The sequence below is a fragment of the Streptomyces apocyni genome, from assembly GCF_009739465.1.
GTDB classification, from domain to species: Bacteria; Actinomycetota; Actinomycetes; order Streptomycetales; family Streptomycetaceae; genus Streptomyces; species Streptomyces apocyni.
In genome coordinates this window covers 1-55128 of record NZ_WHOM01000058.1, presented here as the reverse complement: position 1 = coordinate 55128, position 55128 = coordinate 1, and the positions used below count along the sequence as shown (strand labels likewise).

The 55128-nt window shown below is 70.7% G+C and carries 55 protein-coding genes, 1 pseudogene and 1 riboswitch (1 of these 57 only partly in view); of the genes and pseudogenes, 30 read left to right on the top strand and 26 right to left on the bottom strand.

The features are described 5' to 3' along the window. Positions 1-296, bottom strand: the beginning of a protein-coding gene (locus GCN81_RS16410; protein ID WP_231626767.1) for a sensor histidine kinase. The gene continues 1048 nt to the left of window position 1, outside the view; 296 of the gene's 1344 nt are visible here — the first part of the coding sequence; it begins with the start codon at positions 294-296; its stop codon lies off the left edge, out of view. A gap of 230 nt (positions 297-526) precedes the next feature. Here GCN81_RS16410 and GCN81_RS16405 point away from each other — a divergent pair, with 230 nt between their 5' ends. The 3 genes from GCN81_RS16405 (at position 527) to GCN81_RS16395 (ending at position 3105) form a co-directional block, all read left to right on the top strand. After that, positions 527-1114 carry a GlcG/HbpS family heme-binding protein gene (locus tag GCN81_RS16405; protein WP_156725373.1) on the top strand — a complete coding sequence of 196 codons (588 nt, stop codon included), beginning with the start codon at positions 527-529 and terminating at the stop codon, positions 1112-1114. 143 nt (positions 1115-1257) lie between these two features. Further along, entirely contained in the window at positions 1258-1548 is a 291-nt protein-coding gene (locus GCN81_RS16400; RefSeq protein WP_156725372.1) for a hypothetical protein, read from the top strand. Between the two features lie 57 nt (positions 1549-1605). Then, positions 1606-3105, top strand: a complete 1500-nt coding sequence (locus GCN81_RS16395) for a M1 family metallopeptidase (protein ID WP_156725371.1) — start codon at positions 1606-1608, stop codon at positions 3103-3105. Positions 3106-3216: 111 nt separating this feature from the next. Here GCN81_RS16395 and GCN81_RS16390 read toward each other — a convergent pair whose 3' ends face one another. Further along, positions 3217-3792: a TerD family protein gene (locus tag GCN81_RS16390; protein ID WP_156725370.1), complete on the bottom strand. Its 576-nt coding sequence runs from the start codon at positions 3790-3792 to the stop codon at positions 3217-3219. A 166-nt stretch (positions 3793-3958) separates the two neighbouring features. Here GCN81_RS16390 and GCN81_RS16385 point away from each other — a divergent pair, with 166 nt between their 5' ends. The 3 genes from GCN81_RS16385 to GCN81_RS16375 all read left to right on the top strand — a co-directional run bounded on the left by GCN81_RS16385 (position 3959) and on the right by GCN81_RS16375 (position 7196). Further along, complete coding sequence (locus GCN81_RS16385; protein ID WP_156725369.1) at positions 3959-4927, top strand: ROK family protein; 969 nt, start codon at positions 3959-3961, stop codon at positions 4925-4927. Further along, on the top strand, positions 4927-6084 hold the full coding sequence (nagA, locus tag GCN81_RS16380) for an N-acetylglucosamine-6-phosphate deacetylase (RefSeq protein ID WP_156725368.1): 1158 nt from the start codon (positions 4927-4929) through the stop codon (positions 6082-6084). Before GCN81_RS16385 ends, nagA begins: the two co-directional genes overlap by 1 nt. A 176-nt stretch (positions 6085-6260) precedes the next feature. Further along, complete coding sequence (locus GCN81_RS16375; protein WP_156725367.1) at positions 6261-7196, top strand: 1-phosphofructokinase family hexose kinase; 936 nt, start codon at positions 6261-6263, stop codon at positions 7194-7196. Positions 7197-7232: 36 nt separating this feature from the next. Here GCN81_RS16375 and GCN81_RS16370 read toward each other — a convergent pair whose 3' ends face one another. Beyond that, a complete protein-coding gene (locus tag GCN81_RS16370; protein WP_156725366.1) occupies positions 7233-8252 on the bottom strand; it encodes a carbohydrate-binding protein in 1020 nt (339 codons plus the stop codon). A gap of 97 nt (positions 8253-8349) precedes the next feature. Next, entirely contained in the window at positions 8350-10095 is a 1746-nt protein-coding gene (gene cdgB / locus GCN81_RS16365; protein ID WP_156725365.1) for a diguanylate cyclase CdgB, read from the bottom strand. Positions 10096-10535: 440 nt separating this feature from the next. Between cdgB and GCN81_RS16360 the strand changes: the two genes are divergently transcribed. Further along, positions 10536-11060, top strand: a complete 525-nt coding sequence (locus tag GCN81_RS16360; protein ID WP_156725364.1) for a flavin reductase family protein — start codon at positions 10536-10538, stop codon at positions 11058-11060. Positions 11061-11110: 50 nt separating this feature from the next. Here the strand turns inward: GCN81_RS16360 and arfB are convergent, their stop codons facing one another. Both arfB and GCN81_RS16350 read right to left on the bottom strand, forming a co-directional pair. After that, positions 11111-11536 (bottom strand): alternative ribosome rescue aminoacyl-tRNA hydrolase ArfB, encoded by a 426-nt coding sequence (gene arfB, locus GCN81_RS16355; protein ID WP_156725363.1) that lies wholly within the window; start codon positions 11534-11536, stop codon positions 11111-11113. Positions 11537-11659: 123 nt separating this feature from the next. Next, the gene (locus tag GCN81_RS16350; RefSeq protein WP_156725362.1) at positions 11660-12586 is read right to left on the bottom strand and encodes an SIS domain-containing protein; all 927 of its coding nucleotides are present in this window, start codon (positions 12584-12586) and stop codon (positions 11660-11662) included. A 219-nt stretch (positions 12587-12805) separates the two neighbouring features. Between GCN81_RS16350 and GCN81_RS16345 the strand changes: the two genes are divergently transcribed. The 3 genes from GCN81_RS16345 to otsB all read left to right on the top strand — a co-directional run bounded on the left by GCN81_RS16345 (position 12806) and on the right by otsB (position 15419). Beyond that, positions 12806-14068 carry an ABC transporter substrate-binding protein gene (locus GCN81_RS16345; RefSeq protein WP_156725361.1) on the top strand — a complete coding sequence of 421 codons (1263 nt, stop codon included), beginning with the start codon at positions 12806-12808 and terminating at the stop codon, positions 14066-14068. Positions 14069-14142: 74 nt separating this feature from the next. Then, a complete protein-coding gene (locus GCN81_RS16340) occupies positions 14143-14403 on the top strand; it encodes a DUF3263 domain-containing protein (RefSeq protein WP_156725360.1) in 261 nt (86 codons plus the stop codon). An 89-nt stretch (positions 14404-14492) separates the two neighbouring features. Then, a complete protein-coding gene (gene otsB / locus GCN81_RS16335; protein ID WP_156725359.1) occupies positions 14493-15419 on the top strand; it encodes a trehalose-phosphatase in 927 nt (308 codons plus the stop codon). A gap of 35 nt (positions 15420-15454) precedes the next feature. Here the strand turns inward: otsB and GCN81_RS16330 are convergent, their stop codons facing one another. Together GCN81_RS16330 and GCN81_RS16325 are read right to left on the bottom strand one after the other, a co-directional pair. Beyond that, entirely contained in the window at positions 15455-16870 is a 1416-nt protein-coding gene (locus GCN81_RS16330) for an alpha,alpha-trehalose-phosphate synthase (UDP-forming) (protein ID WP_156725358.1), read from the bottom strand. 71 nt (positions 16871-16941) lie between these two features. Next, complete coding sequence (locus tag GCN81_RS16325) at positions 16942-17889, bottom strand: glucosyl-3-phosphoglycerate synthase (RefSeq protein WP_156725357.1); 948 nt, start codon at positions 17887-17889, stop codon at positions 16942-16944. A gap of 117 nt (positions 17890-18006) precedes the next feature. Next, positions 18007-18151, top strand: a riboswitch (SAM riboswitch). Positions 18152-18168: 17 nt separating this feature from the next. Here GCN81_RS16325 and thrC point away from each other — a divergent pair. The 6 genes from thrC (at position 18169) to GCN81_RS16295 (ending at position 25770) form a co-directional block, all read left to right on the top strand. Further along, the gene (gene thrC / locus GCN81_RS16320; RefSeq protein WP_156725356.1) at positions 18169-19485 is read left to right on the top strand and encodes a threonine synthase; all 1317 of its coding nucleotides are present in this window, start codon (positions 18169-18171) and stop codon (positions 19483-19485) included. Positions 19486-19540: 55 nt separating this feature from the next. Continuing rightward, positions 19541-19816: a MoaD/ThiS family protein gene (locus tag GCN81_RS16315; RefSeq protein WP_156725355.1), complete on the top strand. Its 276-nt coding sequence runs from the start codon at positions 19541-19543 to the stop codon at positions 19814-19816. A 433-nt stretch (positions 19817-20249) separates the two neighbouring features. Continuing rightward, on the top strand, positions 20250-20453 hold the full coding sequence (locus tag GCN81_RS16310; protein WP_005315736.1) for a cold-shock protein: 204 nt from the start codon (positions 20250-20252) through the stop codon (positions 20451-20453). Positions 20454-20767: 314 nt separating this feature from the next. Then, complete coding sequence (groL, locus tag GCN81_RS16305; RefSeq protein ID WP_156725354.1) at positions 20768-22393, top strand: chaperonin GroEL; 1626 nt, start codon at positions 20768-20770, stop codon at positions 22391-22393. A gap of 249 nt (positions 22394-22642) precedes the next feature. Beyond that, positions 22643-24097 carry an alanine/glycine:cation symporter family protein gene (locus GCN81_RS16300; RefSeq protein ID WP_156725353.1) on the top strand — a complete coding sequence of 485 codons (1455 nt, stop codon included), beginning with the start codon at positions 22643-22645 and terminating at the stop codon, positions 24095-24097. A 191-nt stretch (positions 24098-24288) separates the two neighbouring features. Continuing rightward, positions 24289-25770, top strand: a complete 1482-nt coding sequence (locus GCN81_RS16295) for an alanine/glycine:cation symporter family protein (protein ID WP_156725352.1) — start codon at positions 24289-24291, stop codon at positions 25768-25770. Between the two features lie 100 nt (positions 25771-25870). Here the strand turns inward: GCN81_RS16295 and GCN81_RS16290 are convergent, their stop codons facing one another. The 6 genes from GCN81_RS16290 to GCN81_RS16265 form a co-directional block, all read right to left on the bottom strand. After that, a complete protein-coding gene (locus tag GCN81_RS16290) occupies positions 25871-26251 on the bottom strand; it encodes a hypothetical protein (protein ID WP_156725351.1) in 381 nt (126 codons plus the stop codon). After that, a complete protein-coding gene (locus tag GCN81_RS16285) occupies positions 26248-26637 on the bottom strand; it encodes a twitching motility protein PilT (RefSeq protein WP_156725350.1) in 390 nt (129 codons plus the stop codon). Before GCN81_RS16285 ends, GCN81_RS16290 begins: the two co-directional genes overlap by 4 nt. After that, positions 26634-26912: a hypothetical protein gene (locus tag GCN81_RS16280; RefSeq protein WP_156725349.1), complete on the bottom strand. Its 279-nt coding sequence runs from the start codon at positions 26910-26912 to the stop codon at positions 26634-26636. Before GCN81_RS16280 ends, GCN81_RS16285 begins: the two co-directional genes overlap by 4 nt. A gap of 98 nt (positions 26913-27010) precedes the next feature. Further along, on the bottom strand, positions 27011-27850 hold the full coding sequence (locus GCN81_RS16275; RefSeq protein ID WP_156725348.1) for a hypothetical protein: 840 nt from the start codon (positions 27848-27850) through the stop codon (positions 27011-27013). Positions 27851-28136: 286 nt separating this feature from the next. Next, entirely contained in the window at positions 28137-28433 is a 297-nt protein-coding gene (locus GCN81_RS16270) for a DUF397 domain-containing protein (RefSeq protein WP_156725347.1), read from the bottom strand. Beyond that, on the bottom strand, positions 28393-29256 hold the full coding sequence (locus GCN81_RS16265; RefSeq protein WP_197287669.1) for a helix-turn-helix domain-containing protein: 864 nt from the start codon (positions 29254-29256) through the stop codon (positions 28393-28395). The genes GCN81_RS16270 and GCN81_RS16265 overlap by 41 nt, the downstream gene beginning before the upstream one ends. Before the next feature lie 119 nt (positions 29257-29375). Here GCN81_RS16265 and GCN81_RS16260 point away from each other — a divergent pair, with 119 nt between their 5' ends. The 4 genes from GCN81_RS16260 (at position 29376) to GCN81_RS16245 (ending at position 30860) form a co-directional block, all read left to right on the top strand. After that, positions 29376-29597 carry a hypothetical protein gene (locus GCN81_RS16260; protein ID WP_156725346.1) on the top strand — a complete coding sequence of 74 codons (222 nt, stop codon included), beginning with the start codon at positions 29376-29378 and terminating at the stop codon, positions 29595-29597. 210 nt (positions 29598-29807) lie between these two features. Continuing rightward, a complete protein-coding gene (locus GCN81_RS16255) occupies positions 29808-30053 on the top strand; it encodes a type II toxin-antitoxin system Phd/YefM family antitoxin (RefSeq protein WP_156725345.1) in 246 nt (81 codons plus the stop codon). Further along, entirely contained in the window at positions 30050-30496 is a 447-nt protein-coding gene (locus tag GCN81_RS16250; protein WP_156725344.1) for a PIN domain-containing protein, read from the top strand. The genes GCN81_RS16255 and GCN81_RS16250 overlap by 4 nt, the downstream gene beginning before the upstream one ends. Positions 30497-30593: 97 nt before the next feature. Beyond that, the gene (locus GCN81_RS16245; RefSeq protein WP_156725343.1) at positions 30594-30860 is read left to right on the top strand and encodes a DUF1876 domain-containing protein; all 267 of its coding nucleotides are present in this window, start codon (positions 30594-30596) and stop codon (positions 30858-30860) included. Between the two features lie 26 nt (positions 30861-30886). Here GCN81_RS16245 and GCN81_RS16240 read toward each other — a convergent pair whose 3' ends face one another. The 3 genes from GCN81_RS16240 to GCN81_RS16230 are packed head-to-tail and all read right to left on the bottom strand — an operon-like array spanning position 30887 to position 33375. Next, complete coding sequence (locus GCN81_RS16240; protein ID WP_156725342.1) at positions 30887-31681, bottom strand: ABC transporter permease; 795 nt, start codon at positions 31679-31681, stop codon at positions 30887-30889. Further along, positions 31678-32652: an ATP-binding cassette domain-containing protein gene (locus GCN81_RS16235; protein WP_156725341.1), complete on the bottom strand. Its 975-nt coding sequence runs from the start codon at positions 32650-32652 to the stop codon at positions 31678-31680. Before GCN81_RS16235 ends, GCN81_RS16240 begins: the two co-directional genes overlap by 4 nt. Before the next feature lie 51 nt (positions 32653-32703). Next, a complete protein-coding gene (locus GCN81_RS16230) occupies positions 32704-33375 on the bottom strand; it encodes a DUF4097 family beta strand repeat-containing protein (protein WP_156725340.1) in 672 nt (223 codons plus the stop codon). Between the two features lie 234 nt (positions 33376-33609). On the opposite strand from GCN81_RS16230, the gene GCN81_RS16225 reads away from it, so the two are divergent. Then, on the top strand, positions 33610-34344 hold the full coding sequence (locus GCN81_RS16225) for a GbsR/MarR family transcriptional regulator (RefSeq protein WP_156725339.1): 735 nt from the start codon (positions 33610-33612) through the stop codon (positions 34342-34344). Here the strand turns inward: GCN81_RS16225 and murQ are convergent. After that, complete coding sequence (gene murQ / locus GCN81_RS16220; RefSeq protein ID WP_156725338.1) at positions 34341-35315, bottom strand: N-acetylmuramic acid 6-phosphate etherase; 975 nt, start codon at positions 35313-35315, stop codon at positions 34341-34343. The genes GCN81_RS16225 and murQ overlap by 4 nt on opposite strands. A 195-nt stretch (positions 35316-35510) precedes the next feature. Between murQ and GCN81_RS16215 the strand changes: the two genes are divergently transcribed. Both GCN81_RS16215 and GCN81_RS16210 read left to right on the top strand, forming a co-directional pair. Further along, complete coding sequence (locus GCN81_RS16215; RefSeq protein WP_156725337.1) at positions 35511-35882, top strand: hypothetical protein; 372 nt, start codon at positions 35511-35513, stop codon at positions 35880-35882. After that, a complete protein-coding gene (locus GCN81_RS16210) occupies positions 35879-36145 on the top strand; it encodes a DUF4031 domain-containing protein (protein ID WP_156725336.1) in 267 nt (88 codons plus the stop codon). Before GCN81_RS16215 ends, GCN81_RS16210 begins: the two co-directional genes overlap by 4 nt. A gap of 26 nt (positions 36146-36171) precedes the next feature. Here the strand turns inward: GCN81_RS16210 and GCN81_RS16205 are convergent, their stop codons facing one another. The 3 genes from GCN81_RS16205 to GCN81_RS32380 all read right to left on the bottom strand — a co-directional run bounded on the left by GCN81_RS16205 (position 36172) and on the right by GCN81_RS32380 (position 38104). Further along, positions 36172-36717 carry a Uma2 family endonuclease gene (locus GCN81_RS16205; protein WP_231626766.1) on the bottom strand — a complete coding sequence of 182 codons (546 nt, stop codon included), beginning with the start codon at positions 36715-36717 and terminating at the stop codon, positions 36172-36174. A 144-nt stretch (positions 36718-36861) separates the two neighbouring features. Continuing rightward, positions 36862-37425 carry a GNAT family N-acetyltransferase gene (locus tag GCN81_RS16200; RefSeq protein ID WP_231626765.1) on the bottom strand — a complete coding sequence of 188 codons (564 nt, stop codon included), beginning with the start codon at positions 37423-37425 and terminating at the stop codon, positions 36862-36864. A 7-nt stretch (positions 37426-37432) separates the two neighbouring features. After that, complete coding sequence (locus GCN81_RS32380) at positions 37433-38104, bottom strand: HD domain-containing protein (RefSeq protein ID WP_231626764.1); 672 nt, start codon at positions 38102-38104, stop codon at positions 37433-37435. 182 nt (positions 38105-38286) lie between these two features. On the opposite strand from GCN81_RS32380, the gene GCN81_RS16195 reads away from it, so the two are divergent. From GCN81_RS16195 to GCN81_RS16185, 3 genes are all read left to right on the top strand, one after another. Continuing rightward, complete coding sequence (locus GCN81_RS16195) at positions 38287-40398, top strand: protein kinase domain-containing protein (RefSeq protein ID WP_197287668.1); 2112 nt, start codon at positions 38287-38289, stop codon at positions 40396-40398. An 83-nt stretch (positions 40399-40481) separates the two neighbouring features. Further along, positions 40482-41030 carry a hypothetical protein gene (locus tag GCN81_RS16190; protein WP_156725333.1) on the top strand — a complete coding sequence of 183 codons (549 nt, stop codon included), beginning with the start codon at positions 40482-40484 and terminating at the stop codon, positions 41028-41030. Between the two features lie 120 nt (positions 41031-41150). Then, positions 41151-42272 (top strand): class I SAM-dependent methyltransferase, encoded by a 1122-nt coding sequence (locus tag GCN81_RS16185; RefSeq protein ID WP_156725332.1) that lies wholly within the window; start codon positions 41151-41153, stop codon positions 42270-42272. Between the two features lie 22 nt (positions 42273-42294). Here the strand turns inward: GCN81_RS16185 and GCN81_RS16180 are convergent, their stop codons facing one another. Beyond that, positions 42295-44628 (bottom strand): heavy metal translocating P-type ATPase, encoded by a 2334-nt coding sequence (locus GCN81_RS16180; RefSeq protein WP_156725331.1) that lies wholly within the window; start codon positions 44626-44628, stop codon positions 42295-42297. A 111-nt stretch (positions 44629-44739) separates the two neighbouring features. Here GCN81_RS16180 and GCN81_RS32375 point away from each other — a divergent pair, with 111 nt between their 5' ends. Then, positions 44740-45207, top strand: coding sequence for a hypothetical protein (locus tag GCN81_RS32375; protein WP_231626763.1), 468 nt, complete (start codon positions 44740-44742; stop codon positions 45205-45207). A gap of 164 nt (positions 45208-45371) precedes the next feature. Further along, positions 45372-46082 (top strand): copper homeostasis protein CutC, encoded by a 711-nt coding sequence (locus GCN81_RS16170; RefSeq protein ID WP_156725330.1) that lies wholly within the window; start codon positions 45372-45374, stop codon positions 46080-46082. Positions 46083-46149: 67 nt separating this feature from the next. On the opposite strand, the gene GCN81_RS16165 is transcribed toward GCN81_RS16170, so the two are convergent. Beyond that, the gene (locus GCN81_RS16165) at positions 46150-48249 is read right to left on the bottom strand and encodes a HelD family protein (RefSeq protein WP_231626762.1); all 2100 of its coding nucleotides are present in this window, start codon (positions 48247-48249) and stop codon (positions 46150-46152) included. A gap of 292 nt (positions 48250-48541) precedes the next feature. On the opposite strand from GCN81_RS16165, the gene GCN81_RS16160 reads away from it, so the two are divergent. After that, positions 48542-48787 carry a hypothetical protein gene (locus GCN81_RS16160; protein ID WP_156725329.1) on the top strand — a complete coding sequence of 82 codons (246 nt, stop codon included), beginning with the start codon at positions 48542-48544 and terminating at the stop codon, positions 48785-48787. Here GCN81_RS16160 and GCN81_RS16155 read toward each other — a convergent pair. The 3 genes from GCN81_RS16155 to GCN81_RS16145 form a co-directional block, all read right to left on the bottom strand. Continuing rightward, positions 48753-50393: a DNA repair helicase XPB gene (locus GCN81_RS16155; protein ID WP_156725328.1), complete on the bottom strand. Its 1641-nt coding sequence runs from the start codon at positions 50391-50393 to the stop codon at positions 48753-48755. The genes GCN81_RS16160 and GCN81_RS16155 overlap by 35 nt on opposite strands. Positions 50394-50529: 136 nt before the next feature. Beyond that, complete coding sequence (locus GCN81_RS16150) at positions 50530-51648, bottom strand: phage baseplate protein (protein WP_156725327.1); 1119 nt, start codon at positions 51646-51648, stop codon at positions 50530-50532. A gap of 193 nt (positions 51649-51841) precedes the next feature. Further along, positions 51842-54550 carry a helicase-associated domain-containing protein gene (locus GCN81_RS16145; RefSeq protein WP_156725326.1) on the bottom strand — a complete coding sequence of 903 codons (2709 nt, stop codon included), beginning with the start codon at positions 54548-54550 and terminating at the stop codon, positions 51842-51844. 180 nt (positions 54551-54730) lie between these two features. On the opposite strand from GCN81_RS16145, the pseudogene GCN81_RS32370 reads away from it, so the two are divergent. Further along, positions 54731-55128 (top strand): annotated as a pseudogene (locus GCN81_RS32370) (hypothetical protein); the annotation flags it as partial.

The following is a 55128-nucleotide window of genomic DNA, read 5'->3' as shown; positions in this document are numbered from 1 at the left end:
ACCAGCACCAGCCACACCCCGACCACCGCGCCAAGCCAGGCCAGCTGCCGCGGGGTCGGCCGGGAGCCGAGCGCGGGGCCCAGCGCGGGCCCGAGCAGATACAGCGCGGCGAGTACGGCACTCAGGCCGATGATCCACGGGGTGCGGGGCTCGCCGGGGTGCCGGATCAGAAACCGCACCAGCGAGGCGGCGAGCAGCAGAAAGAACGCCACATGCATGACCGGCGCGAGCCACCGCGCGTCAGGGTCATGGGCCCGCCCCCGCCCCGCCGCTTCCCCCACCGCTCCACGCTCCACCCGGTCGCTCCTCGCCGCCGCACTCTCAGCTTCAGCCTCATCGTCACCCGCCCCGGCCAGCCCCGCATCAACCGATCGGCCGACCCCCGGGTCGACCGAGCCGCGCCCCGACCCCAGCCGGTACGCCGACCGTGAAGGCCCAGAACCGCCCCGAGCATGGAACCCAGAGCGGCGAACACCTCGCCCCTCCCGGCACACACCCCACCCACTCCCACTCCAGGAGCCCGAACATGAAGCACAACAAGAAGCACCTGTCCCGCCGCGCCCGCCTCCTCACCGGCACCGCCATCGCCGCCACCCTCGCCGCCGGAACCTTCGGCGCCCTCTCCGCGAACGCCGCCACCACCACGGACCAGCAGCCCCCGGCCGCGGCCGCCGCCGCGAAGCCGGACGCCAAGACCAAGAACAAGAACCTCACCCGGTCCACCCACCTGACGATCGACGCCGCCACCCGCGCCGCCCAGGCGACCCTCGACGCCGCCGAGAAGGAGAACCAGCGCATCACCGTCGCCGTGGTCGACCGCAACGGCAACACCCTCGTCACCCTGCGCGGCGATGGCGCGGGCCCGCAGTCCTACGAGTCGGCCCAGAAGAAGGCCTACACCGCCGTCTCCTGGAACGCCCCCACCTCCGACCTGGTCAAGCGCCTGGACCAGGCCCCCAACCTGAAGGACATCCCCGGCACCCTCTTCCTCGGCGGCGGCGCCCCGGTTACCGCCGACGGCGCGCCCATCGCGGGCATCGGCGTCGCGGGCGCCCCCTCCGGCGACCTGGACGAGAAGTTCGCCCAGGCCGGGGTCGCGGCGCTGGGCAGCTGACGGCCGTCGTGACCTGCGCATACGCCGCGTCGAACGGGCTGCGGAACCTCGACGCGATGCGCCTGCGCACCGCCGATGCCAGACTTGAGGGACCACGCCCGGCCGCCGGCCAGGGCCGACCCTTGCCTCCGAAGGTGAACATCATGACCTGGGCGTCCTGGACCACCGTCGGAATCCACGCTCTCCCCGGAACGGTTCGCACCGAGGAGATCGGTGTGATCAACGGCGACCTGACCATCCACACCACCTGGTCGGAGAACCTGGCCCATGTGGCCGTGCAGCACTCCGGCACCGAGGACTGGTACACGATGGTCGGCAGCCCGGTCCCCTGCCATTCCGAAGAGGCCAGCCGCAGCTTCCACCAGGCCGTCGTCGAAGCCGTACGGGGCGGGGAGCGCGCCAAGGCGTCCTTGGAGGAGCTCTTCAGCGCATAGGGCACGGGCACGGGCACGGGCACCGCCCCGCGAAATGCCCCATATGATCACCGGGGGATCCGACGTCGCGGCGCTCTCCCCACCTCCGTCCCCGCCTCCGCTCCCGTCGCCGTCGTCGTCGCCACGGCGCTGGTCCTCACCGCCTGCGGCGGCGTGCGCGGTACGCCGGGGGCGGCGGGGGTGGGTGATCCGTACTTTCCGAAGTTGGGGAACGGCGGGTATGACGTCTCGCACTATGGGCTGACCCTGGATTACGAGCCCGACTCCGGGCGGCTGAAGGGCGAGGCCGTCATCACCGCCCGCGCCACGCAGGAGCTCAGCGCCTTTCACCTGGACCTGGCGGGGCTGAAGCCCGACAAGGTCACGGTGGGCGGCAAGGGCGCCCGCTTCAACACCGTGGGCCGGGAGTTGGTCGTCCGCCCGCCCGATGACCTCGACAAGGGCGAGACCTTCCGTACCACCGTCCGCTACTCGGGCACCCCTCAGACGATCACCGACCCGGACGGCTCCGAGGAGGGCTGGCTGCGGACCGCCGACGGCGGTGCGGTCGCGCTCGGCGAACCGACCGGTTCGATGGCCTGGTTCCCCGGCAACCACCATCCGAGCGACAAGGCCGCGTACGACATCGAGGTCACCGTCCCGAAGGGCCTGAAGGCCGTCTCCAACGGCGAGTTGAAGGGCACCAGGGAGACGAAGAGCGGTGGCGGCGGCCGCCGCACGACCTTCCGCTGGCACAGCGCCGAACCTATGGCCAGCTATCTGGCGACGGTCGCGATCGGCCCGTATGAGACGAAGACCTGGAAGACGAAGAGCGGGCTCCCGATCTACACCGCTGTCTCGGTCAGCGAGGCGGCGGAGGGCACGGAGGGCACGGAGGGCACGGAGGGTACGGAGGACAGCGCGGGCGCCCTCGCCCAGATCCCGGACATCATCGCCTGGCAGGAGCGGCGGTTCGGGCCGTATCCGTTCTCGTCCGTCGGTGCGATCGTTGTCGGTGAGGACGACGCCGGGTACGCCCTGGAGACCCAGACCAAGCCCGTCTTTCCCGGCGTCCCCGACACCGAGCTGATGGTTCACGAGTTCGCCCACCAGTGGTTCGGCAACTCGGTCTCGCCCAAGACCTGGCAGGACATGTGGCTCAACGAGGGCTTCGCCACGTACGCCGAGTGGCTCTGGGCGGAGGACCGCGGTGGCGACAGCGCGCAGGAGACCTTTGACGCCGTGTACGCGGGCGGCGAGGGGAGCGGCGGGGTCTGGGCCTTCCCGCCCGCCAAGCCCCCGGGGCCGGACCGCGTCTTCGACACCCCGGTGTACGTACGTGGGGCGATGGTGCTGCACAAGGTCCGCCAGGTCGTCGGGGACGACGCTTTCTTCCGCATCCTCCGTGGCTGGCCGAGCACCTATCGGCACGCCAACGCGGACACCGACGATTTCATCGCGTACGTCGAAAAGCAGGCGGGCGACAAAGGCGGCGACAAAGGCGGCGACGAGGGCGGCGACCTGGACGCGGTCTGGGACGCCTGGCTGCGTGGCGAGGGCAAGCCGAAGCAGCCCTAGCAGCCCTAGCAGCCCTAGCAGCCCTAGCGGAGCGGAGTTACGGGGCTGGGCGGACGGCGCAGGGCCCCGGCTGGCGGCCGGGGCCCTGTACTAGTGCGTGGACGGACCGGCTCAGGCGCCGACGCCGAAGTCCTGGGCGATGCCGGACAGGCCCGAGGCGTAGCCCTGGCCTACCGCGCGGAACTTCCACTCCTCGCCGTTGCGGTACAGCTCGCCGAAGACCATGGCGGTCTCGGTCGCGGCGTCCTCGCTGAGGTCGTAGCGGGCGATCTCGGTGTCACCGGCCTGGTTGATGACGCGGATGAACGCGTTGCGCACCTGGCCGAAGTTCTGGCCGCGGTTCTCCGCGTCGTAGATGGAGACCGGGAAGACGATCTTGTCGACGTCGGCGGTCAGGCCCGCGAGGTTGACCTTGATCTGCTCGTCGTCGCCCTCGCCCTCACCCGTCACGTTGTCACCGGTGTGGACGATGGTCTGGTCCGGCGTCGACTTGTTGTTGAAGAAGACGAAGTGACCGTCGGAGACGACCTTGCCCGAGGCGTTGACCGCGATCGCCGACGCGTCGAGGTCGAAGTCGGTGCCGGTGGTCGTGCGGACGTCCCAGCCAAGGCCCACCGTGACGGCGGTCAGGCCAGGTGCCTCCTTGGTAAGCGAGACATTGCCGCCCTTGGACAGGCTTACAGCCATGGAAGTCCCTTTCCTCTAGACGTAGTACGGGCTTCGCACCAGACACGAAGCTACCGTCATCCGTCCTAACGCGGACAGGGGACCCAGAGGTTCCCCCCATCGCGGCGATCTTTCCGATCGGCGGAGTGGACTAGACCTTTCGCGGGACGCGGGCCAAACTGTCCGGGTGAGACACGTCATCGCCCTCGATGTGGGCGGCACCGGGATGAAAGCCGCCCTGATAGGGGCGGACGGCAGCGCGCTGCACGAAGCACGCCGGGCAACGGGACGCGAGCGCGGCCCGGACGCCGTGGTCGCGTCCATCCTCGACTTCGCCGACGAGCTCGCCGCGTACGGCGAGAAGCACCTCGGGGAGCGCGCGGCGGCCGTCGGCGCCGCCGTTCCCGGCATCGTCGACGCCGAGCGCGGGATCGCCGTGTACGCGGCGAACCTGGGCTGGCGCGACCTGCCGCTACGGGAACTGCTGAGCCGCAGGCTCGGCGGCGTACCGGTGGCGCTCGGCCACGACGTACGCACCGGCGGGCTGGCCGAGGGGCGGATCGGCGCGGGGCGGGGCGCCGACCGGTTCCTGTTCGTACCGCTCGGTACCGGGATCGCCGGGGCCATCGGCATCGACGGGGTGATCGAGCCGGGGGCGCACGGGTGCGCGGGCGAGATCGGGCACATCGTCGTACGCCCCGGTGGTGCGCTCTGCGGATGCGGGCAGCGCGGCTGCCTGGAGCGGCTGGCCTCGGCGTCCGCCGTCACGCGCGCGTGGGCCGAGGCGAGCGGCGACCCGGACGCGGACGCGGCGGACTGTGCGACCGCCGTCGCGGCGGGCGACCCCCGCGCCGTCGCCGTATGGCAGGAGGCCGTGGACGCGCTGGCCGACGGCCTCGTCACGGCGCTCACCCTGCTGGACCCGCGCACGCTGATCATCGGTGGCGGACTCGCCGAAGCCGGGGAAACCTTGTTCACACCCCTGCGGGCGGCCGTCGAGGCACGGGTGACGTTCCAGAAGCTGCCCGACATCGTTCCCGCCGCGCTCGGGGACACCGCGGGCTGCCTGGGCGCGGGCCTGCTCGCCTGGGACCTGCTGTCCGCGTCCGCGTCCGCGCCCATTCCTTCCACTCCTTCCACGGAGGTTCGTGCCTGATGGCCGCACGCAAGGTACTCACCGGCGCCCGGGTGGTGCTCCCCACCGGGACCGTCGCGGACGGCCGGGTGATCGTCGACGAGCGCGGCCGGATCGCGGGCCACGTCCCGGACGGCACCCCCACCGTCGACCTCTCGGGCCACTGGGTCGTCCCCGGCTTCGTCGACATCCACAACCACGGCGGCGGCGGCGCGTCCTTCACCTCCGGCACGGTGGACGACGTCCTGCGCGGCGTGCGGACCCACCGCGAACACGGCACCACCACGCTCGTCGCCTCCACCGTCACCGGTGACATGGACTTCCTCGCGCAGCGCGCCGGGTTCCTGTCCGAGCTGTCCGAGCAGGGCGACATCGCCGGAATCCACTTCGAGGGCCCGTTCATCGCACCCTGCCGCAAGGGCGCGCACAGCGAGAAACTGCTGCGCGATCCGGACCCGGCCGAGGTCAGAAAGCTGATCGACGCCGCGCGCGGCACCGCCAAGATGGTCACCCTCGCCACCGAACTCCCCGGCGGCGTCGACTCCGTACGCCTCCTCGCCGAACACGGTGTGATCGCCGCGGTCGGCCACACCGACGCCACGTACGAGCAGACCGTGGAGGCCATCGACGCGGGCGCCACCGTCGCCACCCACCTCTACAACGCGATGCCGGGCCTCGGGCACCGCGCACCCGGTCCGATCGCCGCTCTCCTGGAGGACGAGCGGGTCACCGTCGAGCTGATCAACGACGGCACCCACCTGCACCCGGCCGCCCTGGAACTCGCCTTCCACCGCGCGGGCGCCGGGCGCGTCGCCTTCATCACGGACGCCATGGACGCCGCAGGGTTCGGCGACGGCCGGTACATGCTCGGCCCGCTTGAGGTCGAGGTGAAGGACAGCGTGGCGCGGCTCGTCAGCGCTGACGGCGAGGGCTCCATCGCGGGCTCCACCCTCACCCTGGACCGTGCCTTCAAGCGCGCCGTGACCATCGACGGGCTGCCCGTCGGCGACGTCGTCCGCGCGATCTCGGCCAACCCGGCGAAGCTGCTCGGGCTGGACGACAGGATCGGCTCCCTGGAGGCGGGCAAGGACGCCGACCTGGTGGTGCTGGACGAGGCGTTCGACCTCAAGGGTGTCATGCGTCAGGGCGAATGGGTGGTTGAGCCCCAAGTGGGGTGATGTGTCCGTACGTTGCCGAGCAGGCAGTACGTAGGCGGTTGGCCCGGACTCTGGGCCAACCGCCTTCTCTTTGGCATGATCAGGTCCCGCACACGCGTTCTCAGCCGTACGTACGTCACGTAGTTCACGTAGTTCACGTAGTTCATGTTCTTCACGTTCTTCCGGGGGTGGCACCCGTGATCCTCACGGTCACACTGAACACCGCCCTCGACGTCACCTACCGGATACCCCGGCTGACCCCGCACACCTCGCACCGCGTCAGCGAGGTCACCGAACGCCCCGGCGGCAAGGGGCTGAACGTCGCACGCGTGCTGGCCACGCTCGGGCACGACGTCACGGTCACCGGGTTCGCGGGCGGCGACACCGGGGCGACCGTACGGCACCTCCTGGCGCAGCACCCCGCACCCGTCACGGACGCGCTGCTCCCCGTATCGGGCGGCGCGACCCGCCGCACCATCGCCGTGGTCGACGCCGCGTCCGGTGACACGACCCAGCTCAACGAACCAGGACCACTGGTCACCCCCGACGAATGGGCCGCCTTCCGCAGAAGCTATACGGAACTGCTCGGCTCCGCCCAGGCCGTGGCGCTGTGCGGCAGCCTGCCGCCCGGTGTTCCGGTCGGGGCGTACGCCCATCTCATCCGCGCCGCACGCGCCGCGCGGGTACCCGTACTGCTCGACACCAGCGGGGAGCCGCTGCGCCGGGGCATCGCCGCACGGCCCGACATCATCAAGCCCAACGTCGCCGAACTGGCCGAACTGACCGGCTCCCAGGAACCGCTGCGCGCAACGCGCGAGGCACGCGGGCGCGGCGCCCATGCCGTGGTCGCCTCGCTCGGCCCCGACGGGCTCCTTGCCGTCACCCCGGAGGGCGGCTGGCGCGCCGCCCCGCCCGCGCCGGTAGCGGGCAACCCGACAGGCGCCGGGGACTCCGTCGTCGCGGGACTGCTGGCCGGTCTCGTCGAGGGCGAGCCGTGGCCCCGCCGACTGGCCCGCGCGGTCGCGCTGTCGGCGGCGACCGTACGGGCGCCGGTGGCGGGGGAGTTCGACAGCGGGGCGTACGAGGGGCTGCTGGACCGGGTCTCGGTAGCCGAGCAGGCGGACGCGGCGTAGCGGGAGCAGTTCCAGTAGCGGGAGCAGTTCCAGGGGCTAGCTGCGCCAGCCTTCCTCAAGCGCCACCTGGTCGAGGTTGACGTCGCAGGAGTTACCGGCCTCGCAGGAGATCTTTATGGTGTTGGTGCCCTTGGTGAGCATGACGTTGGACCAGGTGTGGGTCCAACCCTTCTCCCAGTCGCCGTCCTTGGCCTTGGCGAAGTTCTTCATGTTCAGCGGACGGTCCTGGGCCTTGCCGTTGATCGTGAGCGTGGTGTTGGCGTCCTTGCCCGGCACGCCGTAGTTCACGTTCAGCGTGTACTTGCCGTCCTTCGGGATCTTGTTGACCGTCCAGGTCGCCGATGCCCCGGGGGTGTTGAGCCCCGTCACGTAGGTGCCGCCGGTGGCCTTCGCGCCGTCGATGTCGGAGGCAGTGATGGCGCCGCCGAGCAGGGAGAGGGAGTTCGCGTCGGACTGGGGCAGTTCGACGTCCTCGTCCTCCTTGGGCTCCTCGTCGTCCTTCGACGGGTCGTCGGAGGGCTTCACGTTCTCCGCGGGGGCCTCGGTCTGCTTCTGGTCGCCTTCGTTCGCCTGGTTGTTCTCGTCGCCCGACTTGTCGCTGAGCATCGCGACGCTGATGCCGATGACCACGGCCGCGACCACCGCGAGCGCGCCGATCAGCAGCATCTTGGTGTTGGGGCCCCGGCCGCCGCCCTGGCCGCCCGGTCCGGGGTGGACGGGCTGCTGCGGAGGCGCGACGGGAGGCCCGCCGGGGAACGTCTCGGGTGCCGCGTAGTGCGCCTGGTCGTACGTGAGCGCCTGCTGCGGTGGGATCTGGGCGCCGTAGGCCGGGGCGCCGTAGGCCGGGGCGCCCTGCGCCGGAGGGGCCTGCGGCGGCTGGCCGTACTGCCGCTCGCCGACGGTGCGGACCTGGTGGTGGGAGCGCCCCGAACCCGGGTAGCCGTAGCCACCGCCTCCGCCCGGCGGGGTGGCGCCAGCGGCCTGCCCGTCGGCGTACAGATAGCCGAACGGGTCGTCGTCCTCGGGCTTGCTCGCGCCGTTGTCGCCGGGCGTCATGCCTTCGCTCCTCATACAGGTCGAGTGTCAGGCGAGCCTACCCGCTCCCACCGACACTCCACGGGGCTCTTCCCGGCACAACTCCGTTGACCTGCGGCTATCCCGCTCGCCTGTGGTGCTTCGCACGAGATCGTTTCTCGATGTACATACGTTGGTCGGCGGATTGCAACACTTCCTCCGCCGTCATGCCGCAGTGTGCCCACCCGATGCCGAAGCTGGCCCCGACCCGCACCGCTCTGCCATCGACGCGGATCGGCGGAATGATCGCGTTCCTCAGCCGTACGGCCAGGTCCTGGGCGTCCGCCCGGCCGAGCCCGTCGGCCAGGACCACGAACTCGTCGCCGCCGAGCCTGGCGACCGTATCGCCGTCCCTGACCACCTGGGTCAGTCGGCGTGCGACCTCGATGAGCACGGCGTCGCCCGTGTGGTGCCCGAAGCGGTCGTTGATCGACTTGAAGCCGTCGAGGTCGCAGAAGAGTACGGCCAGCCCTTTGGCGCCGTCGTCGGTGTCCCCCTCCGGCGCGACGGCGTGTACGTGGTGGTCGAACACCTCGTGGTACGGGTCCGGGCCGGAGCCGTAACCGAGGGGCACCGGCTCGCCGCCGAACGCGTGGCTGGCCGTGTCATAGCTGTGGCTGTGGCCGTGCTGGCCGCCTGTGTCGTAGGTGGATTCGTAGGCGGCGCTGTTGCCGTACGGCGTGGGGGCGCCGCCGTACGCCGCGTCCAGCGTGTCCACCGCGCTGGGCTGCACGGACTGCGGGCGGCGGCAGAGGCGGGCGGCGAGCCGGGCGCGGAGTTCGGCGGAGTTCGGCAGCCCGGTGAGTGAGTCGTGTGAGGCCCGGTGCGCGAGCTGCAACTCGCGGCGCTTGCGCTCTTCTATGTCCTCGACGTGGGTGAGCAGGAAGCGCGGCCCGTCGGCGGCGTCCGCGACGACGGAGTTGCGCATCGACACCCAGAGGTACGTGCCGTCCCGCCGCCCGAGCCTGAGCTCGGCCCGTCCGCCTTCGGCGGACGTACGCAGCAGGGTGCCTATGTCCTCGGGGTGCACGAGGTCGGAGAAGGAGTAGCGGCGCATCGCGGACGCGGGGCGGCCGAGCAGGCGGCACAGGGCGTCGTTGGTGCGCAGGATGCGGCCGTGCTGGTCGCCGCCCATCTCGGCGATGGCCATCCCGGACGGGGCGTACTCGAAGGCCTGCCGGAAGGATTCCTCGCTCGCCCGCAGCGCCTGCTGTTCCCGTTCGAGTCTGACCAACGCGCGTTGCATGTTTGCCCGCAAGCGAGCGTTACTGATTGCAATGGCGGCCTGGAACGCGTACATCTGGAGCGCCTCGCGCCCCCAGGCGCCCGGCAGCCGCCCGTTACGCGGCCGGTCGACGGCTATGACGCCGAGAAGCTCGCCGCCGGCCGAGCTCGCCGCGTACATCGGCGCGAACAGACGGTCCGACGGATGCCACTCGTCCGCGAAGCGCGGCTCGGGTCCCTCCGTGTACCACTGCGGTACGTCGTCGTCGTCGAGCACCCAGCCCTCGGTGTGCGGAATGAAGCGGAGGTCGCCCCAGGCCTCGCCCATGCCGAGACGGCGTTCCCAGGAGGCGCGGGAGCCCACCCGGCCGGTGATGAGCGCTTCGGCAGCGGTGTTACCTGCGAAGGCGGCGACGACGAGATCGCCGTCGGGGCGTACGAGGTTGACACACGCCAGCTCATAGCCGAGGCCGTTCACGATGCCGTCAGCGACGGTCTGCAGCGTGTCTGCCAGGCTTCGTGCCGTGTTCAGGTCGGCGACTACCTGGTGCAGCTGCCGCAGGGTCGCAAGACGGACGTAGGGCTCCGACTCGGTCTCCATGCTTCGCTCTCCCCGAGACCTCGACAGCAACTCCAGGATTCGCAGTGTCCTTAGCGGTTGGTGGCCCTCAGTGGCCTCAGCCACTGAATCACAGCGAGCAGCTCACCCGGTACACAGGGTCAACGAAATATGAGTCCTGTGACTCAAGTCACAGTGAGGGGTGAAGGGGTGGCGAGTGAGCACAGGGTGCCTCTGTACGTTTTCTGAACGCAAACTCGTTGGTATGTGAAGGCGGTATGCGCGGGTTGGGCGCGGGTTGGCCTGGCTTGGTGCGTGACCTGACGCGCCGCGCGCTCGGACCGTGGTCCTAGGTCCGGGCTCCGCCCAGGGCCCGATGTGTCGCCGGGCCCGGCCCGGTTAGCGTCAACACCGTGCTGAAGACTCCCGCCGTCCCACGCGTCCCCCACCCCTCCGAGCACCCGGCTGTGCATCCTGATGGGGTGAGTAACGACGACTTCCGTGCCGCCATGTCCCGGTTGGCCGCAGGCGTGGTGCTGGTGACCGCGCGCGAGCCCGAGCTTGCCGACGGCGGGCCCGCGGGGGAGGACGTGGGGATGACGGCGACGGCCTTCATGTCGGTCTCGCTCGACCCGCCGCTGGTCATGGTCAGCCTGCGCGAGGGCTCCCGGATGGACGACCTGCTCGCCGAGCAGCCGCTGTGGGCGGTGTCGGTGCTCGGCGAGAACCAGCGGCAGATCGCGGGGCGCTTCGCGATGAAGGGCCGGATCAGCGACCGGTTGCTCTTCGCGGACATCCCGTCCGTACGGGGGGAGCTGTCCGGGGCGCTGCTGGTGGGCGGCGCGCTGGCGACCCTGGAGTGCCGTACGGAGCAGAGTGTGCGGGCGGGGGACCACACGCTGGTGATCGGGCGCGTGCTGAGCGCCTCGGTGCCGAGCGCTTCGGCGCCGGACGCGGACGGCGGGCCGCTGATGTACTTCCGGGGCCGCTACCGACAGTTGGGCTGACCAGGCTTCACCGACCACCAGCTAGGTGAGCGGTTACGGCACCGGCGACTTCACCAATCCCGCCCGGACCGGCCCCGCTTGGTCTCGCCGCGGGCCTTCTTCTGGCGCAGCCGCCGCTCGTTGATGCCCCGGGGGATCTTCGTCGCACGCCGCGGCTTGGGTGGTGGCGCGGTCGACTCGGCCAGCAGCGCGGCGAGCCGGGTGGCCGCCATCTCGCGGTTGCGCCACTGTGAGCGGTGCTCCGAGGCGCGTACCGCGATCACTCCGTCGACCAGCCGGGGCGCGAGCCGCTCCAGGGCGCGCTGCTTCCAGACCTCCGGCAGCGACGCCGTACTCCCCAGGTCGAAGCGGAGCTCCACCTGCGAGTCGCTGGTGTTCACATGCTGCCCGCCCGGCCCGGACGACCTGGAGAAACGCCAGCTGAGCTCGGCCTCCGGCAGGGAGACCGAGCCACGGATGACGTAGGGACCAGGCATACGGACTCCCCTCTGCGCCTAAACCGGCGCCGCTCTCGCGGACGTGGCTGATCGCCGCTGTGGTTACTCAATTAATGGTTGCGGTTGTCATGAGGTCATCAAGGCTAGCCTGCACAGCTGCGCTCAGCTGAGAATTACGCTGCGGGACAGGTTCCGGGGGCGGTCCGGGTCGTAGCCCTTCGCCTCCGCCAGGGCCACCGCGAGGCGCTGCGCGCGGATCAGGTCGGCCAGCGGGTCCGCGTCCTGGCGGGCGACCAGATGGCCGCCGACCCGGTCCACGTCACCGGCCAGCCCCTCCGGCAGCGTGCCGAACATCCACGCCACCCGGCCGGGCCCGGTGATGGAGATCGGGCCGTGCCGGTACTCCATCGCGGGATACGCCTCGGTCCAGGCCCCGGCCGCCTCGCGCATCTTCAGGCCAGCCTCCAGCGCCAGCCCGTACGTCCAGCCGCGGCCCAGGAACGTCCACTGCTCGGCGCCGAGCACCACCTCGGGCAGTGGCTCCGTCACCGCGAGCTCCGCGTCGACCGCGGCCTGGGCGAGCGGCTTCACGCCCGGTACGCCGCCCCCGTTCCCGCCCCCGTTCCCGCCCCCGTCCCCGAGCCCGGCCCGCAGGAAGGCCAGCGCGGTGGTCGCGAAGCGGGTCTGCACGACCGACTCCTCGTCCGCGAAGTCGAGCACCGCCACCGCGTCCGCCGCGTCCCGTACCGGCGTCTTCGGGTCGGCGGTCAGCGCCACCGTCGCGGTGGTGCCGCGCAGTTCGCCGAGCAGGGACAGCACCTCCGTCGTCGTACCGGAGCGGGTGATCGCCACCACCCGGTCGTACGGGCGGCCCACCGGGAACTCCGACGCCGCGAACGCGTCCGTCTCGCCCTGCCCCGAGGCCTCACGCAGCGCGGCGTACGCGAGCGCCATGAACCAGGACGTGCCGCACCCGGTGACGGCGACCCGCTCGCCCGGCCGCGGCAGCCCGTCGAACGCGGCGGCGGCCTTGGCCGCTCGGCGCCAGCAGTCGGGCTGGGTGGCTATCTCTGCTGCGGTACGGGACATGCGCTGCGGCTCCTCGAACGGGCGGTGCGGCGGGATCAGTCGTGCGTAGCAGCCATAGCAGCACTGGCGGGCGGCGGGCGACGGGCGACGAGGCCTGTTGCTGAAGCGATATGTGAGTGGTGTAGACCTCACCGGTGAACAAGAGGCAAACTCCCAGTTCATACAATCAGGACGTCACGGGGGGACAGACCGGACGCGAACACGAGAGTTGGGAACACTGTGCAGCGGCGCACAACAGGGCTGATAGCGGCGGCGGCCGCACTGGGCATGACGGCCACACTGGCCGGCTGCGGCAGTAACGGCTCGGATCAGGTGACCCTCCGACTCGTGGCCGCCGACTACGGCGACAGCGCGGAGAACAGCTCCAAGAACTACTGGGGCGACCTGGTCAAGGAGTTCGAGAGCGAGAGCCCCGGGATCAAGGTCGAGGTCACGGTGCTGCCCTGGACCGACGTCGACGCCAAGGTCACCGAGATGGCCGACAAGGGTGAGGCCCCCGACCTGGCACAGATCGGCGCCTACGCCGACCACGCCGCCAAGGACCGCCTCTACAGTGCCGACGACGTGCTCTCCATCGCCACGCAGGCCGACTTCCTCCCCTCGCTCACCCGGGCGGGCGAGGTCAAGCGCGTCCAGTACGGCATCCCGTTCGCTTCGTCGACCCGGCTGCTCTTCTACAACAAGAAGCTCTTCAAGGCCGCGGATGTCGAGCCGCCCAAGACCTGGGACGAGCTGGCCACCGCCGCCCAGGCCCTGAAGACCGCCGGCGTGAAGACGCCGTTCGCGCTGCCGCTCGGTCCGGAGGAGGCGCAGGCCGAGACCATGCAGTGGCTGCTCAGCGGCGGCGACGGCTACACCGACCACGTCGGTACGTACACCCTGGACTCCACGCAGAACATCAACACGTTCACGTGGCTGAAGAACGAGCTGGTCGGCAAGGACCTGACGGGCCCGGTGGCCCCCAGGAAGCTCAACCGGCAGGCGGCCTTCGACGCCTTCTCCAACGGCGAGGTCGGCATGCTCAACGGCCACCCCACGCTGATGAAGCAGGCCGAGACGAAGGGCATCGAGTACGGCATGGTGCCGCTGCCCGGTGTCAACGGCAAGGCCAAGGCCACCATGGGCGTCGCCGACTGGATGATGGCCTTCAAGGAGAACGGCCACCGCGACGAGATCGGCACGTTCCTCGACTTCGTCTACAGCGAGAAGAACGCCCTGGACTTCTCCCGCCGCTACGACATCCTGCCGGTCACCAACTCCGCGTCCGAGACGCTGGCCGCCGACTCGAAGCACAAGAACCTGCACGAGTTCCTGGAGGAGCTGCCCAACTCGGAGCTGTACCCGGTGGGCAAGACGTCCTGGGCGAAGGTGAGCGCGGACATCAAGAAGAACATCGGCAAGGCGGTCGAGCGGAGCGGAGACCCGGTCACGATCCTCAAGGCGATGCAGAACGCTGCGGTCGGCGTGGACAGCGCCGGATAGCGGCAGCTCCGGACAGCGGACAGCGGACAGCGTGAGCGTGGGGCACTGTCAGTGGGCGCGGCTACGGTGGAAACATGACTGGGCAGACCGACTCCGGATTCTCCGGACCCCCGGGCCTCTCCGAGCGTGACCTGGCCGTGCTCGCGGTGGAGCGGCAGAGCTGGCCGGGGGCCGGGGCCAAGGAGCGCGCCATCAGGGAGCGGCTCGGCATCTCGCCGACCCGCTACTACCAGCTGCTCGGCGCCCTCATAGATGACCCGCGCGCCCAGGCCCACGACGCGGTGACGGTCAACCGGCTCCGCCGCCTCCGCGACGCGCGCCGGGCCCGGCGCTGACAGCCTGGGGTGGACCTGGGGTGGGAGCTGGCTTCGCGATGCGTCCGTACGCCGGGCGCGCGCCCGCCATCGCTGGATAGGGTCGGGGGATGGGCAGCCAACCGCACTCCCCTTCATCCTCTTCTCCGTCCTCTTCAGCCGATACGGCCCGTACGTCCGACCGCGAGCCCGACCTGCCGACGCCCACGACCGCTGCTGGCTCCGAGGGGCTCGCCGCACTCCTCGACCGGCCCCGGCGTGCGGTCGTGGCCCTGGACTTCGACGGCACCCTCGCCGAGATCGTGCCCGACCCGGAGCAGGCGCGGGCCCACCCGGACGCCGTCCCGGCCCTGGCCGCGCTGGCGCCGAAGGTCGGCTCGGTCGCGGTGGTGACCGGGCGTCCGGCCGGGGTCGCCGTACGGTACGGCGGCTTCGCCGGGGTGCCGGGGCTTGAGCACCTGGTGGTGCTCGGACACTACGGCGCCGAGCGCTGGGACCCGGTGTCGGGCCGGGTACAGGCACCCGAGCCGCACCCCGGAGTCGCCGCGGCCCGCGCCGAACTGCCCGGCGTCCTGGACGGGTTGGGAGCCTGGCGCGGCACCTGGATCGAGGAGAAGGGGCGAGCGGTCGCCGTACACACCCGGCGCGCGGAGGACCCGACCGCGGCTTTCGAGGCCCTGCGTGAACCACTCGGCGAACTGGCCGCCCGGCACGGGCTGATCGTCGAACCAGGGCGTATGGTCCTGGAGCTCCGGCCGCCCGGCGTCGACAAGGGCGCCGCGCTCACCGAGTACCTCCGCGAGGTGTCCGCGGAGGCAGTCCTGTACGCCGGGGACGACCTCGGCGATCTGCCCGCGTTCGCGGCGGTCGAGAAGCTGCGGCGGGAGGGGGTGGCGGGGCTGCTCGTGTGCAGCGGCAGCCAGGAGGTCCCGGAGCTGGCCGACCGGGCCGACCTGGTGGTCAACGGCCCGTCGGGGGTGGTGGCGCTGCTGGCGGCGCTGGCGGCTCGGGTCAATTCCAGCCCGTCCGGCGCTTGAGGACATCTCACCCCAGCCCCCTCACCCCAGCCCCCTCACCGCCGCAGCGCCTCAAGCTGCTCCAGGAACCACCGCCCCGGCGGCAGCGAAGTCGCCGCCACCGCAAGCCGCTTCGTGCGCTCCGCGCGCTCGTCGACCGGCATCGTCAGCGCCGTGTGCAGCGCGGCGGCCGTGGCCGTCACGTCGTACGGGTTCACCACCAGCGCGTCATCGCCGAGTTCCTCGTACGCGCCCGCCTCGCGGGACAGCACCAGCGCGCAGCCCTCGTCCGAGACCACCGGCACCTCCTTGGCGACCAGGTTCATCCCGTCCCGGATCGGGTTGACCAGCGCCACGTCGGCCAGCCGGTACGCGGCCAGTGACCGCGCGAAGTCGTCCTTCACATGGAGGATCACCGGAGTCCAATCCGCCGTGCCGTACGCGGCGTTGATCTCCGCGGCGACCCGGGACACCTCCGCCGTGTACGAGCGGTACACCGCCAGGTCCTGGCGGGACGGATAGGCGAAGGCGACATGCGTCACCCGCTCGCGCCACTCGGGATGCTCGTCGAGCAGCAGCCGGTAGGCATGCAGCCCGCGCACGATGTTCTTGGACAGCTCCGTACGGTCCACCCGGACGATCGCCTTGCGGCCCGCGGAGCCCCCCGCGCCGCCCGCTCCGCCGATCTGCTCCCGCAGGTCAGCCAGCCGCTCCTCGACATCGCCCCGCCGCGCCCGCTCCCGCAGAAAGTCCGCGTCCGCGCCCAGGCCGTGCACCCCGATCCGCGTACCGCCCAGCGCGCCCGCCCCGAGCACCCCCTCCGCGCACCCCACGAACGCGTCCGCCCAGCGCCGGGTCAGAAAGCCCAGCCGGTCCGCCCCGAGCATCCCGCGCAGCAGCCGCTCGGCGATGTCGTCGGGCAGCATCCGGAAGTAGTCGAGCGGCGCCCACGGCGTGTGCGAGAAGTGCCCGATCCGCAGATCCGCGCGCAGCGAGCGGAGCATCCCCGGCACCAGGGCCAGGTGGTAGTCCTGGACGAGCACCGCCGCGCCCGGCGCCGCCTCCGCGGCCAGCGCCTCGGCGAAGGCCTCGTTGTACGCCTCGTACGCGGCCCACTGCCGCCGGAACTCCGTACCGAAGGAGGGCTCCAGCGGCGTCTGGTACAGCAGGTGGTGGACGAACCACAGCACCGAGTTGGCGACGCCGTTGTACGCGTCGGCGTGCGTCTCGGCGTCGATCGCGAGCATCCGCACCCCGCGCTCCCCGACCCCGCGCCGCACCGCCTCCCGGTCCCCGTCGCCCAGCGCCGAGCACACCCACAGCGCGTTCACGTCGGGCCCGATCGCGGAGAGCCCGGAGACCAGCCCGCCACCGCCGCGCCTGGCGTCGAGCGTGCCGTCCTCGCGCAGGGCGTACGAGAGCGGACCGCGGTTGGACGCGACGAGGACCTGGGCATGGTGCTCGGAACACATGCGCCGAATCTAGCCCGTTCCGTAATGGTTCAAACGTACGGACGGCCTCCGTGACAGTGACACCGTGACACTCAAGCCACGCGCCGGGACCTGTACTCGACCACGCTCTCCATCGGCGGGCGCTCCTCGGTGTCCACCGCATGGGTCAGCGGCTCGAACCCGTCGGCGCCCCGCTCGAACTGCGTCAGCCGGGGCCGTACGAGATGCCCGCGCGCCAGCCGTAGCTGCGCCGTCCGGTAGATCGCCGCCGCCATCCGGCCCAGCGCCCGCCCGTCCTGGTGCCGATGCTTACGCACCCCGACGTCCACCTGCGCCAGCGCGTCCAGGCCCACCGTGTGCAGCGCGTCCACCAGCAGGCCGAGCTCGACCCCGTACCCGACCGGGAACGGCAGCCGCTCCAGGAGGGAGCGGCGGGCCGCGTACTCGCCGCCCAGCGGCTGGACGAAACCCGCGAGCAGCGGCCAGTGGAGGTTGAGCAGGGGCCGCGCCACCAGCTCCGTCACCCGCCCGCCCTCCCCGGTCTCCTCGCCCAGCGGACGGTCGTACATCCCCTTCACGAACTGCACACCGGGCTCGGTGAGCAGCGGGCCGACGATCCCGCTGACGAAGTCAGCGGAGAACTCCCGCAGGTCAGCGTCGACAAAGCAGACGATGTCGCCGCTGGTCACCAGGAGCGAGCGCCACAGCACCTCGCCCTTGCCCGGCAGCGCGGGTATCCGGGGCAGAATCGTGTCCCGGTGCACCACGCGGGCGCCCGCCGCGGCGGCCACGGCGGCCGTACGGTCACGCGACCCGGAGTCGATCACGACGAGTTCGTCGACGAGCGGGACGGCCCGCGTCATCAGCTCGCGCCGGATCGTGGCGACGATCTCGCCGACCGTCTCCTGTTCGTCCAGCGCGGGCAGTACGACACTCACCCGGCTGCCGTGCCGTACCTTGGCCGCCAGCAGCTCGTCCAGCGTGCGATCGGACACGGACCAGGAACGCCGGGTCAGCCAGCGCTCCACCTCATCGAGCACGTTCGCTCCATCTCGCGGTTCGGACGACAATCTCAACTGTCTGGGCCTTCGGTTACAGTCTTGAACAACGCGGATGACCGTCGCATGTCGGGGGTCGTCCAGCGCACAACTTCATACCGCTCATCCAGAGGGGCAGAGGGATACGGCCCGTTGAAGCCCCGGCAACCCTCCAGTCAGTTCTCGCGCGCCTGAAGCGAGGCTCCTGACTCGGGAAGGTGCCAAGTCCGTCTTACGGCGAAGTGCGTCGTAAGGAAGATGAGGAGAAAGGGCCTCGCCTCCATGGCTGTGCAATCCGTCGAAGCATCCCCCGCTGAGACCACCCACCCCGCCGCGTCCGCCGCGCCGGTCTCACTCGGTCCCGCTGTGGCCCTCTCCTGCCGCGAGTGCGGCGAGCGTTTCGCGCTCGGCCCGATCTTCGCCTGCGAGCTCTGTTTCGGCCCGCTCGAAGTCGCGTACGAGCTCCCCACCGGTGACCCGGAAGCCCTGCGCCAGCAGATCGAGGCGGGGCCGAACAACATCTGGCGGTACGCCCCGCTGCTGCCCGTCCCGGCCGACGTCGCCGACCAGCCGAACCTGAACCCCGGCTTCACCAAGCTGGTCAAGGCCGACAACCTCGCCCGTGAGCTGGGCGTCACCGGCGGCCTGTTCATCAAGGACGACTCCGGCAACCCGACCCACTCCTTCAAGGACCGGGTCGTCGCGATCGCCGTCGAGGCCGCCCGCGCCTTCGGCTTCACCACGCTGTCCTGCTCGTCCACCGGCAACCTCGCGGGCGCCGTCGGCGCCGCCGCCGCCCGCTCCGGCTTCCGCTCCTGCGTGTTCATCCCGCATGACCTGGAGCAGGGCAAGGTCGTCATGGCCGCGGTATACGGCGGTGAGCTGGTCGGCATCGAGGGCAACTACGACGACGTCAACCGCTTCTGCTCCGAGCTCATCGGCGACCCGCTGGGCGAGGGCTGGGGCTTCGTCAACGTGAACCTGCGCCCGTACTACGGCGAGGGCTCCAAGACCCTGGCGTACGAGATCTGCGAGCAGCTCGGGTGGCGGCTGCCCGACCAGATCGTCATCCCGATCGCCTCCGGCTCCCAGCTCACAAAGATCGACAAGGGGCTTCAGGAGCTCATCAAGCTGGGCCTGGTAGAGGACAAGCCGTACAAGATCTTCGGCGCTCAGGCGGAGGGCTGCTCGCCGGTCTCCACGGCCTTCAAGGCCGGGCACGACGTCGTACGGCCGCAGAAGCCGAACACCATCGCCAAGTCCCTGGCGATCGGCAACCCGGCCGACGGACCGTACGTCCTGGACATCGCCCGGCGCACCGGTGGCGCGGTCGAGGACGTCAACGACGAGCAGGTCGTGGACGCGATCAAGCTGCTCGCGCAGACCGAGGGCATCTTCGCGGAGACCGCGGGCGGGGTGACCGTCGGCGTGACGAAGAAGCTGATCGAGTCCGGGGCGCTCGACCCGTCGCTCAGCACGGTCGTCCTGAACACGGGAGACGGCCTCAAGACCCTGGACGCGGTGGCCCCGACGACGGGCCCGACCGCGACGATCCGCCCGAGCCTGGACGCGTTCCGGGACGCTGGTCTGGCCCGCTGAGCGGGCGGCCTGCCGCCCCCGCCTCCGCTTCGAATTCTGAAAGGCTGAACACCCCATGAGCGTCAAGGTCCGCATCCCCACCATTCTCCGTACGTACACGGGCGGCGAGTCCGAGGTCTCGGCCGAGGGCGCGACCCTCTCCGAGGTCATCGCCGACCTGGAGAAGAACCACGCCGGCATCAGCGCCCGCGTCCTGGACGACACGGGCAAGCTGCGCCGCTTCGTGAACGTCTACGTGAACGACGACGACGTGCGCTTTGAGCAGGGCCTGGAGACGGCGACGCCGGACGGCGCGGGCGTCTCGATCATTCCGGCCGTCGCGGGCGGCTGACGGCCGCCCAGAGCGCCCCTCACTCCTTCATCACCCCCTCCGCTGTGAGTGAAAAGCGGAGGGGGTGATTCTGGATGGTTGAGCGCGATAGAGTTGGGAATACTGCTCCGCTTTGCGCGAGGAGTGTGCCGAGAGCATATGAGAAGTGCCCGCACCTCCCACAAGAAGTAGCCAATGTGACGTAGCCATTTGCACCTTGCGTTCCTTTTGCCGGGCCCGACTTGCCCTGACTTTTTCGAATCCTCCAGATATTTCCGATCAGGCGTGCCCAGATTTCTCGTCTGATTGACCTGTTGCAGAGGGCAGTTGGGCAGATACATTCAGCCGCGGTCGACGCGTTCCGGCGCACACCCCCACCTGTTTGGGGAGTGAGGTCTGACCCGGATTCGCGAAGTGCGGATCCGCGCAAGGGCCAGTAATAGGGGAGTTAGGCATGGCTCAGGGCACCGTCAAGTGGTTCAACGCGGAGAAGGGGTACGGCTTCATCGCGGTCGACGGTGGTGCGGATGTTTTCGTCCACTACAGCGCGATCCAGATGGACGGTTACCGCACCCTGGAAGAGGGTCAGCGAGTCGAATTCGAGATCTCGCAGGGCCAGAAGGGTCCGCAGGCGGACATGGTCAAGCTCGCCGTCTGATCTCGGCGCGATCGACCACCGACGCACGCACATAGGAGAGGTCCGCACCCCGTACAGGGGTGCGGACCTCTCGCGCGCGTGGGGGCAGGGTCGTGGGGGCGCGTGGGCCCGGGATCTGCCGTAGCCGCTTGCACTCGCAGGGGGCGAGTGCTAATGATTGGCGTTAGCACTCTCCCAGTGAGAGTGACAGAAGGACTGGGTCGGCGAGGCCCGCAGGCCAGGTGGGGCAAGGAACCACACAGGCAGGCAGGCCGTCCGTCGCGGGCGCCACACAGTCCGTCGCTATCCACCCCAGTCCGGGAGGACCACTTCACATGGCCAAGATCATCGCGTTCGACGAGGAGGCACGGCGCGGTCTCGAGCGCGGGATGAACCAGCTCGCCGACGCCGTCAAGGTCACCCTCGGCCCCAAGGGCCGTAACGTCGTCCTCGAGAAGAAGTGGGGCGCCCCCACGATCACCAACGATGGTGTTTCCATCGCCAAGGAGATCGAGCTCGAGGACCCGTACGAGAAGATCGGCGCCGAGCTGGTCAAGGAGGTCGCGAAGAAGACGGACGACGTCGCCGGTGACGGCACGACGACCGCGACCGTCCTGGCCCAGGCCCTCGTCAAGGAAGGCCTGCGCAACGTCGCCGCGGGCGCCAACCCGATGGCCCTCAAGCGTGGCATCGAGAAGGCCGTCGAGGCTGTCTCGGGCGCCCTGCTCGAGCAGGCCAAGGACGTGGAGACCAAGGAGCAGATCGCTTCGACCGCCTCCATCTCCGCCGCTGACACCCAGATCGGCGAGCTCATCGCCGAGGCCATGGACAAGGTCGGCAAGGAAGGCGTCATCACCGTCGAGGAGTCCCAGACCTTCGGTCTGGAGCTTGAGCTCACCGAGGGTATGCGCTTCGACAAGGGCTACATCTCGGCGTACTTCGCCACCGACATGGAGCGTATGGAGGCCGTCCTCGACGACCCGTACATCCTGATCGCCAACTCCAAGATCGGCAACGTGAAGGACCTCCTTCCGCTGCTCGAGAAGGTCATGCAGTCCGGCAAGGCGCTGCTGATCATCGCCGAGGACCTTGAGGGCGAGGCCCTGTCGACCCTGGTCGTCAACAAGATCCGTGGCACCTTCAAGTCCGTCGCCGTCAAGGCCCCGGGCTTCGGCGACCGCCGCAAGGCGATGCTGAACGACATCGCCATCCTCACCGGTGGCGAGGTCATCTCCGAAGAGGTCGGCCTCAAGCTGGAGAACGCCACCATCGACCTGCTGGGCCGTGCCCGCAAGGTCGTCATCACCAAGGACGAGACCACCATCGTCGACGGTGCCGGTGACAGCGAGCAGGTCAACGGCCGGGTCAACCAGATCCGCGCCGAGATCGAGAACAGCGACTCGGACTACGACCGCGAGAAGCTCCAGGAGCGCCTGGCCAAGCTCGCCGGTGGCGTCGCCGTCATCAAGGCGGGCGCGGCCACCGAGGTCGAGCTCAAGGAGCGCAAGCACCGCATCGAGGACGCCGTTCGCAACGCGAAGGCGGCCGTCGAGGAGGGCATCGTCGCCGGCGGTGGCGTGGCCCTGCTGCAGGCCTCCTCGGTCTTCGAGAAGCTGGAGCTCGAGGGTGACGAGGCGACCGGCGCCAACGCCGTGAAGCTCGCCCTGGAGGCCCCGCTCAAGCAGATCGCCGTCAACGGCGGCCTTGAGGGCGGCGTCGTCGTGGAGAAGGTGCGCAACCTGGCCGTCGGCCACGGTCTGAACGCCGCCACCGGCGACTACGTCGACATGATCGCCGAAGGCATCATCGACCCGGCGAAGGTGACCCGCTCTGCCCTGCAGAACGCCGCCTCCATCGCCGCGCTCTTCCTCACCACCGAGGCCGTCATCGCCGACAAGCCGGAGAAGGCCGCCGCTGGCGGCGCTCCGGGCGGCATGCCGGGCGGTGACATGGACTTCTGATCCCTTCGTGGATCGGTAGTTCCGAGCTGTCCGCAGCTCAACGCCGAGGGCGGCACTCCCTGTTCAGGGGGTGCCGCCCTCGGGCGTTGTGTGGGCGTTCGGTGGGCGTTCTGTGGCGTTTCTCTCGGATGCGGTCAGAGATGAGTCTGTGGCAGTTGGGGTAGGGCGTACCGGGCTAAGGTCCCCATACGGGGTCTTTACCCCACTCGATCTCCGCCCTCCGCACTGACCAGCACTTCGAGGACGTACGTGAACACGCTCGACTCCGTGATCGTGAACATCAACGATTACTTCTGGACGTATCTGCTTATCCCCCTCGTGGTCGGCGCGGGGCTGTACTTCACCCTCCGCTCCAGGGGTGCGCAGTTCCGGCTCTTCCCCGAGATGCTGCGGGTGATGCGGGACAAGCCGAGCCCCGGCGCCGACGGGCGCAAGCCGGTCTCGTCCTTCGGCGCCTTCACCATCTCCGCCGCCGCGCGCGTCGGCACCGGCAACATCGCCGGTGTGGCCACCGCCATCACCATGGGCGGGGCCGGGGCCGTCTTCTGGATGTGGGTGATGGCGCTGATCGGCGCCGCGTCGGCGTTCGTCGAGTCGACTCTCGCCCAGCTCTACAAGGTGCGGGACAAGGACGGGTCGTTCCGGGGCGGACCCGCGTACTACATGCGGTACGCGCTGAGGAAGCCCTGGCTGGGCGTGCTGTTCGCGATCACCATCACGGTGACCTTCGGCTTCGTCTTCAACGCCGTGCAGTCCAACACCATCGTCGCGGTGGCGTCCGGGTCGGTGTCGGGCGGTGGCGCGGACTGGTTCCCGGCGGCCGTGGGGCTGGCGCTGGTGCTGCTGCTCGGCGCGGTGATCTTCGGCGGCGTACGGCGTATCGCCACCGTCACCAGCTGGCTGGTGCCGGGCATGGCCGTGCTCTACCTGGTCCTCGGCGCGGTCGTAGTGCTGCTCAACGTGGGTGACCTGCCGCGCGTGCTCGCCGACATCGTGGGCGGGGCCTTCGGAGTGCGGGAGGTCGCGGGTGGTGCCGTGGGCGCGGCGATCCAGCAGGGCATCCGCCGCGGCATGTTCTCCAACGAGGCGGGTCTTGGCTCCGCGCCCAACGCGGGCGCGACCGCCGATGTCTCGCACCCGGTCAAGCAGGGCCTGGTCCAGTCGCTGGGCGTCTTCTTCGACACCATGCTGGTCTGCACGATGACCGCCTTCATCATCCTGACCAGCAACCCGGAGCTGTCCGGCGCGCGGCAGGGCGCCGACCTCACCCAGAACGCCTTCGCCGACACCCTGGGCGGCTGGGCCGGGCATGTGCTGACCCTGGTGGTCTTCCTGCTCTGCTTCAGCACGCTGATCGGGAACTACTACTACGGCGAGTCCAACATCCGCTTCATGAACGGCGGCACGGGCGTGCTGACCGGGTACCGCGGGCTGGTCCTGGTCGTCGTCTTCCTCGGCGCGCTGGGCTCGGTCAGCGTGGTGTGGAACCTGGCCGACGTCTTCATGGGCTTCATGGCGCTGGTCAACCTGGCCGCGATCGTGCCCCTGTCGCTCATCGCCTTCCGGCTGCTCGACGACTACCAGGCGCAGCGCCGGGCGGGCCTGGACCCGGTCTTCACGCGGGACCGTCTCCCCGGCCTGACGGACGTACGGTGCTGGGAGCCGCTGGCGGCCGATGGCGAACCCGCCAAGCAGTCCGTCTGACCTGGGGTGTCTCAACGTGTGAGATAGCGCACCGCTGTGAGGTCTGGGCAGGGACGAAGGTCCCTGCCTAGAGTCCTGTCACTCGTTAGAAGTGGAAGCGCGTCTTCCATGGTCGGCGGCCACCTGCGTACGCGATCCGTACCGTGCCGTCCGAACCGATCCCCCACCCACAGGACCGGGACGCACCTCGCATGAGCACGTTGAACACCTGGATCGTTGACATCAACGATGTCTTCTGGACCTACCTGCTGATCCCCCTGGTGGCCGTGGCAGGCCTCTGGTTCACCCTCCGCTCCAAGGCCGTACAGCTGCGGCTGATCCCGGAGATGTTCCGCGTCGTCAAGGAGAAGCCGAACAGCGGCGGCGTCAGCCCCTTCGGCGCCTTCACGATCTCGGCCGCCGCCCGTATCGGCACCGGCAACATCGCCGGTGTGGCCACCGCCATCACCATGGGCGGCCCCGGCGCGGTCTTCTGGATGTGGATGATGGCGCTCGTCGGCGGCGCCTCGGCGTTCGTCGAGTCCTGCCTCGCGCAGCTCTACAAGTCACGCGGCAAGGAGCCCGGTACGTACCGAGGCGGCCCCGCGTACTACATGGAGCGCGCGCTCGGTAAGCGCTGGCTCGGCGTCCTCTTCGCCGTCCTGATCACCCTGACCTTCGGCTTCGTGCTGACCGCCGTGCAGTCCAACACGATCACGGTTGCCGCTGACGGTTCCTTCGGCGGCGTCGACGCGGCGTGGTTCACCCCGGTCCTCGGCATCATCCTGGCGGTCCTGCTCGGCCTCGCGGTGTTCTTCGGCGTGAAGCGCATCGCCTCGGTCACCCAGGTCCTGATCCCGGTGATGGCAACGGTCTACCTGCTCCTCGGCCTGGTCGTCGTCCTGCTCAACATCACCTCCGTGCCCGGCATGCTCGCCGACATCGTCGGCGGCGCCTTCGGCTTCCGCGAGGTCGCGGGCGGCGCGGTCGGTACGGCGATCCTTCAGGGCGTACGACGCGGCATGTTCTCCAACGAGGCGGGCATGGGCTCCGCCCCGAACGCCTCGGCCGCCGCCGAGACCAGCCACCCCGTCAAGCAGGGCCTCGTCCAGACCCTCGGCGTCTACTTCGACACCCTGGTCATCTGCACCATGACCGCCCTGGTCATCCTCAGCGCCAACCCGACGCTGGGCACGCGCGGCGGTGCGGACGTCACGCAGTCCGCGTTCAACTCCGCGCTCGGCGGCTGGGCCGGACACCTGCTGACGGTCGTGGTCTTCATGGTCGCCTTCAGCTCCATGATCGGTAACTACTACTACGGCGAGTCCAACATCCAGTTCATCACCCGCAGCAAGTCGGTCATGACCGGCTACCGCGGTCTCGTCCTGGCCTGCGCCGTGCTCGGCGCGATGGGCTCGGTCAGCGTGGTCTGGAACCTCGCGGACATCACCATGGGCGCGATGGTCCTGGTCAACCTGATCGCGATCCTCCCGCTCTCGGTGATCGCCTTCCGGCTGTTGGACGACTACATGGCGCAGCGCCGGGCGGGCCTGGACCCGGTGTTCACGCGGGACCGGGTGCCGGGCCTGAAGGGCGTGGAGTGCTGGGAGCCGGAGGATGCGGCGGCTTCTGCTTCCGTTTCTGCTTCCGCCTCCGGCTCGGAGAAGGCGACGGCGGACGTCACCGCCCGCTGAGCCTCGCCTCACCTCACCCCCATCGCCGAAGGGCGGCACCCCGCCTGTCGGGGGTGCCGCCCTTCGGCGTGGTGAGCGGACTCAGTCCCGAAGAGCGGACTCAGTCCCGCAGAGCCGCGATGAGGCGCGTGAGATCGGCAGGGTCCACGCCGCAGTGCTTGGCGCGGTGGACGGCGGCGAGTACGAGGTGGGCGGCCGTCTCCTGGTCGTACTCGTCACTCAGCCACTCATCGGGCTTCTCGACGCCCGCGCTGTTGAAGGCCAGCCCGTGGCGTTCCTTCACCTCCGCCGCTACTTCGGCGATGGCGGCGAACTGGGATTCCGCTTCTCGCAGACCAGTGAGCACAGGAGCGCCGTAACGCTGCTTGCAGGAGAAGCCCGCAGGCGGATCGGCGGCTAGCGCGGCGACGAGCCGGTCCAGCTCCCCTTCGGGGAGGGCCGGGAAGTCGTCGTAGACCAGGGTGACGCGGTATGGAGTCATGGCAGGGTGATCCTCACGTGGGGGCGATCCGCTGCTGCGGCCAGGGAGCGGATGTCGCCGAGGTCGTCGGTGAGGACAGGGGCGTCGCCATGGGTGATCGACGCGAGTACGACACTGGCGTCGACCACGTCGGAGCTGCCGTCGGCGCGGCACAAGTCGGCCGCCGCCTTGGCCACGCGCTCGGTTAGGGGGAGGACGCGGCAGCCCTGGAGGACTCGGTGCAGTATTGCGGCCTTGGGACGCCGGTCCCAGGCTTGTGCGAGTACCCCCGCGGGGACGAGGGGGACGACTCCGAGATCGAGAAACGCGGAGTGCTTGCGGAGGAACCGCTGGTCGTTCTTGGCAGCGGCGATGAGTGCTCCGCTGTCGTACACGGTGTACCTCACGCGGTCTGCCTGCTCTCTGCTTCGTCCCAGCCCATCAAGTCGCGGACCCAGGCATGGGCCTCCGCCTTCTCATCCGTGGTGAACCGGCCGTGCTCCTCTTGGTACTGCTCCATGGCTGCCAGGCCATCGCGGATGATCCGCTCGTCGTCCAGGTAGGCCCGCAGGGCGTGGCTGACGACGCTGGAGATCTGTGTCTGCTGCTCGTCCGCGACGTCTCTCAGAGCCTGGCCCAGGTCGGCGTCGAGGCTCACACTGAACTTCATCTTCTCGCCCATATTCCAAATGTAATCTGGGCGCGGCTCCAGGGCGATCCCCATGGAGCCCTCGAGTGCTTGCCCATGCTCGGGAGGTTCTTCTGCGGGAAGCGGAACGGTCACGGGTAGCTCCGTTTGGTGGGGCGGGCCAGCTCTTGCCGGGCCAGCATTTGTCGGGCCTGGGTCGCGTAAGCGTGGACCTGGGCAGGAGGTAGGCCGGGCCGCCGGGGGTGGGGTGGGGGAGGGCCGCCTCGGCAGTCGGCGCATTCGCCGCCTGGGAGGGCTTCCGGGCGGCCTGGGGCGTGGCAGGTGGCGCATTCCAGGATGCGCAGGGGAGCGGGGGCCCGGGCCGGGCGGGGGCGCTCGGGTGGGAGCTTGGTGGTCAGGCGGGTTCGGGCGAGGGCGGCTGGGTGGTGGACCGGTACGGGGAGGCCCTCGGTGAGGGCTCGCACCACCTCCCCGTCGCTGGCGCCCCGGTCGAACCACTGCGTGACCAGCGGCGCGAGGGCCGAGCAGTCGGCGGCGGAGAGGGACATCACCGGGTCGGTACGGCCGAGCGCGGCGAGCAGGATGTACGCGCGGGACCGGGTGGGGCGGGGGCGGTCCTCGGTGGGTGGTGCGTCGCCTTTGGCGAACGCCGCCCACCAGGGGTCGTCCCGTGCCGTACGGGAGAACCACGTTCGGGTCACCCAGCGCGGGCTGCCGTTCGCGTCGAAGTGGTGTTCGCTGCCCTGGCGAAGATGGCCAGCCTGCCGGAGGCGGCGCAGTGCGGTGCTGAGTGCGCACTGGCCGTACGGGAGGACCTTGGCCAGCGTCTTTACGGAGATGTCCGCGCCGTCTGGGAGTCGGTCGATGTACGCGGCGATCGCCGCCTCGCGGGGCGGGAGGTGCGCGAAGTCGTGTGCGGAGCGGGGGCGTTGGTCGGGTGCGGAGCGTTTTCCGTAACCCGGATTGGCCATTGGGTGCGAGTCTGCGTGCGTCGGGCGCAGGGCGCTACTAAGCTGAGTCTCAGCCATGGGATCGAGCTCGATTCGATCTTGTTGGTCAAGCCCCCGCAGGTGTTGCTAGCGCCTGGCGGGGGCTGTTCGTTATGCGGGCACGCTAGACGTATGTGACGCGGCGTCGCAAGCCGAACGCGGAAAGTCAACTCCGCAGGGTGGGAGGGTGGGTTGAGGCCCTCCACCCGTTCCCTGTTAAGAGCGCTCGCAGCTCGGAGCTTGAGCTCCGGGCCGTCGCGTGGTCCGCTCAACCGCTGGTCGGGCGGGCCTCCTTGACGTCCGCGACGAACGCGGACCAGGCCGGGGACCGGAACACGAGCGCCGGGGCGTGGGGGGTCTTGGAGTCGCGGACGGGGATGATGCCGGTGAGGCCGTCGGCTACTTCGAGGCATTCGTCGCCGCTGCCGCCGCTGTAGGAGGACTTGCGCCAGGTGAGGGCGGCGCCGGGGAAGTCGCCGCCGATCTCCACACAGTCGCCGCCAGTGCCGTCGCTGTAGCTCGACTTACGCCAGGTCGCGGCCGTCAGATCGTGCTTGCTGCCCATGCTCGTACTCCTCAGCCGCCGTCTCGATCAGGGCGAGGGACGCGTCCGGCGACAACGCGGCGGCCCCGAGCAGATCGTAAGTCAGCGTCATGCGCGCCACGAGCGGCGGGTCGTCCAACAGGCGCCCGGTCTCGGCGGCTTGGACGTATGCCATCGGCGGCGCGTCGTTGAAGGTCATCAACTTGATGGACCCGCCCATCGCGGCGTGCGCGCCCTCCCTGAACGGCAGTACCTGGATAATGATGCGGTTTCGGCGGATCAGCGCGGCGATGTGGCGCAGTTGCTCAGCCATGGCAGCCCGACCGCCTACGGAGCGGCGCAGCACGCTCTCGTCCAGCACTGCCCAGAACAGCGGTTGCGTTGGGTGGTCGAGCAGGTTGGCCCGGTCGAGTCGGGCGGACAGCAGTTTGTCGATGGCCTCTTGCGGGGCTACCGGGTTGTACGCGCGGAAGATGGCCTCCGCGTACGCCGGTGTCTGGAGCAGGCCGGGGATCAGTACGGGCGCGAACTCGCGGATCTCGCGTGCAAGTGCCTCGTACTCCGCCGCATCCGCGTAGTGCTCGGGGTACCGGGACTTCCGGCCCGCCTCCAGGTTCCGCATGAAGAACCCGTCGGTCTTCAGGATCTCGTCGATCTTTACGGCGTACTCCGGCCGCATGCGTCGCTGGCTGGTCTCCAACTGCCCGATGAACGAACCGCTGACGAAGAGAGGTGCGCCGAGTTCGTCCTGGGACAGGCCAGCCTTCTCGCGCTGGAAGCGCAGCTCCGCACCGTACATCGCTCGTGGGGACATGGACGGATCAAGCCGCTTGGGTTTGGCCATGGACGACTCCGTTCCGTTCAACCGCTGACGTTGTTGGGGCCGGGCTACTTCCGACGGTACCGGCGCAGCGTCACGCTATGTGTACGAACAGTGAGATCCGGCGACAGGAAGTACGTGCCATGAACGACACCGATCCGATCGAGACTGCTGAACTGGCCCTGCGCGAACTGCGCGAAGCCCTCGCGGGGGCGGGGGTGACGCTGCCGTCGATGCGGATCGACCTCGCCTCGTGCGCGCGTGACGTGCCGACGCCGCAGCTCGACCTCGGGCGCTGCACGCCGAGAGACGCGGTGCGGCTGGCGGCGGTGCTTCAGTGGCGGGTGGCGGTGGCGGCCCGATGAGCGGCTGGTCGCCGGTGCCGGAGCCTGGCGCTTACGCGCGCGATAACCGTGACGGGACTGTCCGCTGGACGTGCTGACCCCGGTGCCGACGGGCGAGACGCTGCGCTCGGGCGCGGGCGCGGGTGCGGGAGGTCAATCAGGAGGGCGGCTGCCGCGGCCCGAGCGGGCGTGGTGCTCGCAATTCAGCTTCCATGTAGTACCCTGTACTACATGGAAGCTACCGCCCGCGAGTTCAACCAGCGGTCCTCGCAGATCCTCGCTGCCGCCGAGCGCGGCGAGACCGTCACCGTCACCAAGAACGGTCGGCCGGTCGCCCGCGTCGTGCCCATAGATGCCGACGAGGTCCCCGCGTACTCGACCGAGCCCATGGGCGACATGGAGATCCCCGACATCGGCCCGGGGCCCGACCTCACCAATGACGAGATCGACGACGTCCTCAGGGGGATGGGCGCTTGAGTAGCATCGCCATCGCCGATACCAACGCCCTCTATCGCCTTCTCGTCCATTCGGCGACCGACAACGCCGCACACCGCAAAGCCTTCTCGGCCGTCGGACACATGGTGATCTCGCCTATGGTCATGGCCGAACTCGACTACTTGGTGACCACGAAGGTCGGTGCGCGGGCCGCGTACAACGCGCTCGACTTCCTTGCCAAGGGAGCGGAGAGGCGGAAGTTCTCCATCCCTGACGTCGCTCCACACACGCGCACGGCGATGACGGTGCTGGAGGCTTACAGGGGCGCCGATGGTGGCAGGGGTATCGGACTGGCAGACGCCATGAACGTGGCCCTGGCTGCCGCGTACCGCACGAACGTCATGTTCACCACGGACCGGCACTTCCGTATGGTCCGGCCGCTGACCGGGCACGAGGCGTTCCGGTTGCTTCCTGACGACATGTAGCCGACGCACGGTGGTGGTCGATGTGCGGGTGGGCGGGGGGCGTGCCAGCCTGGTAGTAAGCCGTAGATTTAGGTCCAAGCTCGGCGAGGAGGCTGCCATGCCCGCCCGCATGTGGAACGTTCAGGTCTCGATCGTTGAGGAAGATCCACTGACCAAGGCCGAGGCCAGGCTCCTGGACGGAGAGAAGGAACTGGTCGGCAACGGCGAGGCCCGCTGCAACCCCGACGACGAGAACGTCCCCGACATCGGCGACGAACTGGCTTGCGCGCGTGCGCTCTCTGACCTCAGTCACCAACTGGTGCACATCGCCGCGGCCGAGATCGAGTCCCACACCCACAAACCCGTCCAGGGTCTGCGGGTCTAGGCGCATACTCAGTCTCCGCGCCGGGGCTACTTGGGGTCCTGGTTGAACTTCACGGTTGACCAGAGGTAGCCGAGGATGGTGAGGGCCAGGCACCAGGCCATGGTGAGCCAGCCGTTGTAGCCGATCTCGGTGCCGAGGAGCAGGCCGCGCAGGGTTTCGATGGCGGGCGTGAAGGGCTGGTACTCGGCGATCGGCTGGAACCAGCCGGGCATGGTGTCGACCGGGACGAAGGCGCTGGAGAAGAGCGGCAGGAGGACCATCGGCAGCGCGTTGTTGCTGGCGGCCTCGGCGTTCGGGCTGATCAGGCCCATGCCGACCGCGATCCAGGTGAGCGCGGTGGCGAAGAGTACGAGCAGGGTGAATGCCGCGAGCCACTCCAGGACGGTGGCGTCGGTGGAACGGAAGCCGATGGCCACGGCGACAGCGCCGACGAGGACCACGCTCAGCACGCACTGGAGCACGCTGCCGACGACGTGCCCGACGAGCACCGCACCGCGGTGGATGGCCATCGTGCGGAAGCGGGCGATGATGCCCTCGGTCATGTCGTTGGAGACGGACACGGCCGTTCCGACCACGGTGCCGCCGATGGTCATCAGCAGGATGCCCGGGACGATGTACGCGATGTAGGCGGAGCGGTCCGCGCCGCCGCCGCTGCCGATGCCCGCGCTCATGACGTCGCCGAAGAGGTAGACGAAGAGCACCAGCAGCATGATCGGGGTGAGCAGCAGGTTCAGGGTGAGGGAGGGGTAGCGCCGGGCGTGCAGGAGGTTGCGGCGCAGCATCGTGGACGAATCGCGTACGGCGAGGGAGAGGGCGCTCATCGGACGTTCTCCTTGGACTGGTTCGGCTGGTTCGGCTGGGTGGGGACCTTGGCTGAGCCGGTGAGGGCGAAGAAGACGTCGTCCAGGTCGGGGGTGTGGACGGTCAGTTCGTCGGCCTCGATGCCGGACGCGTCCAGCCAGTCGAGGATGGCGCGCAGTTCGCGCTGGCTGCCGCCGCTGGGGATCTGGAGGGACAGCGACTCGTCGTGCCGGGTCACTTCGCCCAGCGCGGTGGCGGCGGACTGGTACGCGGTGGGGTCGGTGAAGCGGAGGCGGATGTGTCCGCCGGGGATCAGGCGCTTGAGTTCGTCGGCGGTGCCTTCGGCGGCGATCCTGCCGTCGTGGAGTACGGCGATGCGGTCGGCTAGTTCGTCGGCCTCCTCCAGGTACTGGGTGGTGAGGAAGACCGTCACTCCGTCGGAGACCAACTGGCGGATGATCTGCCACATGTTGTGGCGGCTGCGCGGGTCGAGGCCGGTGGTGGGTTCGTCGAGGAAGATGATCCGCGGGTTGCCGACCAGGGTCATGGCGAGGTCGAGACGGCGCTTCATGCCGCCGGAGTACGTGGAGGCGGGCTTCTTCGCCGCGTCGGTGAGGTCGAAGCGCTCAAGCAACTCGGCGGCGCTGCGGCGGCCTTCGGCCTTGGAGAGGTGGTGCAGGTCCGCCATGAGGAGCATGTTCTCCTCGCCGGTGATCAGGCCGTCGACGGCGGAGAACTGGCCGGTGACGCCGATCCCGGCGCGTACCGCCTGGGGGTCGGCGGTCAGGTCGTGGCCGCCGATGTGGATGTCGCCCGCGTCGGCGGTGATGAGGGTGGAGAGGATCTTTACGGCGGTGGTCTTCCCGGCGCCGTTCGGGCCGAGCAGTGCGAAGATCGTTCCTTCCGGGACGGTCAGGTCGACGCCGTCGAGGACGGTCTTGTCGCCGTAGGACTTGCGCAGCCCGTTCGCCGCGATGGCCAGGGTGGTCATGGGGAGTGCTCCTTCAGGCTTGCGGGTTCGCTGACACGCTGTGGGTGCTTTTCAGAGGCTGCGGGCGGTGATGTCGCCGTATCCGGTGGTCGCGTGGATGTTCAGGCTGGCGGCGGCGCCTTCGCTGTTCTTGAGCGCGTTGTGGATCCGGCCGTAGGTGGTGCTGGCGTCGAGGGAGGCGGAGACTCCGGCGGTGGCGTCTACGGATACGTCGCCCGCCTGGGTGCGCAGCACGACCTCGCCGCGTACGGCCTCGGTGATGCGGATGTCGCCCTTGGTGGTGCTGATCTCGGCGGGGCCGTTGAGGCGGTCGACCGTGACGTCACCGGCGATGGCGATGAGGCGGACGCGGGCGGCCTCGTCGATCTTGATGGCGTCGTACGCGCCCTCGAAGGCGACGTCGCCGAACCGTCCGACGGCCCGGAACTCGGCCGCGCCCGCCGTGCCCTCGATACGAGAGCCCGCGGGCAGCTGGACCGTCACCTCGACGGAACCGGAGGTGCCGAGGAACTGGTTCTTCGCGGGTACGGCCTCGATCCGCAGGACGCCGTCGGCGTAGGCGACCTGGGTCTGCTTCGCCGCTTTCATGTCGCGGTTCTTGGAGGCGTCTGTGGGCCGGACTTCGACCGTGGTGTCGGGGCGGTCGGCGGCGATGAGCTGGATGCGGCCCGCAGGGATGTCGAGGAGGGCGGAGATCGGGGCGGAGGTGTCGAACTTCTGCATGGCGGGCTCCTTCGGCTGGTTCGGCATCGCTGTTTCCGATAGCGTGAAAGCTACGTTGCATTCGATGGTTCGGCAACGATGTCGTTGCACGTAATCGTTGTTATTGCAGGTAGAAGCCGAGAAATCGTTGCAATGGGTTTGCTGCTTAACGCAACGCGCCCGCTCTGTTCGTTGCAATGGAGTGAAGGTGAACGCTATGCTGGGCGGCACCCGAGGAGTACGAAGGAGACCGCGATGCCGGGAGGCAGGCTCACCCAGCAGGAACGTCAGCAGATCGCGCTGGGGCTGGCCGACGGCCTCGCGTACGCGGAGATCGCCCGACGCCTCGACCGCCCGACCTCAACGGTCACGCGTGAGGTGACGCGCAACGGCGGCCCCACCGCCTACCGCGCCGACCTGGCCCAACGCGCCACCGAACGCCGCGCCCAGCAGCGCAGGCAGCAGTCCGCGCCCCGGGGGCCACAGGGGGAGCGCCCTCGGGTCGACGGGCGTGATCCGGAGGCGGTGCGCGAGTACGAGGAGGCGTTCACCACCGTCCTCATGCAATCGGGCCTGCCCAAGATGACGGCCCGGGTGCTGGCCTGCCTCTTCATCACCGACGAGGACCTCACCGCGGCCGACCTCGTCCAGCGCCTCCAGGTCAGCCCGGCGTCCATCTCCAAAGCGATCACGTTCCTGGAAGGCCAGGGCCTCGTCCGCCGGGAACGCGGCGAAGGGCGCCGCGAGCGCTATGTCGTCGACGGCGACATCTTCTACCAGGCGACGCTGGCCAGCGCCCGGGCCAACGACCAGCTCGTCGAGACCGCGCGGCAGGGCGTCGGCATCCTCGGCCGCGACACCACGGCCGGTGTGCGCCTGGAGAACGCCGCCCGCTTCCTCGACTTCATCAGCGAGACCATCCACCGCGCGGCGGAGCAGGCCCGCGACGTCCTGCACACGAAACCCGCCGAGCGTGAGCGTGAGGGTTAGGGCTGCTCGGGTGTGGCGGCGGCTGTGGCGGCGGCCAGGGCCGCGCGGAGGTGGCCGTCTGACGCGGCCAGGCGGTGGGCCGCGGTGGGGGCGTCGAGCTGGCCCAGGATGACGAGGATCGCGTGCTTGACCTCGCCGTTCGTCGCGGTGAGGGCTGACTCGATCTCGGCGTCCGGCGCGCCGGTGGCCAGGGCGACGATGCGGTGGGAGCGGGCGCGGAGTTTTTCGTTCGAGGCCCGGACGTCGACCATCAGGTTTCCGTAGGTCTTGCCGAGGCGGATCATCGTCACCGTCGAGAGCATGTTGAGGACCAGCTTCTGCGCGGTGCCCGCCTTCAGACGGGTGGACCCGGTGAGGAGTTCGGGGCCCACGACGACCTCGATGCCGTGCTCGGCCGCCGCGGCGAGGGCGCTGTGCGCGTTGCAGGACAGGCCGATGGTGAGGGCGCCGAGCGCGCGGGCGTGTTCGACGGCGCCGATGGCGTACGGGGTCCGGCCGGAGGCGGAGACGCCGACGACGGTGTCGGTGGGGGAGAGGTGCAGGGCGTCGAGGTCGGTCGCGGCCAGCTGCTTGGAGTCCTCGGCGCCCTCGACCGCCTGCACCATGGCGCTGGGGCCGCCTGCGATCAGGCCGATGACCTGGGACGGGTCCGTGTTGAAGGTGGGTGGGCACTCGCTGGCGTCCAGGACGCCGAGCCGTCCGGCCGTGCCCGCGCCCGCGTAGATGAGACGGCCGCCGCGGGCCATGCGTGCGGCGGTGGCGTCGATCGCGGCGGCGATGCGCGGGAGCTGAGCGGCGACCGCGGTCGGGACGGCGGCGTCCTCGTCGTTCATCGTGCGGACGATGTCGAGGGTGGGGCGCTGGTCGATGTCGGCCAGTTCGGGGCGGAAGGCCTCGGTGGTGAGGGTGTCGAGCTGGGTGCGCAGCTCGGCGTGGTGAGGGTGCGGCGGAGGGGTGGCGGAGGGGGCCATGGGCGAGCGGCTCTTTCGTGCGGCGCGGGCGGGGCTGACGGCGCTAGCGGGTTCGCGGGCTGTGGCGGTGGGCCAGTGCCTCGTTCACGTCGTCGCTCGCGCCTGGAACCTATTTTCCGCCCGGGCTGGCGTCAAGGGACGGCGCGGCGGTGGCGGGGCTTCAGTCCCGGGGTGGGTGGGGCGCACAATGACTGTATGGACGACCCGACCAGCCCTCTTGAGCAGACGCTGCACGCCGCCCGCGCGCTCGTCCTCGCGGACCTTGTCGCGCACGACGTCGCCGACGCCGATGTCGTCTCGCTGGTCGAGGACTCGATCCAGCACCGGCGCTGGTGGGTTGAGCAGTGGCCGGAGGGGATGGAGTTCGTCGCGGGTCTGGTGGCCCAGGACGTTCAGGACGCGCTGCTTGAGCGGTACGGGCGGTGGCCGCTGTGCCCCGTCTGCGGCTCGGGCGACCCGCACGCGCTCGACGTGGAGCCGGAGTTGGGCCCCGACCCGCACTGGGTGTGCGGCAAGGCGGGTGTCGTGGTCACGGCCGTGGGGTCGCTGGGGGCCGTCGCCCCGTGACGCTCTACATCGACCCGCCGACCTGGCCCGGGCACGGGCGGCTGTGGTCGCACCTGGTGAGTGACGTCTCGTACGACGAACTGCACGCCTTCGCGGAACGGATCGGCTGCCCTAGGCGTGCGTTCGAGCGCGATCACTACGACGTGCCGGAGTTCCGGTACGCGGACGCGGTGCGGGCGGGGGCGGTGGAAGTGCCCCCGCGCGAGATCGTACGAGTCCTGGTGGCGGCGGGCCTGCGCCGCCCGAAGGGCCGCCCCGCGTAGCCGCGTCGCACCCGGAGCGAGGGGGCTCAGGACGGGAAGGCCGCGGTGTCGATCGCGACGTCGAACGGCTCGGGCAGCGAGAGCGTCTTGCCGAACGGCACGGGGTCGGACTGCTTGTACGTACCGTCCTGAGGCTCCGTGAAGAGCGTGGCCATCGCCCCTCGTGTGTCGAACCGGTCGATGAGCAGGTACATCGGCACCTGGCTCAGTGCGTAGGCGCGGTACTTCTTGGTGCGGTCCTCGGTGGCGTTGCCTCTCGAGGTGATCTCGGCGACGAGTAGCGCCTCGGACGCGTCAAGGGGATCGCAGACCTCGGGGTCGGCCGCCTCGATCAAGTCGGTCGGCATGACCACGAGGTCGGGGACGTAGAGCCGGTCGAGTGGGGCGATGTGGATGCCGAGGGTCTGGAAGATCCCGAGCTCGCTGGGCGGGCTCTTGTAGAGGCGGCGTTGCACGGCGGCAGCGATGCCGTGGTGATGCGCGTGCTGCGGCGGCACCAAGTGGATCTTGCCCTCGTCGATCTCGGCGCGCCAGCCCTCCGGCACGTTCAGCTCGCGCCACGCCCCTACCAAGAAGCCTCACGTCGGGGGCCTGTCATCGGCCAGGCTGTGCTCGACCGTCGCGGCTGTCATCGCGGTCCCCTTTCCCGAGCCTGAGTAAGACGAGCGTAGACCGACAGGTCTGCGGCGGTGTACTGCACTCGCCGGTGTGGCCGTTCAGGGGGTCGTTGTGCGGAGTTCGTAGACGTGGTTCTCGGCTGTGGTGGCGGTGCGGGTGTAGCCCGCTCGTTCCAGTACGGCCTGGGATGCGGTGTTCGCGTGCTCGGTGTGGGCGACGATCACCGTGACGGTGGGGGTGGCCAGGGCCCAGGTGCTGAGGGCGCGGAGTGCCTCGGTGGCGTAGCCCTGGCCCTGGGCCGCCGGGACCAGGTCGTAGCCGATCTCGACGCGGCCGTCCAGGGGCGGGCCGTGGAAGCCCATGCCGCCCAGCGCCAGGCCGTCGTCGGTGCGGACCAGCGCGTACATCCCCCAGCCCGGGCGGTACGAGCCGTTGGCGGCGGCCTTAGCTAGCACGCTGGCGCCCACCCGGCTGCCGTCGGCGGGGCCGCCCTCGATCCAGCGGAAGCCGCCGGGGCCGCCCGCGCTCAGGGCGGCGGCCGAGACGGGTGGGATCTCGCGCAGGGTGAGGCGGGCGGTGCGCAGGGTGGCGCTTTCGGGGCTCGCGGCGCTCTCGTCGCTCTCTGCGCTTTCGGGGCTCTCGGTGCTTTCGGGGCTCGTCACGCGGTGATTATGCGTCCAGCAGGCGGAGTTCGGTACCGAGATTATGGCGGGCCGCGTCCTCCCAGCGGTCCGCGCCGTAGGGGGTGTGGAACAGCCTTGGCAGGCCGAGGAGTTGGCGCAGTACGTCGGCCCGGCCCTTGCGGAACGCGGCGTCGGGGACGAAGGCGTACTCCTCACGGATGGCGGCCGCGTAGGCGGCGTACGCGTCCGGGGGCGAGGCCAGTACCGCGAGGTCGGCGTCGCACAACACCTCGCCGTTGCGGTCGCCTTCGGCCGGGTGGTGGGTGACGGTGAGGCGCACCAGGCGCGCGACTTCCGCGATCTGTTCGGCGGCCAACCCGGCTTGGGCGAGGGCGCGTTCGGCGAGCTGGGCGGAGCGCTCCTCGTTCTCGGAGCGGTCGGGGCGGTAGATCGCGTCGTGGAACCAGGCGGCGAGGCGGACCAGTTCGGGGTCGGCCGCGTGCGGCGCGTGCGCCTCGATCTCGTCGACGCGGTCGAGTACGGCGGCCAGGTGCTCGGTGGTGTGGTAGCGGCGCTGCGGTTCGGCCCAGCGGGCGAGCAGGGCGTCGGCGTACCGCTCGGGTTCGCCCGCTTCCTCACCGTCGCGGTCGGGCGCCTGATCGCGCAGGGCGAGCAGGGTCCGGGTCCAGCGGCGGCGCAGCGCGTCGAGATCGGCCATGCCCTCCATTGTGGCGCGTTCCTCTGTGGCGCGTTCCTCGCACCGTGCCGATCGCCGTGCTCGGTGGGCTGCTCGCGGCCCGATGGGTGCGGCACTGGCGCGCGCGCCCGGTATCGGGCAGGCTACTTTCGCGATCATGGCGCAGTATGGGGCGGGCAAGGCGTTACGGGGGAGGACCGCACATGTGGCCGCTAGACGAGGCAGACCCGCTCCGCATAGGGCCGTACCGGCTGCTGGCGCGACTGGGCGAGGGTGGCATGGGGACGGTGTTCCTCGCGGAAGGTAGCGGAGGCGAACGCGTCGCGCTGAAGTCCATCCGGCAGGGCTACGCCGATGAGCCGGGGTTCCGGGCCCGCTTCGTACGGGAGATCGAGACCGCGGGCATGGTGCGCACCGAGGGCATTGCCCGGGTCGTGGACTCGGAACCGGGCGGTGACGGGCAACGCCCGTGGGTGGCCACCGAGTTCGTGCCCAGCCTGTCCCTGCAACAGCTTGTGACGGCGCAGGGGCCGCTTCCCGCCCGCAGTGTGGGGGCTCTCGCGGTCGGGCTCGGCCGGGCGCTGGAGGCGGTGCACGCGGCCGGGCTGATCCACCGCGACGTCAAGCCGTCGAACATCCTGCTCACTGTCGAGGGCCCGCGCCTGATCGACTTCGGGGTGGCCCGGCTCGTGGACGCTTCGACCAGTGGTGCGCTGACCCGCACCGGAGCGTCGGTGGGTTCGCCGGGGTACATGTCACCGGAGCAGGTGCTGGGCCGCTCGCTCTCGCCAGCCAGTGATGTGTTCGGCCTGGGTGGCGTGTTGGTGTTCGCGACCACCGGCGAGCTGCCCTTTCCTGTGGAAGACACCGCCAACCAGCACGCGTTGATGTTCGCCGTGGTCCAGCAGGACCCGTCTCATGAGCGTGTCCCCGCCGAACTGCGGGACATCGTCGCGGACTGCCTGGACAAGGAGCCCGGCGGACGTCCGGACGCGGCCACGCTTGTCGAGCGGCTGGGCGCGTACGCGGCAGTCCTGGACGGCGGCGCGGGGGCGGCGCGGGACGCCGAGCCCTGGCTACCCGCGCGCGCACTCGCCGAGGTGGCCCGTATCTCCGGCCGCGCGGTCACCCAGGGGGAGTGGCGCCCGCGCGGCGGTGGTGCCGGAGCGGGCAGCAGCCCAGGGGCAGGAAGCGGCGACGGGAGCGCCAGCGGTGACCACGTCGCCGAGGCCGCGCCCGCTGCCCCGGCACAGCCCGCGCAACGCCCCGGCTCACCCCCGCCACCGCCCGACAACCTCCCGTACGTCCCGACGGTCACCGCACCCGCAGGGCCGCCGCCGCAGGCGCCACCCCGCGCGCCCGGCGCCCCGCCGACACCGCAGCGGGCGGAGGCAAGCCCGCCGCGGGCGGAGGCAAGCCCGCAGCGGGCGGACGTAAGCCCGCAGCTTCCCCGCCCCGCCCGTGCGCAGCCTCCCCAGCCCGCCCGTGCGCAGCGCCCCCGCCCCCATTACGTACGGAAGGAGCCGATTCCCGGCTCCAGGCCCATCTGGACCCCACCCCCCAGAGCCTCGGCGGCACCACCCCCCTCGGCTGCGTCGCCCTGGGTCACACGGCAGGCGGTACTGCGCTCTCCGGAGAGCCTGGCCACCGTGCTGTCGTGGCTGTTCGGCCTCTACATCGCCTTCAAGTGCGTGGCGATCGTGATCGTCCAGGGCTTCGTCAACGAGATCGGCGGCTGGCAGAGGGCCAACCAGGCCCAGTGGACGGACGTCTACGATCTCGTGGAGAACATGGGCACGCTGGTGATGCTGGACTCGCTTGCCCTGATCGCGATCTACGTCGTCATGCTGATGTGGTTCTGGCGGGTGCGCGGTAACGCGGAAGTGTTCGCCCCGGGTGAGCAGCGGTACTCGCCCGGCATGGCGATCGGTGGCTGGTTCATCCCGGTTGGTAGCTGGATCATCCCGGGGAAGATCGCTTTCGACATCTGGTACGCCTCGCTCCGGGACCGTGACCGTGGCCGAACGACAGACCGGGGCTGGGTGACGACTCGACGGTTCCCGGGGCGCCACCTGCTCTCCTGGTGGTGGGGTTGCACCGTCGTCTTCAGCATCGCCTTCTTCGTTCTCGCCTTCTTCCCCGATGCGCTGGAGTCCGCCGTCGACTACCCGAAGGGCACCCACTTTGACCGGATGCTCACGGTGAACCAGTGGGCCATCTTCCTGAACCTCCTGTGCATCCCGGGCGCGGCGCTGTCCATCGCCGTCATTCGACGGCTGACGGAACTCCAGGAGATCCGCGCGGGCGGCCGCTGAACTGCTCGACTCGCGCCCGATGTCGGCCGTGAGCGTCGCCCCGGCTGGTCTTCGCACAGAATGTTCGACCATACTGCCGTCGCGTGGAGCAGCAGAAGAAGAACATCGCGCCCTTGCCCGTTGCGGCCGACCCCGTGCACATCCCGGGCCTGACGGCACCGGTCGCCGCCAAGCAGCCGGATACGGCCAAGCAGCCGGATCTGGCCAAGGCAACGGAGGCAGACGAGGCAGCGGAGCCAGACGAGGTGATGGAGCCAGACACGGACGTTGAGGCCGTCCGCGAGGATGAGGACCCTGAGGGCGAGGACCCTGAGGACGCGGCCTCTGAGGGCGCGGCCGTGGTGGAGGACGGGCCGTCGTTCTCGGCTTCGGACCGCCGGGCGTCGATCGTGGCCGATCGGGCCGGTGTGCGGTACACGCTGGACGACCAGGAGGCCGACTTCCACTGGGACGAGATCCTCGCGGTGGAGATCGGCCAGTCCCGGTTCGGGCGGCGGTTCCTGGTGACGGTGCACACCGAGGGCAGCCGGTGGTACCCCAGCGAGGTCGTCGCGCCCGACAAGGCGTCCCTCGCGCGGTGGGAGGAGGAGCTCGACGCGGTGCTCGACGCCTACTTCGAAGAGGAGAAGTAGGCGGGGGTCCACTGGAGCCCCTCTGGGGTATGCGTCGGCGCGTGCGCCGCTCTCGCGGGTGTCGGTGGGCGCGTCTAGCGTTGGTGACTACAGCCACCTTTCCTGAAGGAGGGGATGGAGATGAGTACCAGCGCCAGCACCGACGCCAGCACCGACGCCAGCGCCAGCCCCGAGCTCGCACTCGACGAGACCAAGGTCGAGAAGTTCGCCGGGAAGCTGCTTGAGATGTACGCCGCGAGTACGGTCACGCTCCTGATCGACATCGCGTATCGCAACGGTCTCTTCGAAGCCCTGGCGGCCGGACCCGGCACCAGCGAAGAGATCGCCAACCGGGCCGGGCTCCAGGAGCGGTACGTACGCGAGTGCCTGGGCGCCCTCGTCACCAGCGGTCTCGTCGAGTACGAGCCGGGGCTGCGGAGGTACGAGCTGCCCGCCGAGCACGCGGTGTGCCTCACTGGTGACGGGTCGCTGAACATGGCCCCGTTCGCCCAGGTCACCACCCTGACGGCGAAGCATGTCGACGGAGTGAGCCGCGCCTTCAAGGAGGGCGGTGGCGTTCCGTACGAGGACTTCCGGCCGGAGTTCACCGAGGCGATGGACTCCATGTCCCGGGGCTTCTTCGACGGGCAGTTGCTGAACGGCGTGCTGCCGCTGGTCACCGGGCTGCGGGACCGCCTGGAGGCGGGCGGCGTCCGCGTGGCCGACATCGGCTGCGGCACCGGGCACGCGATCAACCTGATGGCCCGCGCCTACCCCAAGTCCACCTTCATCGGCTACGACTTCTCCACCGAGGCCATCGAGCGGGCCAGGGCGGAAGCCACCGAATTCGGCGTGCCCAACGCCGGGTTCGAGGTGCGGGACATCGCCGAACTGTCCGCGCGGCCACCCTTCGACGTCATCTTCGCGTTCGACGCCATCCACGACCAGAAGGCACCACAGACCGTGCTCGACCATGCCTGCGCGGCGCTGGTCCCGGGTGGCCTCTTCGTGATGATGGACATCAAGGCCTCCAGCCATCTGGAGAAGAACATCGGCAACCCCTTCGCGCCGTGGCTCTACTCCGTCAGCACCCTGCACTGCATGACGGTGTCCCTGGCCCTGGGCGGCGCCGGACTCGGCACCGTGTGGGGCGAGGAGCTCGCCGAGCGCATGCTGACCGCCGCGGGCTTCAAGAACGTCGAGGTGTACGACGTACCGGACGATCCGATGGACAGCCTGTACGTGGCACACAAGCCCGCCTAGCCGGGAGGGGCTGGCTCACGGCTCACTCACCCGCTGCCCGGAACCTGCGCAGCCGCAGGCTGTTGCCGACCACGAAGACCGAGGAGAAGGCCATCGCGGCCCCCGCGATCATCGGGTTCAGCAGGCCCATCGCGGCCAGCGGCAGGGCGCCGACGTTGTAGGCGAAGGCCCAGAACAGGTTGGTCCTGATGGTGCCCAGCGTCCTCCGGGAGAGCCGGATGGCGTCGGCCGCGGCCCGCAGGTCGCCCCGTACGAGGGTCAGGTCGCCCGCCTCGATCGCGGCGTCCGTGCCGGTGCCCATCGCCAGACCGAGGTCGGCCTGGGCCAGTGCGGCGGCGTCGTTCACGCCGTCGCCGACCATCGCCACCGAACGGCCCTCGGCCTGGAGCCGCTTGACCACCTCCACCTTGTCCTGCGGGAGAACCTCCGCGATCACCTTGTCGATCCCGATACCGACCTCGGCCGCCACCGACTCGGCCACCGCCTTGTTGTCACCGGTCAGCAGGATCGGCGTCAGACCGAGCCCGCGCAGTCGGCTGATCGCCTCGGGGCTGGTCTCCTTGACGGCGTCGGCCACTACGAGCACCGCGCGCGCCTCGCCGTCCCAGGCCACCGCGATGGCCGTACGACCCGCCGCCTCGGCCTCGGACTTGGCCCGCTCCAGCTCCACCGGCAGGTGGATCTCCCACTCGGCCAGCAGCTGGGAGCGGCCGACCAGGACCGCGTGGCCGTCGACGACGCCCTGGACGCCGAGTCCGGCGATGTTCGCGAAGTCCTCGGGGGTGGGCAGTTCGCCGATCTCGGCGACCGCGCCCGCGGCCACCGCTCGCGCGATGGGGTGCTCGGAGGCGTGCTCCAGCGAGCCCGCGAGCCGCAGCACCTCGGCCTCGTCGGTGGACTCGGCGGTGTGCGTGGCGAGCAGGGTCATCTTGCCGGTGGTGACGGTGCCGGTCTTGTCCAGGACGATGGTGTCGACCTTGCGAGTGGTCTCCAGGACCTCAGGACCCTTGATCAGGATGCCGAGTTGGGCGCCGCGCCCGGTGCCGACCATCAGCGCGGTCGGCGTGGCGAGACCCAGGGCGCAGGGGCAGGCGATGATCAGTACGGCGACCGCGGCGGTGAAGGCGGCGGTCAGGCCGGAGCCGTTGACCAGCCAGAAGCCGAGGGTGCCGAGCGACAGCGCGATCACGATCGGCACGAAGACCGCGGAGATCTTGTCGGCGAGCCGCTGGGCGGCCGCCTTGCCGTTCTGCGCGTCCTCCACCAGCTTGGCCATTCGGGCCAGTTGGGTGTCGGCGCCGACCCGGGTCGCCTCGACGACCAGGCGGCCGCCCGCGTTCAGCGTCGCCCCGGTGACCGCGTCTCCGACGCTCACCTCCACCGGTACGGACTCTCCGGTGAGCATGGAGGCGTCCACGGCGGCCGCCCCCTCGACGACTATGCCGTCGGTGGCGATCTTCTCGCCGGGACGGACCAGGAAGCGGTCTCCGACCCGCAACTCCGAGGTGGGGATGGTCTCTTCGCGGCCGTTGCGCAGCACCGTGACGTCCTTGGCGCCCAGCCGCAGCAGCGCCTTCAGCGCGGCCCCCGCCTTGCGCTTCGACCGGTGCTCGAAGTAGCGGCCCGCGAGGATGAAGGCGGTGACCCCGGCCGCGGCCTCCAGGTAGATGTTCCCGCTGCCGTCGCTACGGGCGATGGTGAACTCGAAGGGGTGGGTCATGCCCGGCATTCCGGCCGTACCGAAGAACAGCGCCCACAGCGACCAGAGGAACGCCGCCGTCGTACCGACCGAGATCAGCGTGTCCATCGTCGCCGCGCCGTGCTTGGCGTTCGTCCAGGCGGCCTGGTGGAACGGCCAGCCCGCGTAGATGACCACCGGCGCGGCCATGGTCAGCGACAGCCACTGCCAGTACTCGAACTGGAAGGCCGGGACCATCGCCATCGCGATCACCGGCACGGCGAGCAGCACGGCGGTCGTCAGCCGCTGCCGCAGCGGCAGCAGCGCCGCGTCCTCCTCTTCCTCCTCCGCATCGGAACGCCCGCCCGAGGCGGCGTCGCGCCCTGCCGTCGACCCCGAGCCCGACCCTGACCCCGATCCGGTGCCCATGTCCGCCGGTGGGGGCTCCTTCGCCGTATAGCCGGTCGCCTCGACCGTGGAGATCAGCTCCTGTACGGCGATGCCCTCGCGGAAGGTGACCTTGGCCTTCTCCGTGGCGTAGTTGACGGTGGCCTCGACCCCGTCCATGCGGTTGAGCTTCTTCTCGATCCGGGCGGCGCACGAGGCGCAGGTCATGCCGCCGATGGCGAGTTCGACGTCGGTGGCGCTGGGTGTGGCGCCGGGTGCGGTGGTGGTCATGCCTGCTGCTCCTCGGGCTGATGGCTGACGGCTGAGGATACCCTGATGGGGTATCTTCCTTCGCCTGCCATGTATACCCCCCACCCGTACCTGACGCAAGAGTGATACGGATTGAGTACGCAGCCTGGAGAGGGTGAGTACCCGCACCCAGGCCAGGTCGGCGACCGCGCGGCGAGGATGGCCGTACCCGCGCGGAAGGACCGGAAGGTGCACCTGAACCCCCATACGTACGCGACCCTCTACGGCCCCTGGCAGCCGACGCCGCAGCCCCGCCCCGCGCGCCCCGTCGTCGCGGCGCTGGCGGCCGTGGTGTGGGTGGTCACGCTCGCGTCGCTCGGCTGGCTGACGTTCTTCGTGGGCATGGTCGCGGTCTGGGGCTCGGCGGCCGGGGTGCCCGTCGGGGGCTTCCTGTCGCGCTACGCCCTGACCGTTATCGGCGCCGCTGCCGCGCTCACCGCGCTGACCTTCGCGCCCGGCGTCCGCCGACTGGCCGTGGAGACCCGGCTGCTCATCGCGGGCTCGCTGGCCTGCCCGGCCCCCACGGCCCTCGCGATCTGGCTCTGGACGCGGTCCGGCTGACGCGGTCCGGCTGACGCGGTCCGGCTGGCGCAGACCGGCTGAGGCGCGCCGGGACGCGGTCTGGACGTAGGCTGGATATTGGACTAGACCTGTGTTGCCATGCGGCGCCTGCGCGCGGTGGCTGCGCTGCCCCTCATCCGACCAGCCAGAAGGAACCAACCCACATGAGCAAGCGTGCAGTCCTGGAGGTGATCGCTCTCACCGCCGAGGACGCCGTCGCCGCCCAGGCCGGAGGCGCGGACCGCCTTGAGCTGGTCACGGACATGGCCGCGGACGGGCTCACCCCGCCGCTGGCCACCTTCGCCGAGATCCGCGCCGCCGTCGACATCCCGCTACGGGTGATGCTGCGCGCGGCGGACGGCTTCGCCGCGGGAACCCCCGACGTGCTGGACGCGCTGGTACGGGACGCCCGCGCCCTGCGGGCGGCGGGCGCGGACGCGTTCGTCCTCGGCTTCCTCGACGAGACGGGCGCGCCCGACATGCCCGCCATCGAGCGCCTGCTCGCCGCCCTGGACGGCGCCCGCTGGACCTTCCACCGCGCCATCGACCGCGCCGCCGACCGCGACGCCCTGCGCAAACAACTCGCGGACCTCCCCGGCCTGGACACCTACCTCACCGCGGGCTCCGCGACCGGCGTCGACGACGGCCTCCCCACCCTCCTCGCCGAAGCGGCCCGCCACGACGAGCCGGGCTACGCCCCCCAGCTCCTGGTAGGCGGCGGTCTCACCCTCACCCACGTCCCGCACCTGCGCGCGGCGGGCATCGACGCGTTCCACATCGGCGGCGCGGCCCGCCCGGGCGGCTGGTCCGCACCGGTCTCAGCCGACGCGGTCGCGGACTGGCGTGCGGTGGTGGACGGCGTCCGCGTGGCGTGAGCTGGTGGAGGGTTTGGGACACTCCCGGAGCCGATTTCGGGGGCCCCGGCTGTCCCAAACCCACCCCCTACCCATCCAGCTGGGGCGGCAAGGGGGTGCTGTGCAGGACCGTTAGGCCTGACACGGCACGCGTCAGCGCCACGTACAGCCGTCGCAGGCCCGTCCGCTCGTCCGGCTCGCCGTCGACCACGGCCGACGGTTCGTCCAGGACCACGTAGTCGTACTCCAGGCCCTTGGCGAGCGACGCGGGGACGAGTGTCAGGCGGGTTTCCGCGGTCGTCTCCTCGCCGGGGGCGAGGAAGGTCAAGCCCGCGGCGGCCAAAGCCCCGGCCAGGGCCGGTACGCGCGCGTCGGCCGCGATCAGGCCGATGGACCCCTCGTGGCGCAGGGACGCGACACACGCCTCGACGGCCGCCTCGGTCAGGTCCCCCGGCACCCGCCGGACCTCCAGCGACCCCGGAGCCTCCCGGACCGACTCCACCTCCGCCAGCCCCGGCGCGATCTCCGGCAGCAGCCGCGAGGCGAACGCGATCACCTCGCGGGGCACCCGGAAGCCCGCCGTCAGCTCCTCGACGACCGCCGCGTGGCCCTTGCCGAGATGGGCCAGCGCGTCGGCCCAACTGCGGGTCGCCCAGGGGGTGGTGCCCTGCGCCAGGTCACCCAGCACGGTCGCCGACCCAGTGGTGCAGCGCCGCCCCACCGCCCGGTACTGCATGGGCGAGAGGTCCTGCGCCTCGTCGAGTACGACATGCCCGAGCGAATGCGTACGGGAGACCAGATCCGTCGCCTCGTCGACCAGCACCGCGTCCGCCGCGGACCACTTCGCGGTCTTCGGTGAGCGCGCGGGCTTCTCCCACCCGATCGCCTTCTGCTCGTCCGCCGTGAGGACACCCTCCGCGTGTGCGGCCAGGAAGTCCGGGTCGGAGAGGAGCCGGAGCACCAGCCTCGCCGGGTCGACCGGCGGCCAGATCGCTTTGACCGCCGCCTTCACCGCCGCGTTGCGCGCGACCGCGTCCTGCACCCGATCGTCCGGCGCCTCACCCGACTGCTCCATCCGCACCAGCACGGCGTGCGCGATCCGCTGCGGCAGGGCCTCGCGGGCGGCCCCGTACCGGATGTCGCGGTCCAGCAACTCGCGGACGATCTCCTCCAGTTCGTAGGCCGGGATACGCCAGCGCCGCGAGCCGCGCACCACCATCAGGGCTTCGGTCGGTGGTGTGACGTGTGAGCGGACGGCCCGGCGGAGCACGTCCGCCATCCGGGCGTCCCCCTTGATGACCGCCGCATCGGCCGAGTCGGTGCCGCGTACCTCCACATGTGCCACCAGGTCGTCGACGGTCGCCTGCTTGACCTCCAACTCGCCCAGGGCCGGGAGGACTTGCTCGATGTAGTGGAGGAAGGAGGCGTTCGGTCCGATGACCAGTGTTCCGGTACGGGCCAGCCGCTCGCGGTGCGCGTAGAGCAGGTACGCGACCCGGTGCAGCCCGACCGCCGTCTTCCCCGTACCGGGGCCGCCCTGGACGCACACCGTGCCGCCGAGGCCGCTGCGGACGATCTCGTCCTGCTCGGGCTGGATGGTGGCCACGATGTCGCGCATCGGGCCCACGCGCGGTCGCTCGATCTCCTGCTGGAGGAGTCTGCTGGTCCGTGCCGCCTCGGTCGGGTCGGAGAGGTGCTCGTCCTCGTACGCGGTGAGGTCACCGGCCGTGTAGCCGAAGCGGCGGCGCAGGGCGACGTCCTGCGGGTCCTTCTTGGAGGCGCGGTAGAACGGCTGGGACACGGGCGCACGCCAGTCGATGACCATGGGGTCGCCGTCCGCGTCGTGCACATGCCGTCGCCCGATGTAGAAGCGTTCCCCCTCCGCGCCCTCCGCGCCCTCCGCGCCCTCTCTGCCCTCCGCCTCGTCGGCGCTGATCGCGTGCAGATAGTCCAGTCGCCCGAAGAACAGCGGCGTGTGGGACAGGTCCGCCAGCGACCTGATCCGCTCGTCGATCTGGTGCTGGAGTACGGCGGCGTTCACCCAGTTCGCCGTGACATCCCGGATGTTCAGTGCCTCGGCGTCCGCGCGCATGGCGCTCAGCGCGGCGCGGGACGCGGCGAGATGGGCGCGCTCGCGGGCCAGCGGATCGGCTGCGAGGTCGGGGTCTGCGTGGGCGCGCGCGGGCACGGGTTGCCTCCGGAGGGGGTGCGAGTGACTCGGGTCAGGGCTGCCGACCGGTTTCCGACCGGGCGGCGGCGCTCCGTAGCGGAGGCGGGCAGACGGAGGAGTGTAGGTCAGGGCATCAGGCGTGGGCGAGCGATTTTCGCCGCCCGCGCCCCGCCGCTCACCCTGGCCGCGCGTCCCCCCGGCCGTGTCCTCCCCCTAGGGGACCCGCTCTGCCGTTGGTCGTAGTGCGGCACCCCGGCGATTCAGCCCGCAGGCCGATGTGCCGCGAATGTCCGAAATCCATCATGGATACATGAGCACCGCAGCCTTCAACCCAGCCCCCGCCGCCCGCCCGAACCCGCCAGGCGGCGCCACCGCCGCCACCGGCGCCCGGCACGTCCACCGCGTCGGCAACGCCCTGCGCGCCGTCAAGGTCTTCGCGACCGCCGCCGTGGACGTCGTCCTACTCGGCGAGTACGGAGAGGAGGCGGGCGTCGTACGCCGACGCTCTCCCGCCGCTGACGCTATCCCTCCGCCAGCACATCCCCCGCGTCCATGATCCGGTACGCGTAACCCTGCTCCGCCAGGAACCGCTGCCGATGTGCCGCGAAGTCCTGGTCGATGGTGTCGCGCGCGACGACGGAGTAGAAGCGGGCCTCGTGCCCGTCCGCCTTCGGGCGCAGCACCCGCCCCAGCCGCTGCGCCTCCTCCTGCCGCGACCCGAAAGTCCCTGACACCTGGATGGCGACCGTCGCCTCCGGAAGGTCGATCGAGAAGTTCGCCACCTTCGACACGACCAGTACCGAGATCTCGCCCTCCCGGAACGCGTCGAAGAGCTTCTCGCGCTGCACGTTGGTCGTCTCGCCCTTGATCACCGGCGCGTCCAGATGCTCGCCCAGCTCGTCCAGCTGGTCGATGTACTGCCCGATGACCAGCGTCTGCTCACCCTGGTGCCGGGCCACCAGCGCCTCGGTGACCTTCCGCTTGGTCGCCGTCGTCGCGCAGAAGCGGTACTTCTCCTCGGGCTCGGCCGTGGCGTACGCGATCCGCTCGCTGTCGGTCAGGTTGACCCGTACCTCCACACAGTCGGCGGGCGCGATGTAACCCTGCGCCTCGATCTCCTTCCACGGCGCGTCGAACCGCTTCGGCCCGATGAGCGAGAAGACATCCGACTCGCGGCCGTCCTCGCGTACCAGCGTCGCGGTCAGGCCGAGCCGCCGCCTGGCCTGGAGGTCCGCCGTGAACTTGAAGACCGGCGCGGGCAGCAGATGCACCTCGTCGTAGAGGATCAGTCCCCAGTCGCGGGAGTCGAAGAGCTCCAGATGCGGGTAGATCCCCTTCCGCTTCGTGGTCAGCACCTGGTAGGTGGCGATGGTGACCGGCCGGATCTCCTTCTTCGTCCCGCTGTACTCGCCGATCTCGTCCTCGGTCAGCGACGTCCGCCGCACCAGCTCGTGCTTCCACTGCCGAGCCGAGACGGTGTTCGTGACCAGGATCAGCGTCGTCGCCTTGGCCTGGGCCATCGCCCCGGCCCCGACCAGGGTCTTTCCGGCTCCGCAGGGGAGGACGACCACCCCCGAGCCGCCGTGCCAGAAGCCCTCCACCGCCTGCTTCTGATACGGCCGCAGCGCCCACCCGTCCTCGACCAGGTCGATGGCGTGCGCCTCACCGTCCACGTACCCCGCGAGGTCCTCGGCGGGCCAGCCCAGCTTGAGCAGCGTCTGCTTGATCTGCCCACGCTCGGAGGGGTGCACGACGACGGTGTCCGGGTCGATCCGCGCCCCGACCAGCGGTGCCACCCGCTTGGAGCGCAGGACCTCCTCCAGTACGGGCCGGTCGGTGCTGGTCAGCACGAGTCCGTGCGCGGGATGCTTGCTGAGCGTGAGCCGCCCGTACCGGTCCATGGTCTCGGCGATGTCCACCAGCAGCGCGTGCGGCACCGGATACCGGGAGAACTCCACCAGTGCGTCCACCACCTGCTCCGCGTCATGTCCGGCGGCGCGGGCGTTCCACAGCCCCAGCGGGGTCACGCGGTAGGTGTGGATGTGCTCGGGTGCCCGCTCCAGCTCGGCGAAGGGCGCGATGGCACGGCGGCAGGCGTCGGCCTGCTCGTGGTCGACCTCCAGGAGCAGGGTTTTGTCCGACTGGACGATCAGGCAGGACACGCGCGTACCTCCGGATAGGGGGCGAACCTATGGAGTCTACCGGGGCGGCTCTCGGGCGGGGGACCGGTGAGTGGGACCGGTGGTGGGAGCCGGCGAGGGGGAGCCGGTGAGTGGGAGCCGGTGAGTAGGGAGCCGGTCAGCGGAGGGCCTTGTAGTAGAGGCGGTAGCGGCGGGCGCCCGGGGGTCCCTCGGTGAAGCCCAGGCAGAGGCGGGGGTCGAAGCGTCGGCCGTAGAGGATGGCCAGGCCTTCTGGTTCGCGGGGGTTGAGGTCGGGGGCGGTCTGTTCCAGTTGTTCCCAGTCGACCTGGCCGGTGCGGAGGTCGATGCGGTAGAGGCGGGCGTCGCCGCCGGAGGACGGTGGGTTGTCGGGGCCGTAGGCCCGGCCCAGGAGCTGGTAGGCGTGGTCGCCGTACAGGGTCATGCCCTGGAAGGGGAGGTCCAGGTCGGCGCCGGGCTGGGGGAAGTCGGCCAGCGGGCGGAAGCTGCGGGCCCGGAACCGGTTCAGGTCGTAGAGGGCGAACCTGGCCACGCCCTTGGTCTTGTAGCGCAGGAGCAGCTGCTGGTGCAGCAGGTCGAGGGCCGGGTAGTTGCTGGTGGAGCCGGGGACCGGGTGGTAGGTGAGGAGGCCGTCGCTGTCGCGGTACAGCACCTGGCCGTCAGCGAAGCGGAAGCGGCAGACGCCGCGTCCGTAGCCGGAGCGCGGGTTGGCGTCCCACTCCGTCCACAGGGTGGGGCCGACTGTGGAGGGCTGGAGGCCGATCGAGCCGCCGTGACCGAAGCCCTTCAGGTACATGTGGCCCGCCGGGGAACCGTCCATGTTCAGCCGGTTCAGGCAGAGGTCACCGCTCAGTGAGCGTTCGGCATGGGTGCGGGGTGCGTCCTCGCCGGGGAGTTGGACCCCGCTCGACACCACTTGCAGGGCGTAGATGTGACCCCACTGCTCGTCGAAGGCGAACGACTGGATCACCGTCGTGTGGCGTAGCTCTCCGGTGAGCAGTTCGCGGCCCGCCGCGGCCAGTGCGGGCGGCTTGCGGTCCGGGTTCGGCGCCGCGTGCGCCCGGGACGGAGGGGCCGCGGTGGCCGTCGCCACGGTCAGCCCTAGCCCTAGCCCGAGGCTGAGGCTCAGGAGGGCTCTGCGGCCGGGCTCGGCCTGGAGCTGGGGCTGGAGCTCGGCCTCGGCCTCGGCCTCGGCCTGGGCCTGGGCCTGGGGCTGCGGCTTGGTCTGTGGCTGGGGCGTGGGGGCGTGTCTGGTCATCAGCTCCCAGTTCCTGGATCTTGGTTCGCGGCGTGTGGTTGTCAGTTCTCCGGGTGGGCGGACTGGATGCCCGGACTCGTTGTGATCTTCAACGTGTCAGGGTATGGGGCGTTACGCGGCATACGTGAGGGGCGCGCGGGGCATGTGGCGTGTGTGGCGTGTGGGGTGTGTGGGGTGTGTGGGGCGCGTGGGGTCAGCTCGCGTCGTCCGCCAGTTCGGCCACTCCGGTGATGCGGTGCAGGGGGTACGTACGGACCTCGTCGGCCGTGTGGTCGTACGCCGTGACGAAGCCGCCCTCCACCCGGACCGGGGCGATCACGCGCTGACTCGCGGTGCCCTCGGCGTTCACGTACCCGATCCACAGGGCCTCGCCAGTGAGCACCGCGGCCTGCATCGTGGCGAGGGTCTCGGCCGATGTGGTGCGGGGGAGTGCGCCACCCGCGGTCGTGGTCGCGGGCGAGGTCGCCGCCGCTGTCGCTGGCGCCGCGGGCTTACGGGGTGCCATCGCCGCCAGGTCCCCGGCGCGGATGGCGCGCACGGCGGCGCCCAGCAGCGTGTCGTCCGGTACCGGCGGGCCCTCGGGGACGGGGGCCGGTGCGGTGCGGGGCGGGGTGCGGTGGGCGTGCGCGCGGTGGATCAGTACGTCGCCCTCCGCGCTCTCGGCGGCGGGCGCGAACCCCATCGCACGCAACCCGTCGAGCAGTGTGCCGGGGTCTGCCTGGGCGGCCAGGACGGTCGGGGCGAGACGGCGCAGGTGGAGGTTCTCGGCGCGCTTGTCGGCCATGATCTCGTTCAGCATCGCGTCGTCGTCGCAGCGTACGTACGCGGACGCGGCGCCGATCCGCAGGTGGCCGTGGCGCCGGGCCACGTCGTCGATGAGGTAACTGAGTGGCTGCGGGACCGGCGTACGGGAGTGCTCGGCCAGGAACGCGTGCAGGTCGGCGGCGGCCTTCCCGGCGTCCAGCGCCCGGCGCACCGACGCCGGGGTGAAGCGGTAGACCGTGGCACCGCCCTTGGACTCCACGTCGGCCAGCACGCTCAGCGTCTCGGCGAGGGGGCGGCGCAGCGGCCCGGGAGCTACGGCGGTCAGGTCGGCCTGGAGAAGCACATGGTCCAGCGGCTCGGGCAGCAGCGGGGCGAGGACCGTGGCGGCGTGGGCTGCGGCGGCGCGGGCTTCGGCGGGGGAGAACGGGCGGTCCGCCGCGGGGGGCGGGTCGCCCAGCAGGGCGCGGGCGTGCGCGGAGAGCGCGCCGCGTCCGGTGAGGCCGAGGAGTTCGGCTTCGGTGAGGGTCCAGCGGGCGATACGGGTGCGGAGGTCTTCGGTGGAGTGGGCGTCTGGGTAGGGGGGTTCGGGGCGGGTGGTGGTGGCTGCCGCCCGAGGTCCCGTGGGGGATTCGGCGGGCGGGGTGCGGGGGGTCACGCCCGTACCGCCCCGCAGGGGGCGCTCCCAGGCCAGCCTGGCCAGGACCGAGTCCGGTGTCGGGGCGGCGCCCGAGGGGAGGCCCGCGAGCAGGGCCAGAACGCGGCGCCGTACCTCGGGCGCGGCCGAGCGGTCCAGGTGTGGGCCGAGCGCGGAGAGCGTACGGCCCGTCGCCAAGCCGCCGCCACCTCCCGTACTCCCGCCTCCCGTGCCTCCCGTAGCCCCGCCTCCCGTACCTCCGGCCCCCGTACTTCCGCCTCCCGCGCCCCCGCTCGCCGCCGTGTCGCGGCCGCCCACCAGGCCCGCGGTGCGGGTCGCGGCCAGCCAGGCGGCGGCCAGCGACGCCCATCGCTCGGCCGGTGGCAGCTCCAGCCAGTCGTCGTACGCGGGCGTGGGCGCGTACCGCTCATCGACCTCTCCGTCCGAGGCCACAAGACCCGCCGCGTAGGCGAGTTCGACCCAGAACGCGGCCAGCGGCTCGGTGACGTCCAGGGCGGTCGCGGTCCGCTTCAGGTCCCGGACGCTGAGGCCGCCGGCGCGCAGCACCGCGGGCCCGCCCTCGTGCCACTCCCGCAGCAGCTCCTCCATCGTCGAGAGCGCGGTGTACGCCTGGCCCGCCGCCGTGGAGTCCACCACCTGCGGGCGGTACTCGGCCCTGACCTCCACGGCGGGCGGCACCGGCAGCGGCGCCCGGTGCGCGCGCCCGCCGCGCAGATGCAGGGCCGCCTCGCGCGGCAGCACCACCGTGCCCGGCGCGGTCGGCAGCAGGAGGCCACGGTCGAGCAGCCACCGTACGTGCGCGGCGGGTTCGGCCGGCACCTGGCCGTACGGCGGGCCCCAGGTCAGCCGTCCGAGCACGTCGAGCGCATCGTCAGGGGCCTCGTCGAGCAGCGCCGCCAGCCGTGCGCGGTCCGTGAACAGGGCGGTGAGTGACTCCACGGCGGACACGGGGTCGTGGGTGGTCGGCAGGCCCGCGGCCTGGAGCAGCTGCTGAAGACGCCCCGGGGACATCCCGGCCGTCGCCTCGGCGACCGTCGGGCCAAGTCCGGTGGGGGAGGGGTGCGAGGGGGACGGGGTGAGGAGTTCGCGTGCGGTACGGACGAGACGCAGGCGGTCGTCGGGGCCCCAGACCAGGGCGCGTTCGCGGAGGGTGGCCAGGGCGGCGGGAAGCGCGGCCTCGATTTCAGGGTCCGTGGTGTCGCCGGTCAGCAGGCCTCGTAGGGCGTCGTACGTCGTGGGGTCCTGGGCCACCGCCAGGGCCTGCGCGGTCTGGAGCGCGAAGGTGTCCAGGTGCTCCAGGGCGCGGACCACCGAGGCCCGGGTGCCCGCCCTCGTCGCGAGCTGGGTGACATCGCCGGGGACCGGGTTGAGCAGGTCGGCGCGCGCCCGCAGCAGGGCGGCCAGCGACGCGTCGTCGCGGTGCCGCAACGCCTCGGCGAGGGTGCGGGGAAGGGCGTCGCCGGACGTGCTTTCGGTCCTCATCCGCCCCACGGTAGTAGGTACGTCGGACACGGGAGAGCTGACGGGACCAGCGGGGCGCCGCCACGCGCGGTACGGTCGGTGCGCCGGGGGCCGCGATACGACCGTATGGCGCGCGGCGACGCGGCATTGGCACGGAAGTAGCACGGCAGCTGCACAGAAGCGCACGGCACAGGGGGCCTCGTGGCGATCGAGAGCGACCAGCTCGTCTTTGACTATCTGAGCCGGGTCGGAGACCTCGCCCAGCAGCATCAGCTGCCGTCCGGTACCAGGATGCGGCTGGTCACCGAGCTGCGGCGGGAGATCGAACGGCGGCGGGGCGCGGCCTCGGGGGACAGCCCGGCCGACATCAAGCGCATCCTGGCCGGGATCGGCACGCCCAAGGAGGCGGTTGACCGGGTTGTCGGGGGCGCCGAGGTCTCGGAGGGGTTCGTTCCGGAGCAGCGGGCGGAGGAGCCCAAGCCGAAACCGCGCCTGCGGGGGATGACGCTGCCCCGGCCGCGTCGGGCGAAGGGTGCGACGAACGGCGCGGCGAACGGCGCGGCGGCGGGCGTGGCGCAGGGCGCGGCGGAGCCCGCGCG

What these genes read in the sequence shown, in the direction of transcription:
- GCN81_RS16405 (WP_156725373.1), top strand. Translation starts at nt 527, where the DNA reads ATGAAGCACAACAAGAAGCACCTGTCCCGCCGCGCCCGCCTCCTCACC.
- GCN81_RS16400 (WP_156725372.1), top strand. Translation starts at nt 1,258, where the DNA reads ATGACCTGGGCGTCCTGGACCACCGTCGGAATCCACGCTCTCCCCGGA.
- GCN81_RS16390 (WP_156725370.1), bottom strand. Translation starts at nt 3,792, where the DNA reads ATGGCTGTAAGCCTGTCCAAGGGCGGCAATGTCTCGCTTACCAAGGAG.
- nagA (WP_156725368.1), top strand. Translation starts at nt 4,927, where the DNA reads ATGGCCGCACGCAAGGTACTCACCGGCGCCCGGGTGGTGCTCCCCACC.
- GCN81_RS16370 (WP_156725366.1), bottom strand. Translation starts at nt 8,252, where the DNA reads ATGACGCCCGGCGACAACGGCGCGAGCAAGCCCGAGGACGACGACCCG.
- cdgB (WP_156725365.1), bottom strand. Translation starts at nt 10,095, where the DNA reads ATGGAGACCGAGTCGGAGCCCTACGTCCGTCTTGCGACCCTGCGGCAG.
- arfB (WP_156725363.1), bottom strand. Translation starts at nt 11,536, where the DNA reads ATGCCTGGTCCCTACGTCATCCGTGGCTCGGTCTCCCTGCCGGAGGCC.
- GCN81_RS16350 (WP_156725362.1), bottom strand. Translation starts at nt 12,586, where the DNA reads ATGTCCCGTACCGCAGCAGAGATAGCCACCCAGCCCGACTGCTGGCGC.
- GCN81_RS16340 (WP_156725360.1), top strand. Translation starts at nt 14,143, where the DNA reads ATGACTGGGCAGACCGACTCCGGATTCTCCGGACCCCCGGGCCTCTCC.
- otsB (WP_156725359.1), top strand. Translation starts at nt 14,493, where the DNA reads ATGGGCAGCCAACCGCACTCCCCTTCATCCTCTTCTCCGTCCTCTTCA.
- GCN81_RS16330 (WP_156725358.1), bottom strand. Translation starts at nt 16,870, where the DNA reads ATGTGTTCCGAGCACCATGCCCAGGTCCTCGTCGCGTCCAACCGCGGT.
- thrC (WP_156725356.1), top strand. Translation starts at nt 18,169, where the DNA reads ATGGCTGTGCAATCCGTCGAAGCATCCCCCGCTGAGACCACCCACCCC.
- GCN81_RS16315 (WP_156725355.1), top strand. Translation starts at nt 19,541, where the DNA reads ATGAGCGTCAAGGTCCGCATCCCCACCATTCTCCGTACGTACACGGGC.
- GCN81_RS16310 (WP_005315736.1), top strand. Translation starts at nt 20,250, where the DNA reads ATGGCTCAGGGCACCGTCAAGTGGTTCAACGCGGAGAAGGGGTACGGC.
- groL (WP_156725354.1), top strand. Translation starts at nt 20,768, where the DNA reads ATGGCCAAGATCATCGCGTTCGACGAGGAGGCACGGCGCGGTCTCGAG.
- GCN81_RS16295 (WP_156725352.1), top strand. Translation starts at nt 24,289, where the DNA reads ATGAGCACGTTGAACACCTGGATCGTTGACATCAACGATGTCTTCTGG.
- GCN81_RS16290 (WP_156725351.1), bottom strand. Translation starts at nt 26,251, where the DNA reads ATGACTCCATACCGCGTCACCCTGGTCTACGACGACTTCCCGGCCCTC.
- GCN81_RS16280 (WP_156725349.1), bottom strand. Translation starts at nt 26,912, where the DNA reads ATGGGCGAGAAGATGAAGTTCAGTGTGAGCCTCGACGCCGACCTGGGC.
- GCN81_RS16275 (WP_156725348.1), bottom strand. Translation starts at nt 27,850, where the DNA reads ATGGCCAATCCGGGTTACGGAAAACGCTCCGCACCCGACCAACGCCCC.
- GCN81_RS16270 (WP_156725347.1), bottom strand. Translation starts at nt 28,433, where the DNA reads ATGGGCAGCAAGCACGATCTGACGGCCGCGACCTGGCGTAAGTCGAGC.
- GCN81_RS16265 (WP_197287669.1), bottom strand. Translation starts at nt 29,256, where the DNA reads ATGGCCAAACCCAAGCGGCTTGATCCGTCCATGTCCCCACGAGCGATG.
- GCN81_RS16260 (WP_156725346.1), top strand. Translation starts at nt 29,376, where the DNA reads ATGAACGACACCGATCCGATCGAGACTGCTGAACTGGCCCTGCGCGAA.
- GCN81_RS16255 (WP_156725345.1), top strand. Translation starts at nt 29,808, where the DNA reads ATGGAAGCTACCGCCCGCGAGTTCAACCAGCGGTCCTCGCAGATCCTC.
- GCN81_RS16245 (WP_156725343.1), top strand. Translation starts at nt 30,594, where the DNA reads ATGCCCGCCCGCATGTGGAACGTTCAGGTCTCGATCGTTGAGGAAGAT.
- GCN81_RS16240 (WP_156725342.1), bottom strand. Translation starts at nt 31,681, where the DNA reads ATGAGCGCCCTCTCCCTCGCCGTACGCGATTCGTCCACGATGCTGCGC.
- GCN81_RS16235 (WP_156725341.1), bottom strand. Translation starts at nt 32,652, where the DNA reads ATGACCACCCTGGCCATCGCGGCGAACGGGCTGCGCAAGTCCTACGGC.
- GCN81_RS16230 (WP_156725340.1), bottom strand. Translation starts at nt 33,375, where the DNA reads ATGCAGAAGTTCGACACCTCCGCCCCGATCTCCGCCCTCCTCGACATC.
- GCN81_RS16225 (WP_156725339.1), top strand. Translation starts at nt 33,610, where the DNA reads ATGCCGGGAGGCAGGCTCACCCAGCAGGAACGTCAGCAGATCGCGCTG.
- murQ (WP_156725338.1), bottom strand. Translation starts at nt 35,315, where the DNA reads ATGGCCCCCTCCGCCACCCCTCCGCCGCACCCTCACCACGCCGAGCTG.
- GCN81_RS16215 (WP_156725337.1), top strand. Translation starts at nt 35,511, where the DNA reads ATGGACGACCCGACCAGCCCTCTTGAGCAGACGCTGCACGCCGCCCGC.
- GCN81_RS32380 (WP_231626764.1), bottom strand. Translation starts at nt 38,104, where the DNA reads ATGGCCGATCTCGACGCGCTGCGCCGCCGCTGGACCCGGACCCTGCTC.
- GCN81_RS16195 (WP_197287668.1), top strand. Translation starts at nt 38,287, where the DNA reads ATGTGGCCGCTAGACGAGGCAGACCCGCTCCGCATAGGGCCGTACCGG.
- GCN81_RS16185 (WP_156725332.1), top strand. Translation starts at nt 41,151, where the DNA reads ATGAGTACCAGCGCCAGCACCGACGCCAGCACCGACGCCAGCGCCAGC.
- GCN81_RS16180 (WP_156725331.1), bottom strand. Translation starts at nt 44,628, where the DNA reads ATGACCACCACCGCACCCGGCGCCACACCCAGCGCCACCGACGTCGAA.
- GCN81_RS16170 (WP_156725330.1), top strand. Translation starts at nt 45,372, where the DNA reads ATGAGCAAGCGTGCAGTCCTGGAGGTGATCGCTCTCACCGCCGAGGAC.
- GCN81_RS16160 (WP_156725329.1), top strand. Translation starts at nt 48,542, where the DNA reads ATGAGCACCGCAGCCTTCAACCCAGCCCCCGCCGCCCGCCCGAACCCG.
- GCN81_RS16150 (WP_156725327.1), bottom strand. Translation starts at nt 51,648, where the DNA reads ATGACCAGACACGCCCCCACGCCCCAGCCACAGACCAAGCCGCAGCCC.
- GCN81_RS16145 (WP_156725326.1), bottom strand. Translation starts at nt 54,550, where the DNA reads ATGAGGACCGAAAGCACGTCCGGCGACGCCCTTCCCCGCACCCTCGCC.